Below are 57671 nucleotides of genomic sequence, written 5' to 3'. Positions count from 1 at the left end.
TGATGCTGTTATGCACGCTGTTCGCGCCGCTGTTGATGCTGTTCGATCCGTCGAATTTTCCAATAGCTTCCATGGTTCTTCTCCTTGAGTATCTAGTGATGAAACGAGATCGAAAGTGACCCCGCTTTCCGGCGCAGGTCGTATTCCGCGCTGTCACCGGTCGGGTATTCATGTCCCCGTACCGACATGCAGCAACTTGCGCTCCCGGGACTAACGCTCGCGCGAAATGGCTGCGCACAGGCATGGCCCTGGCGGTGTCGGGCGTTGCGGATGGCGGGGTACGCGGGGCGCGTTCTGCTATAGATGAGGACGCTCGGGCTGTAGCGGACGAGAGAGGCGGGGGCGTGACTACACCGCATAAGGGACGCGCGCTTTGTACACGGCGGTTGTAGCGACAAGCGGAAAAGGCTGTTGCGGTTTGCAATCGCCGGGCGGGGATGCGGTGTGAGTAAGCGCGCCGTCCGCTGCGCAATACGTTGCGGCATGCAGCCGCAGCAAGGTGAATCAGTTCAGGTGGGTGCGAGCGTGCTTGCGCAGCAGATTTAGCTGCGCCAACACCTGCGGCACATAGCGCTGGGTCTCGGCGTAGGGCGGGATCTTGCGGCCGTACTTCATCACGGCTCCTTCGCCGGCATTGAAGGCGGCCAGCGCCAGATGCACGTCGTTGTTGAACATGACGAGCAGGTCGCTGAGGTAGCGGGCGCCACCGTGCAGATTCTGCTTCACGTCGTAGGCGTTCTTGACGCCGTAGCGCTGCGCCGTAGCGGGCATCAACTGCGTCAGGCCCATTGCGCCCTTGGGTGAGCGTGCACGCGGGTTGTAGCGGCTCTCGACCGAGATCAGTGCAGCGAGCAGGGCGGGCTCGAGCCCATACACCGAGGCGATGGCATCAATGTCAGGCCGCATGGCAGCGGGCGGTCTGCGCAAAACATCGGGGCGCCAGTCCATCGAAATGCCTTTGGGGCCGTTCGGGTCGCGCCAGAAAAGCGTGGCACGGGGGTCGGTCTTGCGATCCGAGAAATTCGGTACGCCGTTGTCATCGATGAAAGTGTAGATGTCGGCTGACGCCGTCTGCACGTCAGCGAAGAGCACCAGCGCAAATGCAGCGCGCAGGAGCGTACGGCGCATCGACACGGCCGGCATCAGTAAGCGCGACGGTCGGTGAAGACCACCAGTAGCGTCTTGATGATGATCCAGAGATCGAGCGTGATCGACCAGGAGCGCAGGTATTCCAGATCGTGTTCGATGCGCTTCTCCATCTTGTCGATGGTTTCCGTTTCGCCGCGGTAGCCGCATACCTGAGCCCAGCCGGTGATGCCCGGCTTCACCTTGTGGCGCACCATGTAGCCCTTGATGAGCTTGCGATAGGTTTCGTTGTGCGACACCGCATGCGGACGCGGACCGACGATGCTCATGCTGCCGCCAAGCGAGTTGAAGAATTGCGGCAGCTCGTCCAGCGAGGTTTTGCGCATAAAGGCGCCAAAGCGCGTTACGCGCTGATCGTTGCGCGTAGCCTGGGTTACGACTGCACCATCTTCGCTGACCGTCATCGAGCGGAATTTGTAGACCACGATTTCCTTGCCATCCAGACCATAGCGACGCTGTCTGAAAATGATCGCTCCCGGCGAAGAAAGTTTCACGCCGATCGCGCAGATCAGCAACAACGGCGAAATCAGCACGATGATGACGAGGCTCAGCACGATGTCCGTGAGGCGCTTGAGCATGCCGTTGAAACCGGTAAATGGCGTTTCGCAGACGGCCACGACCGGCATGCCGTTAATGTTGTCCATGCGGCCCTGGATCAGGTCCGTCACGAAGATGTCCGGCACAAAGAAGATCGAGGCCGTCGTGTCCTTGAGCTCCTCGAGCAGATTGAGGATGCGTGGTTGCGTCGCCATCGGCAGCGCCAGATAGATGTGCTCGACGTGATGCTGTTTGACATAGGCCGACAGCTGCGACAGGTTGCCGAGAATGGTGGTGTCGCCCAGGTTGGACAGGCGGGAGCGGCTGCGGTCGTCAAAGAAACCCAGCAGGCGTATGCCCAGATACTGGTTGTCGAGAAACTGGCGCGCCAGCATCGTGCCGATGTCGTTGCCGCCGACGATCACTGCCGTGTTGTGATTGCCGTTGGCGAGTACGCGCGGCAGAACCTGCAGCGCAATCTCGTGCGTCGCCAGCAGTACAAAGAAAGTGGCGCCGATCCAGCCAAACAGGATCTTGTCAGGGAAGAAGCGCTCGTAGCCGCTGGCATAGCCGAACGCCAGCAGGATGCTGGCAATCAACGCCCAGTTCATCACCGTCTTGCGCATCATGCGACGACGTCCCTCCGACAATTGCAGCGTGCCGGGGAAGGACAGAGAGAACACGATCAATGACAGCACGACATAGGGCGCGTCAATGTTTTCACCATAAAACAGCGTCGTGGCAAACAGGCACAGGACGATGGTAATCGGGTCGATGAAAGCTTCGACCGCGTGTGACAAGGTGAAGTGCGCTCGTGCAAGGCTGCGATGTCGTGAGCGATCCAGGGCTGCAAGCATGGCTGTTACAGATACGTATGAGTTGATGTTGCTACAGCGCTTGGCTCTTTGTAGCCTGTGCTCGATGCACCTGCTGATGGTAGAACGAGAGCTGCTTCGCCTTTAGCTGGCGGGCGAGCCTAATATCCGGTGAGGCAGCGTGGCGGCCAAGTACGAAAGTCTGATCGGTTGAAGGCTACGCCAAGCGGACAATGCTTAGCGTGTTACCGATCACGGCGCCCTGCAATTCTTCCCCCGAAGAATCATTGATTGCCAGTCTAATCCGCTTTCATGAGGGTTTTCTTAAATCCGGCCTTGACCCGATTTGCCTTGAAAATGATCGGACTTCTGGCAGTAAGCCAGCGTTAACAAAGCCTTGGCATAATGCAGACGATGAAAATAATAGCACGCAGTCCCCGCCTGTTCTGGCGCATGTGGCTCTCTCTGTCGCCCACCGTAGCATTGCTTGCCTACAGTGGTCTGGCGACGGCGCGTGACGGGAATGTCTTCGGGCTGACCCTTGCTGAGACTCTGCAGTACGACACCAACCCCATGCGGGTGGCTTCCGAAACGGATAATCGGCGCGCCCTCAATTCGGATCGGCGGGACGATTTCATTTCTTCGACTACCGCCGCGCTGACGGCCAGCAAGCAACTCGGCCGTCACAACCTGTACGGCGAGTTGTCGCAGACTTACGTGGTTTTCCAGGAGTTCACCCGCCTCAATTACACCTCGGAGAACTCGCGTGTCGGCTGGAGCGGCGTGTATGGGGCTGAGAATAACTGGGATGCCTATTACCGCCATACGGTCACGCATAGCGACTTTGCCGACCTGCAATTGGCACTCACCAATCTCGTGACGAGCGATACGCTGGGGGCCAGATTGTCGCAACGCATCGCGACGGACTGGCTGTTCCGGCCAGAGGTTTCGCAAAACAAAGACCGCAATTCAGCAGACATCAAGAAGGGTGGCGACGGCACCACCCGCAATGTATGGCTCAATCTGGGCTATCGGCCGTATACGGCCAACGTACTGGAAGCTCAGTACCGGCTGTCAGAACGAGAATACGTCTACGGTGGCGGTTATCGTCAGAATGAGCTGGGGGCGTTTGGTAGCTGGGGCGGCAATACTGCGTCAGCCTTTGAGTTGCGGGTGGCCCTCGTGGAGCAGCGGGCAAAGAGCGGCAGCGCCAGCCAGGGCGTAGGTGACTTTCACCAAGTCGTAGGCCATGCCAACTATCGCTGGCGTCCAACCGGCGCGTCGACGCTAAACTTCCGCCTCTTCCGGGAGATATCCACCATCAATTTCGGGACGGATCAGGATGCCGTGGCGCGCGGCGGCACTGCCAGCTGGAGCTGGACGCCACTGGCGAAGGTCAAGTTCGACACCATCTTTGATTACCGCAAGCGCGAATTCCCGAATACCACGGTGATCGATCCCGGCTCGCCAGGCTCGAGGATTACCGTTCACGACCGCACGCACTACGTTTCGCTGGGGGCAACCTATGTGCCGACACAAGCGCTGACTGTGCAAGCCAATGCACGAACAGAAACGCGGCATGCGGACCCGAGCTATCTCGGTTACGAAGACCGGGTGTACTCCCTTACCTTGCAGTACGCGTTCTGAGGCAGGGATTCCCTGCATCAGTCAGGCGTGTTGATCACCCCTGGCTCGCGAATGGCTGAATGGTCTGGACGAGCGGTGGCATGAAGTTCGCTTAGAGCTCCGGGTCGCAAACGCATCTGAGCATCGTAGCTACCATGAAAAAAACCATAACTATTCTTGTTTCTCTCTTTGCGCTCGCCCTTCCGGCCGCGCAAGCTGCGCAGGTGCGCCTGGATGGCGCCACTTTTGACGTCATCTACGACGACGCCTTGCTGGGCCTGTTCGGCACGCCGACGCTTCTTGGCGACTCGCTGATCTTTACGCCGACGACCTTTTCGGCGCTGTCGTCCAGCGCTAACTGGGCATTCACGAACGCCACCATCGGCTTGACGCTGGTGGCTGACAGTGGCTTCACCCTCAGCAGCGTCAATCTCGTCGAGCATGGAAATTATCTGAAGTTCGGCGGCGGTGGCACCGTATTCGCTGCAGGTCAAACCAGTACCTTTGACTTCCGCACGCCAGGCACCGAAGTGAGCTCCCTGATTTCGGGCGCTGAGTCTTCGGTGCTCAGCGTGCATGATCTGCCTGTGGTTACAAGCTGGGAAGCCACGTCGGCGCAAAGCTTTGCCGCAGGCGCGACGGAAGTTCACTACACCCTGCAGAGTCTGTTGGCGGCCAATGCCGGTGGCGCTGGTGGTCTGGCGTTCATCGAGCAGAAGTATCTGTCGCTGACCACCGTTGTCAGCGCTGTGCCGGAGGCCAGCCAGTACTCCATGCTGCTGGTTGGCTTGGGCTTGATGGGCGGTCTCTTCAAGCGTCGGCGCTCAGCCTGATTGCCTCGCTGTTTCTCGAAAAAGGCGCCGATGGCGCCTTTTTTGTTTGCAGCAGCCTCGCGCAAAGGGCTCCAGGGCTTGCCGAGGGGCGGTTACCTGGCCTGTGCGGCGGTGTTGATTCCATTTTTTTACACAGGAACGCTCTGCCGTGTAGTACGTCCGCCCTCGTTTGTTCACACTGGAAAGATACGCGCCGGGGCTAATTCATTGCTTTTTCGGGACTTTTAAGAAAATAGAAGATCAAGTGACCGATCTCAAAGGGACAAAGGCGAAGCTGGTGGTTCTTGCTGGAAGAACAAAACCAAGAATAGTGTCGACCGTTTTTACATGCCAAGGCGTAGCGTCGCTTCCTGCGACCTGCAGGTGTAGCGATTCAAATATTTTCAGCGTGTTTTACAAAAAAACACCCTTGTTACCGGGCTCGGCGCGGCTTCAGTGCCGTGAAATGTGACACCGTTTGTTACGTCGTAGCGGTGTAACATCCGGCCGTTACGCTCTTGCGCCTGAATGCAGTCTTCTGGCGATGACTGCAATTTCCCACAAATTTCGAGGTTTCAATGAACGTCCTGCTTCGCGGTGCTGTGCCTGGTTTATTGCTCATTACCTTGCTCTCTGCGTGTGGCGCGAAGAGTGAAAAAGCTGCCACGCAAGTTGCTGCAAAGGTCAATAACAGCGAGATTTCAGTTCATCAGATCAACTTCGTGCTGCAGCGGGCAAACGTCAAGCCGGAGCAGCAAGAAGCCGCTCGCGGGCAAGCGCTGGAGCGCCTGATCGATCAAGAGCTGGCGGTGCAGAAGGCCACCGAGAAGAAGCTTGATCGCTCGCCGGAAGTGCTGCAGCAGCTCGAAGCGGCCAAGCGCGAAATCCTGCAGCGCGCCTACCTCGAGGGCCTGGTGCAAGACGTGCCCAAGCCGAGCGAGACTGAAGTGAAGGATTACTACGCGGCGCATCCCGAGTTGTTCTCCAATCGTCGCATCTACAGCTATCGTGCCCTCGGCATCCAGATGCCTGCGGACAAGATTCCCGTAGTCCAGGACATGCTGGCTAAGAACAAGTCCCTTGAAGAAATCGTTGCCTGGACCAAAGAGCAGAATCTCCGGGCCGTGGCCGATGGCGCGACCAAGCCCGCCGAACAAATGCCCATGCAGCTATTGCCGCGCCTGAGTCAGTTGAAAGACGGTCAGGTCGTACTCTTGACTGGCAATGGTGGTGTCGAGTTGATTCAGCTGGTGCAGTCAAAGTCCGAGCCAGTCGATCAGGCTCGTGCCACACCAGCAATCCAGCAGTATTTCGTCAGCATGCGCAAGAACGAGCGTTTGCAGAAGGAAGTCAAGCATCTGCGTGACGAAGCCAAGCTGGAATACGTAGGTGGCTACAAGCCGCCAGTGGCAGCTTCTGCACCCGTTGCTGCACCAGCTTCTGCAGCGCCGGCCGCAACTGGCAGCGCTGTGGCTGCCGATCTGGAAAAAGGCATCGCAACGGGCATCAAGTAAGCAAGCTGCATCGGCGGCGTGCGTACGGCGCGCTGGCTGCCTACAGCATCAGAACAAGCGTCGAAGAACTGCAATCGGGACAAGATGAAATGAAGCGTTTTATTGCTGCCGTGATGCTGCTGTTTGGCATGGCGAATGTTTTTGCCGTTGAGACACCCACTGACTATGTGCTCGGCCCTGGTGACGTGATCCGCGTCAGCGTATTCCAGAACCCTGACCTGACTACCGAAGCGCGCGTCTCGGAAAGCGGCAGCATCAGTTTTCCGTTGCTGGGCAGCGTAGCGGTGGGCGGCAAGACGCAGGCGGGCGCAGAAGGCGCAATTGCAAAAGCCTTGCGCGATGGCGGCTTTGTCCTGAAACCACAGGTCACCTTGTTGCTGACACAGATTCGCGGCAGCCAAGTGGCCGTGCTCGGACAGTTCAATCGGCCCGGTCGCTATCCGCTGGAGACGGCTAACCTGCGTCTCTCCGACATGATGGCCACGGCGGGTGGTATTGCACAAACCGGCGGTGACACGGTTGTCGTTAGCGGCGTGCGTGATGGCAAGCAATTCAAGAAAGAGGTTGATGTCACCGGAATGCTGCGCAAGGGTGATGCTTCCCTCGACATCCCTCTGCAAGGCGGCGACACCATCTTTGTCGATCGCTCCCCTGTTTTCTATATCTATGGCGAAGTCCAGCGGCCCGGATCATTCCGCCTTGAGCGTGACATGAGCGTGATGCAAGCCTTGGCCAGTGGCGGCGGCATGACTTTGCGCGGCACGCTGCGTGGTCTTGAAGTCCACCGCCGAGACCCGAACGGCAAGGTTCAGGTCATTAAGCCAACGCTCGCTGATGTGTTGCAACCGGACGACATTGTCCTGGTCAAGGAAAGTCTGTTCTAACAGGCGGTTTCAATCGAGTGCATTCACCGGATATCGCGTCATGAGCTTCCATCAATTACTTCTCGTACTGCAAGCGCGTTGGCGTCTTGTTGCGACGATTGCCCTTGCTGTGGTCGGCGTCGTTGTAACCATTAGCCTGATCCTGCCAAAGCAATATACGGCCGAAGCTTCGGTGGTGATCAACACGAAAGGCATGGATCCGATAAGTGGCGTCCAATTGCAGGTGCTGCCCAGCTACATGGCAACCCAAGTTGACATTATCAATAGTGATCGTGTTGCGCAGCGTGTCGTCAAGACGTTAAAGCTTGATCAGGTACCGGCTTTCCGGACCCAGTGGGAAGAGGCTACCAAGGGGAAGGGTTCGTTTGAATCGTGGCTGGGTGAGTTGTTGAACAAAAAGCTGGAAATCAAGCCTTCCCGGGAAAGCAACGTTATCAACATCAACTTCAAATGGCCCGATGCAAAGGCTGCGGCGGCCTTGGCAAACGCTTTTACCCAAGCGTATATCGATACAAATCTCGATATCAATGTTGAGCCCGCAAAGCAGTACGCCACGTTCTTTACCGAGCGGCTCAAAGTCATGCGTGCGGACGTTGAGGCCGCACAGAAGCAGCTCTCCGACTTCCAGAGAGAAAACGGAATTACAGCGGCTGACGAACGCCTCGACGTTGAAAGCGCCCGTCTTCAGGAGTTATCTACTCAGCTAGTTGCTGCTCAATCGCAGCGCATGGACAGCGCTTCACGTCAGCAGCAGGCGGGCAACAAAAATGCGATGTCTCCTGAGGTGCTGCAAAACCCATTGATCGCAAATCTCAAGGCAGATCTTTCACGAATGGAGTCGCAGCGTGATGAGATTGTGCGGCGCCTTGGCAAAAATCACCCGGATTACCAGCGAAGCGAAGCGGATATTGCTGCCCTCAAAGACCGCATAGCACAGGAAAGTGCACGCGTCGTGACGTCACTTGGCACCAGCAATCAAGTTAACTTGCAACGTGAGGCCGAACTGCGGGCAGCGCTTGATGCGCAACGGAAGAAGTTGCTGCTGCTGAAGAATCAGCGCGACCAACTCACGGTCCTGCAAAACGACGTGCTGGCCGCTCAGCGGGCTTATGACACTACCTCACAACGTCTGACGCAGTCGAGTCTCGAGAGTCAGACACAACAAACCAACATTGTGGTTCTCAACGCAGCCACGGAACCTGCTGATCCATCCAGTCCAAAAATATGGCTTAACACTTTGCTGGCTATTGTTATTGGGGCTTTCTTTGCAGTGATTGCTGCACTTTTTGCGGAGCTGAGAGATCAACGTGTTCGCAGCCCTTCAGAGCTAACACGATTGCTGTCGGTTCCGATACTGACGAATGTTCCGCGTAGGCCGCAGCCATCAAGAAAATTCTTCGGCGGATTTTTCCGCCGTCCCGCTTGACAGAGGTCGGTTCATGAACGCACCAAGAATCCTCACTTCAGCGCAGAGCTCAATCGGCGCAATCTTGATCGATGCAGGACGGCTGCGCCCGGATGATGCGGAACGCATTCTGCGCCTTCAACGAGAGCAAAATCTACGCTTTGGCGATGCAGCCATTCAGCTCGGAATATTGACGGACGCAGACGTGAAGTTTGCGTTGTCCCGTCAGTTTGATTACAGCTATCTCGTTCGAGGTGACAGCTCCGTTGCAGAGGAGGTCATCGCTGCATACAACCCATTTAGCCCGCAAGTTGAGGCACTCAAAGCGCTGCGTACGCAGCTCATGATTCGATGGTTTGACCGAGCGCCTGAAAGGAAATCACTGTCGATAGTGAGCCCTGAGGTGGGGGAAGGGCGTTCATGGCTTGCCGCGAATCTGGCCGTGGTTTTTAGCCAACTGGGTGAGCGTACGCTTTTGATCGATGCGGATCTGCGCAGTCCCAAGCAGCACAGTCTGTTTAGCCTTGAGAACACAACGGGTCTCTCTGCTGTTTTGGTTGGGCGCGCAGGGAATGAATGTATACAGAAGGTTCCACAACTTCGGGATCTTTCCGTCATGACGTCGGGGGGCTTGCCTCCCAATCCAAGCGAGCTCTTGTCGCGTCAAGTGTTTGCGGATCTGCTGTGGGGTCTTGCATCCGAGTATGACGTAATCCTGCTGGACACGCCGTCTGCAACGACTTACCCGGATGCGCAATCAATTGCGGCACGCACTGGCGGAGCTTTGATGCTTGCGCAGAAAAATATTACACGCGCTTCGAAATTGAGGGCTGTTTCTGATTCACTCGGGCAATGCGGCGCTGTGATTGTTGGCACCGCGATGACCGATCACTAATTGCTCCCCCGCGAAAGATTGGTGCCAAGCCATGGACTACAAGACGTCATTTGGCATTGGCCCTCAACCGTACGCGCTTTCGTTTGACGCCCCTGGCTAAAGACATGCTTTCCATTGCATCAAAACCCCCTTGGAATATCAATGTGCAGCGGCTGCTTCCGTGGTTGATTGTGTTGGCGGGGTTGGGGGCCATGTATGTACCGAGCTTCAACTTCCTCTTTCGAGAGGTCTGGAGCACAGAGCAACAAGCGCACGGACCGATTGTTCTGGGTATTGCTATTTGGTTGTTGCACCGAAAATGGCCAGAGATCATGGCCGCACCTGTGTCCCCCATGCGAGTTGCAGGGCCGATCGTTTTCGTTTTGGGGCTATGTTTCTACATACTCGGCCGGTCGCAAGACATCCTTCTGCTGGAAGTGGGCTCGCTGATCTGGATTTTGATAGCCATCTTGTTGATCTTTCGAGGCAGGGATGCGGTCAAGGCCGGATGGTTTGCATTTTTCTTCATGATGTTCATGGTGCCGTTGCCGCCCGAGATCGTGGATGCAGCAACGCAACCGATGAAGATGGCGGTCTCATATGTCGCGGAGCAAGTGTTGTTTGCAGTGGGCTACCCCATCGCCCGGAGCGGAGTCATCCTCCAGATCGGGCAATATCAACTTCTGGTAGCCGATGCATGCGCAGGTTTGCATACGCTATTTACGCTCGAAGCGCTGGGTCTGCTCTACCTGAATCTTGTTCGCCATGAATCGCTTGCACGCAATGTCTTGCTTGCAATTCTGATCGTGCCGATCAGTTTTACGGCGAATGTCATACGCGTGATGGTACTGACGCTGATTACCTATCACTTTGGTGACGATGCGGGTCAGGGGTTCCTGCATGGTTTCGCAGGAATGGTTCTGTTTCTGGCTGCGTTGATCCTCATTATCGGCGTCGATTCTCTTTTACGTATTCTCGTCGGGCGTCATCAAACGCATCCGACCGTTAGAGAGGGTGCCGAATGACCGAAGAGTTTGCATCACAACGGCGTCTCGTTATCAAGTCGATAGTCATGTTTGCTTGCATGGCAAGCGCTAGCGTCGTCAGCACTACACTAAAGCCTACTCTCCGTCTTTCTGAAACGCGGCCCAAGGTCAGAATGGCGGATCTGGTGCCCAAGCGATTCGGCTCCTGGACGCTAGACGAGTTTAGTGGCGGAGCAGTCGTCAACCCACAAGCCCAAGAGATGCTTGATATTGTTTATGCTGATGTCCTTAGCCGCGTCTATGTGAATGCGCGTGGGCAGCGCATCATGCTTTCTGTCGCGTACGGGACGACTCAAACTGACGCATTGCAGGTTCATAAACCTGAAATTTGCTATCCCGCCCAAGGCTTTCGATTGCTCTCCAGCAAAGCCAGTCCGTTGCAAACCCCATTTGGCGACATTCCAGTGCGACGACTGGAGACCGCTATGGGGGAGCGCCGTTACGAGCCCGTTAGCTACTGGACAACCATTGGAGATCATGCGGTAAAGAACGAGCTCGACAAGAAAATCCAAGAAATGGAATATGCCGCCAAGGGCTACATTGCTGACGGTTTGTTGTTTAGGGTTTCTTCAATTGACCGCGATTCTGCTGCGGCTTTTGTCCTGCACGAGCAGTTCATATACGAAATGTTGCAAGCTATTCCCCAGGCCGCACGCTTGCGGCTGGCTGGTCTGAGCAACTAGTTCCCTGTCATATTGATCGAGACCAAAACTCATGACCCAGAAAGTCGCACTCATTACCGGTGTTACCGGACAAGATGGCTCCTATCTCGCAGAGTTCCTGCTCAAGAAAGGATATGTCGTTCACGGCATCAAGCGCCGTAGCTCCCTGTTCAACACGGATCGTATTGACCACTTGTACCAAGACCCCCATGTGGATGGCCGCAACTTCATTCTCCACTACGGCGACTTGACCGACTCGACCAACCTGACGCGTGTTATTCAGAAGGTCCAGCCTGACGAGATCTACAACCTCGCTGCGCAGTCGCATGTTGCCGTCAGTTTCGAAGAGCCCGAATACACCGCTAACGCCGATGGCGTAGGCGCCTTGCGCATTCTTGAGGCCATCCGCATCCTTGGTCTTGAGCAGAAAACCCGCTTCTATCAAGCCAGCACTTCTGAGCTTTACGGCCTCGTCCAGGAAATCCCTCAAAAGGAAACCACGCCCTTTTACCCTAGAAGCCCTTATGCCGTGGCTAAGCTCTACGCTTACTGGATTACGGTTAACTACCGCGAAGCCTATGGCATGTATGCATGCAACGGCGTCCTCTTCAACCACGAAAGCCCTCTGCGTGGCGAAACTTTCGTCACCCGTAAGATTACGCGAGCCGTGGCTCGCATTGCACTAGGCCTGCAGGATTGCCTCTACCTGGGCAACATGAGTGCTCTGCGTGATTGGGGGCATGCCCGTGACTATGTCGAAATGCAATGGCTAATGCTGCAACAGGACAAGCCCGAGGACTTTGTAATAGCCACCGGTGTTCAGTACAGCGTACGTCAGTTCGTGGAATTCGCTGCGGCAGAGCTCGGCATCACCATCAGCTTCGAAGGAGAGGGGGAGCGGGAAATTGGCGTCGTTCAGAGCGTTGCTGGCGACAAAGCCCGCTGCAAGGTTGGCGACGTGATCGTCAAGGTGGATCCACGCTACTTTCGCCCTACCGAAGTCGAAACCCTGTTGGGTGATCCGACCAAGGCTAAGGAGAAGCTTGGCTGGGTGCCCACGACGACGCTGCAGGAGCTGGTGAAAGAGATGGTTGTCGCCGATTACGCCTCGGCGCAGCGCGATGAACTGGTCAAGCGGGCCGGCTTTCAGGCTTACGACTATCACGAGTAGCCCGCGATATCATGCAAAAGCAATCCGCCATATATGTTGCTGGGCATCGAGGCTTGGTCGGCTCGGCCATTGTTCGTCGGCTTGAGGTGAATGCTTACGCCAACATCCTCAAGCGCACGCATTCAGAGCTGGACCTCACGGATGCCGGTGCGACTGATGATTTTTTTGCTCAGCACAAACCAGAATACGTTTTCCTTGCAGCTGCAAAAGTCGGAGGAATCGTTGCCAACAATTCCTATCCGGCGGAATTCATCCGTGACAACCTCGCTATTCAGACGAATGTCATTCACAGCGCATGGAGACATGGCGTAATCCGCCTGCTGTTCCTTGGCTCAAGCTGTATCTACCCCAAGCTCGCCCCGCAGCCGATGAAGGAAGAGCATCTGCTCACTGGGCCGCTTGAGCCTACGAATCGTCCTTATGCACTTGCCAAGATTGCCGGTATCGAGATGTGCTGGAGCTACAACCGCCAGTACGGCACGAAGTATCTTGCGGCCATGCCTACTAATCTCTACGGACCGGGCGATAACTACCATCCGCAGAACTCGCATGTCATTCCCGCGCTACTCCGAAAATTTCATGAGGCGAAAGAGCGTGGTGATGCAAGCGTTACCGTGTGGGGGAGCGGTACACCGCTCCGCGAGTTCATGTATAGCGAAGACATGGCAGATGCCTGCGTACGCTTGATGAGTCTGTCCGATGACCTGTACGACAAGATTCTGGCGCCAGCAGGTGATGAGTCGTCGGAACAAGGCCTCGCGCCGTTGATTAATGTAGGTGTAGGTGAAGATCTGTCGATTCGACAACTTGCCGAACTGGTACGAGATGTGACGGGCTACGCAGGCCGAATCGATTTCGATACAAGCAAGCCTGACGGTACCCCACGCAAGCTGATGGACGTAACGCGCCTGGATTCAATTGGGTGGCATGCATCAATGCCATTGCGCGATGGACTTGCACTCGCATACCGCGACTTTCTTGCCGAATACGTGTCTTAGTACATCACGAGTTGGCACGAGACAGGCATGCGCTTGTTCGTACGCCGAATGAGTTTGCGAAGAGGAAATTGTCTGTGCTTGGCGATGTCTTGATACGAAATACGGTGTTCTGGGTGTCAATCGCGCTATCGATGCTGTGCGTGGCGTTTCCGCCTTTCCGTTATCTTTTCTTCGCTGTCCCGCTTCTTGTTCTGATCGCAACACTGGGTGACCGCGAAGCCCGTTTGGGAGACGAAGCCAAACCATTCCTTGCATTTGTACTGGCGGGATTGGTCCTCTCTCCGCTGGCCAATACAGAAGGCATGAAAGATCTTTTTCTGACCTTCTCTGGCATTTCGATTGCGCTCCTGTGCCAGGTTCCTGTCGTGCGCGCGCGTACGCTCTTCGTGTGCTCTCTGATTGCGGCGCTGATCTACTTTCCTCTCTTTGGTAATTTCCGCGGCTCCCTGCAATTTGACATCATCAAGTCGATATCGCCTTTCGAATCAAATTTCGGATTTGTATTCGGTATGGTGGCTGTTTTCGCATTGATGGAAGGGCGCAAGTGGCTTGCTTTTCTATGTCTGGTTCTGGCTGTTGTGTGTCTGAAGCGGATTGCGGTGCTGGGAGCAATGGTCTGCTTCGTGATGTGGTGGGTCGGAGAGAAAAACGGTCGTCGGATTCTCAATCCGGCCTTCATGGTGATTGCCAATCTCGGGCTGCTTGCTTTTGTCTTGCTGTATGGAGCTGGATATCTGGATTCTGCAATTCTGGCGCTGACAGGCGAAAGTGCCAATCAGATCGGCGTCGGCAGGCGTGGTTTATTGTCACTGCCAGCGAACGAATTCTTCCACCATCCGGAACAGTTCATCGCGTTTGGTCAAGGGCCTGGTTCGACATACGGGTTGGCAACAATGGGAGCCAATGAGTATGGCGGGAAGGCAAATCTTCACAGTGATTTGCTCAAGATATTCTACGAGTACGGCGTGTTGTTCTATGCCATATTCATCTGGCTCATGTATTCATCGCGTAGATATTCGACGCGAATCGCTTTTCTATTCATGAACGTATTGTTCCTGACTGACAACACATTGATCTATTACTTTCTCTTACTCGTCTTTGCTGTTGGCGTTCGGAGTCTTGAGGATGCGGGGAAGGAATTTGCAATGGAGTCCCCTCAGTCGTTGGCCGACGACCATAGCGTCGCGCTCGCAAGTCTTACTAGATGAGCGCCGTCATAACGCGCATCGCTGTAGTAGTGATGCTCGCGTTGTGCTGCAGCGCTCATGCTGCTTACTACGGCGCTGCCGACTGGCGTCCGAATGCGTGGGGCTTGCCAGCCCCCCAGGCGGCGCTGTCTCGCTTTCCAGCGTGTCAGTACAAGGATGAAAGTGGGCTGAGTTTTGAAGTCGTCAGCAGAGGCGGAGGGGATATCGAAATCACCTTGCCTGGGGCTCTGCAAGCCGGAAAGGCGTACCAGTTTTCGGTTTGGCTCAAAGCGGCGAAGGGATCGCCCACGGTGGACTTGTTCTATCGGAGCGATGCTGCCCCCTATGAAACCTGGGCTGTTCGTACTGTCTCGTTGGGAGCTACATGGACCCGTGTGCAGCTGCATGGCATTTCAACGGGTTTGACAGTTGGATCAGTAAGAATTGCCAGCAGGCAGCTTGGCGCAGCAGTCTGCATAGGGCCAGCACAAATCGAGCCAATGGGTATGCACGCTGTGGGCGTCCCGATTCGACCGATGAAGGTGACTCCACGCTTGTTCGGCGTGCATCTCAATCAGCTGGGAACGCATCGTGGTTGGCCCAGCTTCAATCCCGGCATCGTTCGATTGTGGGATTCGGGAACTACCTGGGCAGATCTTCAGCCGACCAAACGACCAATCGACTGGTCGAGTGTGCATGGTCGGCGGCTCGATCTATACGTGCAGCACATCAAGAAAAACAATCCGCAGGGCAATGTCCTCTTTACTCTTGCAATGACGCCGGTATGGGCGGGGTCAATTCATTCGAAGCGTTGCAACGACTCATCTTATGGGCCAGGCAGCTGCACTGCACCGTCAGACCTCAATGATTGGCGAGACTACGTCCGATCAGTGGTGACGAGGTATGCCAAAGATATTCGATATTGGGAAGTGTGGAACGAAGCGGACATATGGACTCAATGGGATGGCTCGCCACAGAGGATGTTTGATCTAGTACGGGCAGCCTACGAAGAGATAAAGGCGATTGACCCGACTCTTGTTGTCATTGGCCCCAATGTCACCAGCAACGGACTACGCTTTCTGAACGAATTTCTCGTAGCCGGAGGAGCTCGATACGTCGACGCGCTCAGCGTCCATGCCTACCTCGAGCGGGATCCCGAGCGCGCCTTGTCAAGTTTGCGCAATGTTCAAGAGACTGCGAATGCTTATGGCATGTTGCCGCCGCTCTGGAACACCGAGTCCGGAATATCTGCGACCAGCGCAGCTACGCAGGGAGGTTTGAGTGCCGAGACCACACTTGCGCAAGGGCTGATAGGCAGCGCTGCGCTGGGCGTCTCCAATTTCAACTACTACACATGGGAAGGGTCCGGTTTTGTGCCGCTGGTTACGTCAGACTTCTTGACGTCGACTTCCACCGGCGTTGCTCTTGCACGCGTGCGACGCTGGATCAATGGCGCGACCCTCTCTTATCTACCTGACCCTGTTGCGGGCATGAGTCTTATCCAGATCGAACGCGATGGGACCAAGGCATATGTTGCCTGGACAGAGAAAGATTCCGGCTTGCTGAGCGTCACGGCTATCCCGGGCGCTGATCGCTATCAAACCTTACTGATCAGAGCAGACAAAGCCGTGTCAGGCGAGAGCATCGCAGTTGGTACGGAACCGACTCTGTTCTTCGGCAGCGAATTCAGATTTGACGATAGTTGGGTGCCCTGACTGTCGGGAAGAATTCTTAAGTCGTTTCTTTCCTGCGCCACCTGAAATTCGGACCCCAGGAACCTCCCAGAGGCGCTTTGTTGTTTTCAAAGCCATTCGCATGCTGAGAAATTTCTTATTTAGACCTTTGTCTACTGACGATTCTGCTCTTCTAAAAGGGGTGGCTGTCTGCGCTGTCGTTTTTCATCATGTTTTAGCCTTTCCTGAACGGTGGCCGGATTTTTTTAGAGAGATCTCTGTGTTTCCGGTTTTCGTTCATGGCCTGTCGCTTGAAAGTGTCTGCGCCAAGGCCGCAGCGGTAAGCGTTTCTGTTTTTCTGTTTGTTACAGGCTATGGTTTCGCCGCAAGAGCCAGGAATGCAGATGGATACAGAAAATGGGCCAGTCGTTTCATTGCATTTCTCTCTAGATTTTGGCTTGTGGTGGCTCTATATGTCCCATTGGGCATATGGCTTCATCGGCATTGGGGGGGGGGCTCGAATTATGCCAAAGAATTTTTGGGTTCGACAAGATTCGTCTGGAATACAGAGGATTTTGTGCTGACGTTGCTAGGGTTTTCAGAACGTTACAACTCTGAGTGGTGGTTTGTCGGGCTGTATCTAATGTGTTTGCTCACAATGCCTGTCTTGTTGAGGGTGCTTGCGCCAGGCGCAACATCCCTTCTTAAAGTAATTTTTCTATTTATTGTCAGCCTTTCGGTTTTTTCTATTTCTTCGCGCGTTGATTTTTGGCCGTTAGTCAGATTGAGTGCATGGATATTTCCTGTTTTGACTGGAATTGTGTGTTGCAGGTGTGCTCAAGAAGGGATTCGTGAGCGAGTGCGATTTTTGCCCGGAGAGTGGGCTCTCTCGATTTTCTTGGTTGCTATTTATCCCTTTGCGAGAATGGGGTTTGCCCGAAAGTTTGAGAATTGGGGAATCCCACCTTCTCTCGTAGACTCGATTGTTCTCTTGGTGTGCGTGCCTGTCTTTTGTAAGTCCCGCCTGTGGGAGCGTGGGGTTGGGCTGTTTGTGCGCAAGATCTTTGAGGGCCTCGGTCGTGAGGCTATTTGGATATGGTTGGTTCATAGTTTTTATTGTTACTATTTTTTTGATCAATTTGTCTATTCCATTGGAATTTCAATAGTTGTTTTTATGTGTGTGATGCTGATGTCGCTCGTCAGTGCATGGTTTTTAAATGGGTGGTTCCTGTATTTTCAAGGGTGTTTAATAAAGAAAATTCGCTAATTTTCTACCTGATAGCGCGGCTCGTGCTTGATAAGAGCACCATTTGTGACGAGGAGATATCAAGGGACGGCAAAGATCTGGGCATTCGAGAAATCAGGTCCGTTGGTCTGAGAGAAGAGCCGTCGGTGCCGAAGCGCTACAGATGCGTACTGGTTGATCCGTGAAGTTGCGAGTACTTCTCACGATAAGGTCCGCTCCGTTTTGTTCTGAGCGACAAGATGGTGAGACAACAGTATTTCGCTTCTGCCTCCCGTTTGGATACCACGTGAATCACCTGCTGCGCTTGACTTGTATTTCCGTATTTTCTCTATTTCCCCTGAGTGTTCTTGTCGGCGGTTGCGGCGGGGGCGCTGGTGGCGGGCTTCCTTCTGACTCGTCGATCACAGCCCAATCCCGGCTGCAGGCGGCTGCACTGGTGTCATCGTCTTCTTCGTCCCGTACAACGCAGGCGACGCAGGCATCGGGTGTCATGACACTAAGCGCATCCTCTCCATTGGCTGGTGAGACGGTGACGCTAGGAACCAGTGATTTCGAGGCGGCGTTCTTGAGCTGTGCGCAAGGCTGGGACGTCAATAGCTGGGGAGGGGCACAGTTCTCCGTTTCGCGTGTATCTCCTGGCGCCAGTGGAAGTGGTGCGCAGGGGTTCAAGCTGATTTCGAAGGGTTCTGGCGGCGATGCGCACCTTGTGTATCGATTCAATCCGGCTGCGGGTAAAACCTATCGTGCCAATCTACGCGTCAAGCTTGATGCGGGTGCCAGTGCCATTCTCGCAATTCGTCAGAACAACGCCCCTTTCGTGAATTTCGCGACGACAAGCATCGTCGGTACAGGTGGCTGGGCTTCAGTCGTGCTTGAAGGTGTTTTCGGGACCAATGATTCGGGTGCGTTCCGCATACAACTTAGCCAGCCCAATCAGCAAATTGCGATTGATAGTTTTCAGTTGCGGGAGATGCCGAAGCCTGTGCTGGACGTGATAGGCGCAAGTGATTTTGAAGCGCCTTTTTCGTCCGTGGCGACAGGATGGGCTGTGAACTCCTGGTTTGGCGCGCAGGCAACTGCCAGCCGGATGTCATCAGGCACCGCCGTCGGCGCCGGTGCACAACTATTTGCAGTGCAATCCAAAGGCTCCGGGGGCAATGCGGAGCTCTACTATGCGGCGCCTTTCGTTCAAGGGAAGGTTTATCGCGCCCGAATGAAAGCGCTGCTTAACAATGGCGTCCGGGCTGTGATTTTCTTCCGGCAGGACGCGTTTCCGTACACGGTCTACGCCAGTAAATTGCTGGAAGGAAATGGCGGCTGGCAGGAGGTTTTCGTTGAGGGGGCCTATCTGGCGAATACGTCGGGATCGGTGCGGGTAAGTTTAGATCAAGCCGGGCAGCAGATCGGGATAGATGATTTTCAGGTAGGAGAGGTGCTGGTGAATCCCTTGATGCCGAGCCTTGGCGAGAAGGTTTCACCGCTGCTCTTTGGCATGCACGTCAATCGACTGGGAACCCACGCAGCATGGCCAGCTCTGAACCAGAGGGTCGTTCGTATGCATGACACTGGCACGCTATGGAGAGATATCCAACCGGACAGCAATGCTGTTGATTTTACGAACAATGCGGCGATAAAGCGGCTAGACATGTATCTGGCCTACGTGCAGAGGAATGATCCTGCAGCATCGGTTCTTTTCACTTTTTCCGGTGTGCCTCAATGGTTGGCGACGGATCCCAATAGTCCGGGAGAATATGGTCCGGGCTCCTCTTCACCACCTAGAGATATGGCTAGCTGGCGATCATTTGTTCGCCAGATGGCTATTCACTACAAAGGTCGCATCAAGTACTGGGAGGTCTGGAACGAGGCGAATTATTTCGGTTTCTGGAATGGAACGCCTGAACAGATGGCAGTCATGACCCATATTGCATATCAGGAGTTGAAGTCAGCGGATCCAGCGAACGTTGTTGTCGCCGCTAACATGGACTTGGCGGCGCTGGACCGCTATCTCAGCGGAGGGGCCAAGGATTTTATAGATGCTGTCTCCTTTCATTTCTATTTTGATGATCAACCGGAGAAGGTGGCGGCTCAAGCGGCGGGTGTGCGGCAGATCATGGAGGCCCACGGCATCAGCCAGCTTCCGATCTGGAACACCGAAGGTGCGCCTGATTGCAATGTGTCATCGAAGCCTTGCCAAGCAGCAATGCCGATGGACAGGATTGCGGAGCTTCTTGTCCGGGGCTTTGCCTCCATGGCCGCCGCCGGCGTTTCCAACTTCAACTACTACGTGATGGAAGGTCTTGCGCCGCAGACGGCCTTGTTGGCGTCTGACTGGACAACGGTCACGCCCGTAGGTAAAGCCTACTCTGCAGCCGCCCGTTGGTTGGCGAATGGGCAGATCGAGACTGCCTACTGCTTGCCGGAAGGTATTTGCATGGTGTCGGTAGTCGGCAGAGGTTGGTTGGTCTGGCATCGTCTTGCGGCCGCAACAGTTAATTTGCCATTCACTCCCTCTGCCGTGGAATACATCGATGGAACTCGCGGGGCCGCTGTTACGGGGGCGACAGTGACAGCTACCTCGAGACCGGTGATGTATTTGAAATAGCAGCAGGTCTTTGGAGAAAACGTATTGCGCCTGCTGGGAAGCGGGTTTTCTTGCGCAGTTCAAATCGCGATTGCTCGTGAGGAGGAAGGGGCCAGCAAGACTCCTGTGTTGTTTCTTGCGGCCCTTGTCGATTTGTTCCTGGCCCGCACACGCGAGCGTGCGAAAATAACGCTCAACTAAGCCCGTTCTCGTTGAGCGCGGGCTTTCTCATCACGGCAAGGACGACATTTGCTATGTAGCCCTCTGGGCGTGCAGTAAATGAACAGTCATGTTGCCGGTCTATGATCGTGTGTTTCAAGGGCAAGATCGGTGCGGGACTGGGTCATAGCAAATCTCCAGAAGCCACGGTTCTGGATGTTGTTTTCCATGCTTTGCGCTCGAGGCGTGGGGTTTGCCACGAGCTTCATGCTTGCGCGACTTGCTGGCGCTCATTGGCTTGGCGCGTACACGGCGGTGCTTAATACGGCTGCAGCGGTGACATCCCCGGTTTCACAGGTTTTGGCCAACAATGCGACTTTGACGGCTGCTCATGCCCACAGGGAGGGGCTAAGTCAGTTTCGTGCCCATGCCAAGGGACATCTATTGCTTGGCACGATACTGTCTCTGCTGGCCTGCATGCTTTTTGCATGGCTTCAGTGGGATGTGATCGGAGGCGGTTCGCGAGTTACTTGGGGGCTCATGTTGGTAGCGGGGTGCTGTGTTGCCTCAGGACAGGTTATTGCCGGGATAGTCCAGGGTTTTTATCAGGGGGCAGGGCGCTTTCTCACCGCAGCTCGTGTTACAGCGGCTGTTGCAGTGAGCACGGGCGTCCTGGTGCTGCCTGCAGTGTGGCTCGGCGGGGTTCATGGGGCGTTGATGGTTGCGGCGATTGTCGCAATAGTGCCGGGCTTCTTGTTGTGGGGCGGGATCTTTCGCGGATCGGGGTGGAACGAGGCAGGAGGCTTGCCGCTGGTGAAGAAGCTCGAGGCCCCGCTGCCGGAGGCGCTTCGACGCCTTTGGCGCGCGTGTCCGAGTGTTGGTGCAACGGGGGTAAATGCGGCGGTCAATTGGCTCTGCACAATCTATCTGGTGCAACAAGGTCACGGCCTTACCGGCGTTGGTGTGGTGGCTGTGGCGACGCAATGGTCTACCTTGCTGTTGATGCCGGCGACGAGTTGGGGAGGGCTGACGCTAAAAGCACTGACGGACAGCGTAGCTTCGGGACGCCCTGCGGAAGTGCGCGAGACCATATGGCGACAGATTCTCAAGAACGTTCGGGTCACCGCGATCATGGCTTTGGTGCTGACCCTTGTTTCTGGCCTGATTGCGAAAGCGTACGGTCTCGCAGATTCTGATTTGGGCCTGTTGTTATGTGTAAATGCGGCTGCTGCAACGGTGGCTGCCGCCAATAATGTCTTCGAGCGCTTGCTGGTGTGCCTGGACGCGCAATCTATGTGGTTCGTCTATTCGTTGATGGCTTTCGCGGCGCAACTGGCAATCACCGCAATCTTTATTCATCGAGGATTGGTATTCGTGGCAGTGGGGGTATTGCTGGCCGGTGTACTGCAGGGACTGTTGTGTTCCATGTCACTGCGCTCATTACTCAAGCGTGTAAGGCTGTAAGGGGCCGGCAATGATTTCTGTAGTGATTCCGCTATACAACAAGGCGGATAGCATTGGGCGCGCAGTTGAGTCGGTGCGCAATCAAACGGTGAAGGACTGGGAGCTTGTCGTCGTGGATGATGGCTCGCATGACGAGGGCGCAAACATCGTCACCGCTTTTCATGATCCTCGAATCCGGCTGGTGGCGCAGACAAATGCGGGGGTGTCCGCTGCACGCAATCGTGGCGTTACAGAGGCGCGCTCAGAATGGATTGCGTTCCTCGATGCAGACGACTACTGGGATCCTGCCCACATCGAGAATCTCGTCGGGTTGATTGACCGATTTCCCGGTTCGGCTATGTACGCAACTGCGTATTACGTGGTCAGTGAGTCGGGCGCATCGCGAAAGATTCGTTTGCGTCATGAAGGCGAAGGCGGCTATCTCATGAGCGACTATTTCGCCGATGTTCTCGAAGTGGAACATCCTGTTCATAGCTCAGCAGTGGCCATAAATAGGCGGTATTTCGCGCAAATAGATGGGTTTCCCGTTGGCGTCAAAGCAGGTGAAGACATTATTACGTGGGCCCGGTTGGCGTGTATCGGCACGGTCGCGTATTCGGGTAAGGCCACCGCCTCGTATGTAGCACCTCCGGTAAGTGCTCACATCCGTGATGAGGTGATTCGCCGTCCACAAGTGCCTGATTATGTGGGTTTGTCGCTAAAGTCTCTTCAAGAGTCTTGTGTGAAACACGCAGCGAGTCTGCGGCTTTTTACTGCGGACTGGTACCGGATACGGGCAATGATGTTTCTTGAACTGAACGAGCGCATACGTTGTCTTGGAGAGTTGCGGCAGGCCGTCCGGCTCTCAAAGCTTCGTTCCAAGGATGTCATATGCATTGGATTGTTAGGTCTACCTTCCGTAACGCGCAAGCAGATGCTGGCGTGGATTCGTCGTAACAAAGCACGGGGATAGTGAGTGGCCGCGGATCGTAGATTGTCGATGGAGAGGGTATGAAAGATCTGGTGCGGGCCAAGCCGCGACTGGCCGTCATTGAAATGGCCGTTGGACGCAATACACCTGCGGGGAGCTGTGTGCTGGCCGAGGTGAAAGGACTGACAGACATGTTTGATGTCGTTGTCTTTTCCGATGTGTGTGACGTTGCTGGAGAGCCCGGTGTTACGTGGATTCGCGTGCCATTGCCAGCGAGGCCAAATGTACTGCGCTATTTGGCGTTCCATATAAATGCCCCGTTACGTTTCCTCTTGTGGCGTTTGTCAGGGGGCGTAGCTGATCGCATTCAGGCTACTCAGGGGCAGCTGCCAGGCGCTGACGTGGTTTACGCACATTTTTGTCATGCGGCTTATTTGAAGGGGGCGTGGGCGGCGTCAACGGTGACAGGTCCTCGCCGTTGGGCTCGTTGGGTGACACACCGATGGAGTGCCTGGTTCGAGGCGCGCGCCGTAAGTCGGGCAGAGATAATCGTGGTTCCATCTCATGGCCTTCAGCGTGAAATGACGGGAGAGTATCCGGATATCGCGTCGCGATTCGTATGCATTTCCAATCCTGTCGATCTGGAGCGTTTTGCAAGGCCCCCTGACTTTGATCGCCACACAGCCCGTCGAGCGCTGGGCATTGCGGAGGACGACATCGTTTTGTCTTTCATGGCGCTTGGAGATTTCGAACGTAAGGGTTTGGGGCTGTTAATAGAAGCCCTTGGCGGGGTGACGAGCGAAGTCCAGCAATCAGTTAAGTTCGTTGTAATTGGCGGGCAGGGTTCCGAGATCTCGGAATACCAAGCGTTCGCAGAGTCTTTTGGGCTGGCTGGTCAGCTGATATTCGTCGGTATGCAATCAGATGTGTGCCCATACCTGTGGCTATCCGATGCTTTTGCCTTTCCCTCCGCCTATGAGATCTTCTCCCTTGCGATCCTGCAAGCGGCCGCGGCTGGCTTGCCTGTATTGGTTAGCGCACGTCTTTATGGGGCCGAAGAGTTTGTTGTCGACGGTGTCAATGGTTGGGTCGCGGAACGTAATGTAGAAGCCGTGCGCGACGGATTGCTCCGAATTCTGAATGATCAGCCACGGTTTGGTGAGATGGCCGGCGCGGCCTCAAATTCGGTTGCTCAATACTCCCAAGAGGCATTCCAGTCGCGTTGGCGAGCATTTTACGCAGGAGCCTCAAGCAGGCTGGCCGTACCCGCTGCCAATTCCAAAAGAGCCCGTGTGCAGCGGTAAAGCCGTCGTCAACGATGTCGCAAGTAGAGATGCATGGCCTCTGTGCGCATGAGACTGCAATTCGCAAGCGGTGCGGGAGTGCCGCAAGAGAGCGTAGCGCGCAGGAGCACGAGATGGAAAATACAAGGGAGCGATTGAGCGGCAATATCTTGCAATGCCAGTTGCAAGTGCGCTTGATCAGGATGACTCATGTGATGAAGGTGCGAGCATGAACGCGAGCAATGCGAGGGTGCTGCTTGTTCATAACGCGTATCAGCATCGCGGTGGTGAGGACTCAGTGGTTGAGGCCGAGATGGAGTTGTTGCGTGATCACGGCCATGCCGTAGAGTTTTATGGTCGTGATAACGACGAGGTGACGGATGCATCGCGACTGAGTCTTGCGTGCCAAACGCTTTGGTCTGCGCGTACAGGCGAGGACGTGCAGCGTTTGATTGCAGACTTCAAGCCGGACCTGATACACGTACACAACACGTTCCCGCTGATTTCGCCGAGCCTGTTTTGGGCTGCTTCGCGTGCGCGAGTGCCTGTAGTCCAGACGCTGCATAACTTTCGCCTTCTGTGCCCACAGGCGATGTTCTTGCGTGAGGGCAAAGTATGCGAAGACTGCAAAGGGCATGTCCCGTTGCCCGCGGTTGTGCATGGCTGCTATCGCGGTTCGCGTGCGGCCACGGCGGTGCTAGGGGGTATGTTGAGCTTGCATCGCATGCTTGGTACCTGGAACAACAGGGTGACTCGGTATATCGCACTTAACGATTTTTGCCGTCAGAAATTCATCGAAGGTGGTTTGCCCGCCGAGCGCATTGTGCTCAAGCCAAATTTCGTGGATTTCGCTACACCCACTGCGAAAGTGCGTGGAGGTTTTCTGTTTGTAGGAAGGTTGTCGGCAGAGAAGGGCATTGCTGTTCTGATGGATGCTGTGAGGCTGGCGCCTGAGCTTTCGCTGCGAGTGGCTGGTAGTGGCCCTCAAGCGGATCTGTTGGCGACCCAGCCCGCCGTACGGACGCTTGGCGCGCTCAATAGCGAGGGTGTGCGTAATGAAATGAGTGGTGCGTTGGCGCTGGTTTTGCCAAGTATTTGGTATGAGAACTTCCCGCGCACGATCGTCGAGGCCTTTGGTTGCGGCTTGCCTGTCATTGCAAGTCGGCTGGGGGCGTTAGCAGAAATCGTCGAGGATGGCGTAACGGGGCTGCTATTTGAAGCAGGCAACGAGTGCGATCTCGCGGAGAAGATGCGCTGGGCGCAGGCACACCCGGAACGCATGCTGGAAATGGGCCGAGCGGCAAGGCTTGAGTACGAGACGCGCTATACCGCAAACAAAAACTACGAAATCCTGATGAAAATCTACAGCGAAGCAATGGTGGCGGAGCACGCATATGCGCAAGGTTGAGAGAGTGATTGGTGCTCCGATCGATGTACTGGATTGGGATACTGCCTTGGGTCGTCTGCATGACTGGGCAAGTCGGCATGAGAGTCGCTATGTCTGCATATGCAATGCACATTCTATTGTGACGACATCACAAGATCCTTCTTTTGGTAAGGCCGTGCAAGAGGCAGATATGGCAACCCCTGATGGCGCACCTGTAGCGTGGATGCTGCGTAAGCTGGGGAACGCAGATCAGGCTCGCATTAATGGTCCCGACCTTATGTGGCGCTATTGTTCGCAGGCAGCGCAGCGCGGGGATAGTGTGTTCCTATATGGTGGCGCGCCCCAAACACTGGAGATTCTGCAGCGCAAATTGCTTGCCGCGTTTCCCGGTCTGCGTATTGCTGGCGCTATTTCGCCACCTTTTCGGGCTCTGTCTGCTGAAGAGGACGCTCAGGTCGTGGCCGAGATCAATGCATCCGGAGCAGGTACCGTGTGGGTTAGCTTAGGATGTCCGAAGCAGGAGCTATGGATGGCGGCGCACAGGGGGAGTGTGCGGGCGGTAATGATTGGGGTTGGCGCAGCATTCGACTACCACGCAGGCACGATCAGAAGAGCTCCGAAATGGATGCAGGATCGAGGATTGGAATGGCTTCATCGCCTGTGCAGTGAGCCGCGCCGTTTGTGGAAGCGTTATTTGGTTACGAATACCTTGTTTGTATCCGGCGCTTTGAGACAGCTGGCAGCGAGGCGCTAGCTTGATATCGACGGGGGCAGCATAGGTATTTCGGCTGAATGAGCAAAATCGGCGTATCGGGCGCTCATCGCAAAATAGCCTGTATATGCGAGCTGATAGTTTAGAATTAAGGCCTTTTTTGTAAAAAGGCCTTTTTTGCGTGGCCCTTGTAACTTTCCGGATTTGATCTGATGACCATTCTCGTGACCGGCGGTGCCGGATTCATTGGTAGTAACTTTGTTCTCGACTGGCTGCGGGGAAGCGACGAGCCGGTTGTCAATCTCGACAAGCTGACCTATGCCGGCAATCTGGCGAATCTGGATAGCTTGAAAGGAGATGTGCGTCACATCTTCGTGCAGGGCGATATCTGCGATCGGGACTTGATCGATTCGCTGCTGGCGACGCACAAGCCACGCGCGATCGTGCATTTCGCGGCGGAGAGTCACGTGGATCGCAGCATCCATGGCCCGGGCGAGTTCATGCGCACGAACATCGATGGCACCTTCACCTTGCTGGAAGCTGCCCGTGCTTACTGGAGTGCGCTGGAAGGCGATGCGAAGACCGGCTTCCGCTTCCACCATGTCAGCACTGATGAGGTGTATGGCTCCCTGAAAGCGGAGGATCCGCCTTTCACGGAAACCAACCCTTACGAGCCGAACAGCCCGTACTCGGCCAGCAAGGCGGCCAGCGATCACCTGGTGCGCGCCTGGCATCACACGTATGGCATGCCCGTGACGACAAGCAATTGTTCGAACAACTACGGGCCGTTCCATTTCCCGGAAAAGCTCATTCCGCTGATGATCAGCAATGCGCTGGCCGGCAAGCCGCTGCCCATTTACGGCGATGGCCAGCAGATTCGTGACTGGTTGTATGTCACCGATCATTGCAGCGCAATTCGCGCTGTGCTCGCGGGCGGGCGTGTCGGTGAGGTGTACAACGTGGGCGGCTGGAACGAGATGCCGAACATCCAGATCGTGAAGACCATCATTGCGCTGCTGGATGAGCTAGCCCCCAGCAGCGAAGGCAGTTATGCGCGCCTGATCACCTACGTGAAGGATCGCCCGGGACACGACAGACGCTACGCGATCGATGCACGCAAGATCGAGCGCGAGCTGGGTTGGCGCCCGGCGGAAACCTTCGAAACGGGCATTCGCAAGACCGTGGAGTGGTATCTCGCGAACGCGGCTTGGGTGGCCAACGTGCAGAGCGGCGCTTACCGTGAATGGCTGGGCAAACAGTACGGTCAGGCTTGAGCATTTCGAGAGACGATTACATGACTAAATCATTGCGCGTCCTGTTGCTGGGCAAGGGCGGCCAGGTGGGTTGGGAGCTGCAGCGTGCGCTCGCGCCGCTGGGCGAACTTGTTGCCCTGGATTTCGACAGCACGGATCTGTGTGGCGACTTCACCAATCCGGCAGGCCTGGCGGAGACCGTGCGTGCCGTGCGCCCTGACGTGATCGTCAACGCCGCCGCACATACGGCAGTCGACAAGGCGGAGAGCGAGCCGGAGTTGGCGAGAGTGATCAATGCGACTGCGCCCGGTGTATTGGCGACGGAAGCGGCAAGCCTTGGCGCGTTGCTGGTGCACTACTCGACGGACTATGTGTTTGACGGTGGTGGCGAGCGGCCTTGGCGCGAAGATGATGCTACGGGCCCATTGAGTGTGTATGGCAGCACCAAGCTTGAAGGTGAGCAACTGATTGCCGCGAGCGGGTGCCAGTATCTGATTTTCCGCACGAGCTGGGTGTATGCCGCGCGCGGCGGGAATTTCGCGAAGACCATGCTGCGCCTCGCAGCGGAACGCGAGAAGCTGACCGTCATCAACGATCAGTTCGGTGCGCCGACGGGTGCCGACCTGCTGGCTGATGTGACGGCGCACGCCATTCGCGCCGTGCGCACGCAGCCAGCCCTGGCAGGTACGTATCACCTCGTTGCGTCGGGTGTGACCTCCTGGCACGAGTACGCGCAGCACGTGATCGGCTTTGCGCTGGCCAAGGGGCAGACGCTCAAGTTGGGTGTGAGCGACATTGCACCGGTGGCAACGAGCGCGTTCCCGACGCCCGCCAGGCGGCCGGCAAACTCGCGGCTTGATACAGGCAAGCTGCGCGAGAGCTTCGGGCTGGAGTTGCCGGCCTGGCAGCAGGGCGTGGATCGCATGCTGACCGAGTTCCTCGGCGTCTGAGCCGCGGCCGGATTTGAATTGACTGAAATGGATATCGATCGTGACTACTCGTAAAGGCATCATTCTCGCCGGCGGGTCGGGCTCTCGCCTGCACCCGATCACACTGGGCGTTTCGAAGCAGTTGGTGCCCGTGTATGACAAGCCGATGATTTACTACCCGCTGTGCGCGTTGCTGCTGGCAGGCATCCGCGAAGTGTTGATCATCTCCACACCGCAGGACACGCCGCGCTTCCAGCAATTGCTTGGGGACGGCAGTGCATGGGGTGTGCGCTTCGAGTACGCCGTGCAACCCAGCCCGGATGGTCTGGCACAGGCCTTCATCATCGGCGCGGATTTCGTTGCCGGCGGGCCGTCTGCCTTGGTCCTTGGTGACAATATTTTCTATGGTCATGGGCTGGCTGAACGCCTGCGTGCTGCCGACGCCCGCACCTCGGGTGCATCGGTTTTTGCCTACCCGGTGAATGATCCCGAGCGCTATGGCGTGGTCGAATTCGACAAGAGTGGCCGTGCGATCAGCATCGAAGAGAAGCCGGCGCAACCGCGTAGTCGCTATGCCGTGACGGGTCTCTATTTCTACGACGAGCAGGTCGTGGACATTGCGGCCAACCTCAAGCCTTCGCCACGCGGCGAGCTGGAGATTACGGACCTGAACCGCGTGTATCTCGAGCGTGGCGAGCTGGATGTGCAGCTGATGGGCCGTGGCGATGCCTGGCTGGATACGGGCACGCATGACAGCCTGATCGAAGCGGGGCAGTTCATCCAGACGCTGGAGAAGCGCCAGGGCCTGAAGGTGTGCTGCCCTGAAGAAGTGTGCTGGCGCAACGGCTGGATCGACGATGCGCAGCTGACCTCTGCGGCCAAGTTGCTGGGCAAGAGTGGCTATGGCCAGTATCTGTCGCGACTGCTGGTTGACGGGGGCCTGTGATGAATGTGATCACTACTGCGATCAAGGATCTGTTGATCATTGAGCCCAAGGTGTTTGGCGATGCGCGTGGCTTCTTCATGGAGAGCTTCAATGCCAATACCTTTCGCGACAAGACGGGCCTGAATCTGGACTTCGTGCAGGACAATCATTCGCGCTCCAGCCGCGGTGTCCTGCGTGGGTTGCACTATCAGATCAAGAATCCGCAGGGCAAGCTGGTGCGCGTGACACAAGGCCGGGTGTACGACGTTGCCGTGGATATGCGCAAGTCTTCGCCGAGCTTTGGCAAGTGGGTGGGGGTCGAGCTGAGCGGTGAGAACCATCGCCAGTTCTGGGTGCCGCCGGGCTTTGCCCATGGCTTCGTCGTGTTGTCAGAGTCGGCCGATTTTCTGTACAAGACGACGGATTACTACGCGCCCGAACATGAGCGCAGCCTGGCCTGGAACGACCCCACCGTGAATGTGGATTGGCATCTGGATGGCATCGAGCCTTTGCTGTCTGCAAAAGACGTCAATGGCAAGCCGCTGGCGGAGTGCGATACCTTCGATTGAGGTGTGAGCAGGCAGGTGTCAGGAGGACTATGCCGCAACGCGTGAAGACGCTTGCGGCATTTTCTTTTCCAGCCGGCTGCTGAATTCGAGGGCCGGCAGGGGGCGGTCGAAATGGAAGCCCTGCACCTGATCGCAAGCGAGTGAGCGCAGGAAGTCGGCTTGTTCTTCCGTTTCCACGCCTTCTGCCGTGACCTGCAATTTGAGGCTGCGTGCCATGAAGATAATGGCGGTGACGAGGGCTGCGTCGTCCGGGTCGTCGCTGATGTCCCTCACGAAGCTGCGATCGATCTTGAGCGTGTGGATAGGGAAGCGCTTCAGATAGGAGAGGCTGGAGTAGCCGGTGCCGAAATCGTCGATGGCAATGCGGATCCCCATGTCTTCGAGACGACCGAGCGTGGCCAGCGTTTCTTCCACGTTGTCCACCAGCATGCCTTCGGTGAGTTCGAGTTCCAGCAGGTTTGGTGCAAGGCCGCTCGAGGCGAGTACGCCTTCTATCATGCCGACGAGGTTCTTCTGTCGCAGTTGCCGCGCCGACAGGTTGACGGCCATGCGCAAGCCCGGTTGTAGTGCTTGCCAGGCTTTGGCTTGTTCACAGGCTTTCTGCAGCACCCATTCACCCAGCGGCACGATCAGGCCGGTGTCTTCGGCGACGGGGATGAACTCGGCCGGGGAGATGGGGCGGGCGTCGCTTTGCGGCCAGCGTAGCAAAGCTTCGGCGCCTTCGATCCGGCCTGTCGTGAGATTGATGACGGGCTGGTAATGCAGGACGAATTCCTCGTGCTCCAGTGCACGCCGCATATTGTTCTCGGTCGACAGGCGGTGTGATACACGTTGGTTCATTTGCGCGTCGAAGAACTGGTAGTTGGCGCGCCCGCTCTCCTTGGCGCAGTACATGGCAGCGTCAGCGTTGCGCATGAGCGTCTCGATGCAATCGCCGTCGCGCGGATAGAGCGCAATGCCAATACTGGCGTCGGCGCTCAGCTCGTGCCCGGCAATGTTGTATGGCCTGGCGAGCTCGGTCAGGATGGCGGCAGACACTGTGGCTACCTCGGCCGCCCCTGCGACATCCGGCAGGGCGACGATGAACTCGTCTCCGCCGAGGCGGGCGATCGTGTCGTCCTCTCGCAGGCGGCCCTTGAGTCGGGCTGCGACGGCCTTGAGCAGTTCGTCGCCGACTTCGTGGCCGAGCGAATCATTGACGTTCTTGAAGCGGTCCAGATCGAGGAAGAGCAGGGCCAGCTCACCACCGCTGCGTCGTGCGCGGGCAATATCGTGACCGACGCGATCGTTGAGCAAACTGCGGTTGGGCAGGCCGGTGAGTGCGTCGTGATGAGCCATATGCACAACACGTTGATCAGCGAGGCGGCGCTCGAGCATTTCGGCCTCCAGACCGGCATTGGCACGCGCCAGTTCTGCCGTGCGTTCGGCGACGCGGCATTCGAGCGTTTGCTGCGAATCGCGGAGTGCAGCTTCGATCAGCTCGTGCTCGTGATACTGGCGGCGGATGACCGCTGCGCCATGGCGTACGATCAGGAACAGGACGCCATAGAGCAGGGCAAGTATGGCGAAGACACCGAGCATGACGCGCTGCTGTGTCGTGCGGATCGCGGCCAGGTCGGATGTGAGGTCGTCATAGACCTCGAACACGGCGACGATGCGGCCGCCCTCGCGGACAGGTATGTAGGACGAGAGCAGATCGCGATCTTCGATGACACGTTCGAACGCGCTGAACTTGTCGCGATGCGACAGCTCGCTGACAACCGTGCCCTTGCTCGCCATGATGAAGCCTGCGTTGCTGCTCTTGTCCTCACCGATCTGCTTTGCGTCCGTGGAGAACACCGTACGGCCGCGCGCGTCATACAGTTTCACTTTGACGACGGATAGCCCTCGCACTTGCTGGCGTAGAGCTCGCGACAGGGCGTCACGGTCAGGGTGCTCGCGGAGTTGATCCGTGCTGAGTTGCCGGGCTTTGTCCAGATAAGGGACCAGTCTTGACCACAACGAGTTGGACAGGACCTGGGTAAGCGCCTGATTGCCTGACTCTCCCATGCGCACCATCGCGTGCACGGCGATCTCGCGATAGAACCAGCCGAGTACGAGCGCAGCGAGCACCATCGACAGCAGGCTCGCCAGAGAGAAATAGCGCAGCAATCGAAACATTGGTTTTGTTCTGTTCATCAGAGTGGTCTCGACAAGCTGCAGGCCGCTGAGCTGTAAATCCTGCGGGCGATAAGGCTTGTCGCCGCTCATGTCATTGCGGACGATCCGCAGGCTACTTGAGGCGCAGATGCGGGAGGATTGTGAAATACAGTGTCACTGTCGTTCTCTTGCGAGAAATGGCACGCACCAATGACAACGGGCTGCACAAGGCAGCCCGTTGTTTCATGCGGAAGTCTTCAGTCGATCAAGGGGTATAGACCGGAGCCTGCGGCGCCGTGCCCATGCCGTTGCCGAGGAAGAAGCTCGGGTGCGGTGGCTGGTTGTAGGCCATGTTCTGGCCGGCAACCTGCGCGCGGTACTGCGGGTCGTGCATCAGCGTCGTGAACTTGTAGCTGGTCGGCACGCCGGTGCTGTAGATCAGCAGGGCGCTGTTGTCGCTGGTGCGCCAGATTACTTCTTCACGCCAGTCGCCGAACAGGTCGGCGGACAGCACTGGGTTAGCCTTGGTGCCGTTGTTGGAGGCTGCGTTCGCGCCGCTCACCAGTGTCGAGACGCTGGCCGAGGATGGGCTCCACTTGCTGATCGTCGTGCCGTCGAGCAGTTCGCGCGACAGATCGCCATCCCACCAGACGCCGAAGTTGATGCTCGGGCGCTTGCTGGTGATCGACACGCCAGTGGCACTGTAGACGCCGCCGACGCTGGACCAGCATTCGTAGCCGGGATATGCAGGGTCGATATCGAGGCACAGGCCGCGGCCGGTATCAACGCCCGTCTTCACACCCCACAGGATCTTGCCGGTGGCTGCGTCGTGCATTTCCATGCCGTACGCGGCGCCCGTGTCTTCATGCACCATGAAGACTTCCTTGCCGGAACGGTTCGGATCCAGGTCGCTCATGTGAATGGCATCGCCATGGCCGAGGCCGGTCGAGTACATCAGTGAGCCTGCACCACTGATCGTGGCTGCGCCGTAGATGATGTCGTCCTTGCCGTCGTTGTTTACATCGCCCACGGTGAAGTAGTGCGCACCCTGACCCGCCAGCTTGCTGTTGGCCGAGTCATTGCTGTCGACCGTCCAGCGGCGGGAGAGCTTGCCGTCACGATAGTCCCAGGCCACGACGACTGCACGCGTGTAGTAGCCACGCGAGAAGATCGCGCTCGGGCGCTTGCCATCGACATACGCCACGCCGGCGAGGAAGCGGTCCACGCGATTGCCGTAGGAGTCGCCCCAGGACGATACGGTGCCACGCGCAGGGTAGTAGTCCGTCGTGGTGATGATCGCGCCAGTCGCGCCGTTGAACACCGTCAGGTATTCAGGGCCGGACAGGATGTAGCCGGAGCTGTTGCGATAGTCGGCGCTCGACGAGCCGATCACCGTGCCCTTGCTGTCCTTGGTGCCGTCTGCGGTCTTGAGCATCACTTCGGCCTTGCCATCGCCGTCGAGGTCATAGACGACCATCGAAGTGTAGTGCGCGCCGGCGCGGATGTTCTTGCCGAGGTCGATGCGCCACAGGCGCGTGCCGTTCAGTTTGTAGGCGTCGATGAAGGTGTTGCCGGTGTAGCCGGACTGCGAGTTGTCCTTGGCGTTGGTCGGCTGCCACTTCAGGATGATTTCGTACTGACCGTCGCCGTCGAGATCGGCGGCGGAACCGTCGTTGGCCTCATAGGTGTAGGCCACACCATCGGGTGTTGTGCCGCCGCTAGGCTTCGAGAGCGGAATCGACAGATAGCCGCTGCCCAGTGCCAGTGCGCTGGCTGCGGATTGCTCGGTGCCGTTGATGACAGGACGCACGGAGTAACCCGAACCGGTGCTGCCGGAGGTGTCCTGGTAATTGGTCGCGCTGATCGGGCTGCTGTTGAGCTTGGTGCTGCCGCGATAGACGTTGTAGGTGATGCCCGAAGGATCGGTGCCCAGCTGGCGCCAGCTCACGAGCACGCCGCTGGAGGCCGGTACGACCACGACGCCGCGGTCGAGCTTCTCGACCTGCTTGGCATTGGCGGCAATGCTGCTGGAGACGGAGCTTGCAACGCTCGAGCTGGCAACGCTGGACTTCGAGCTCGAACTGGAGCTCGGGGTGCTGCTCGCAACACTGCTCGATTTCGAAGAGCTGGAGGATGCAACCGAGCTGGAAGCACTGGAGGTGCTGGAAGAGCTGGCGCTCGCAGCCGGCCCGACCGAGCACCATGCGGACGTTGCGTAGCTGTTGCTCGGGAAGGCAGAGCCGATGCACGCGAAGCTGCCAGTCTTGATGGCGTAGACAAACGAACCTGCCTTGCCCAGCGCCACATTGTTGGTGCCAGTCATGGTGCAGGTCGCGCCGGTGTTCTGTGCGCACTTGGTGTAGCCGGACGGGTAGTCCGTTGCAGCATTGGCGGCCGCGGCCAGGCCAAACAGGCCCACCACACCGGCAAGGTGTCTGAGTTTCATGGTCTATGTCTCCGGATTTATAGTTTTCTGCACGTTTGATAAATGCGGCCGTGCTGCTGGATCGACTGCTTACGTGCTGCAGCGATTGTAGGTGTTTTTCCTACAAAGGAAAGCTGCAGTGCGGCGACGGCGGGCGCTGATTGCGGGCCGGATGTGCCGTCAAATCAAGCGGATAGCTGCGGGCGAGACCGGTCGAGAGGCCCATGTCCGCGGGTCGCTGTCATCGCAAGTTCAATGCGATGAACGTGCCGCACTCTCGGTACAGCGTATGCGTTTCGCGTATCTCTGCTGGCGCCGGAAATCCTCCAGCATGACCGGCGACGGATTCTGCAAACGCGTCGCCTCGCGCAGCAGCCGTCGTGCGTGCGTCATCGACACGCCCTGGTCGAGCAGGTTCGCGCATTCGAGAATGAAAAGCTGCTGCAGGCTCGATGAATCGATGTGGCGTGTGCGGCCTGAGCGTTCGCGCACGAGGTTCGAGCCATGACGTAGTGCGCGTTGCAGGGTTGCCGGTCGGCGCAGGCGGGAAAAAGACCAGACCAGGGCTTCGGCGCGGCGGCCGATGGTTTGCTGCAGCAGCGCGCGCTCGTTGCGTCGCATGGTGGCTGTGCGGAACGCGTTGGTGCCATAGATGCTGTGACACAGGCCGGCGCGCACCGTGTCGATCGGCGCATTCCACAGCAACAGAAGTCGTGCTGTGCCGATCAAGTGCTCCAGCAGGCTACGCTCGTTCGCGTGAGCGGTCTTGTCGGCACCGCGTGCCAGCAGCAGGTTGATTGCAGCCAGAGATCTGGCATCACGTGGCAGCTGCTGCCCGGGCAGCATGCCGGGGTGTCTCACTCACTGGCCTCGATGCCGCTCGTTACGCCTTCAGCCACTATTTTGCGCGTCTTGAAGACGAGCGAGATGCGCAGCGCGCCACAGTCGCGCGACAGCGGTCGTGCGCAGTGCGGCACGGCGCCGTGGAAGCTCACTACACGACCGGAGCGCGGGAAGACCGCGCGCGTGATGTCGGAGCGGTCCTTGTTGAAGAACACCAGCTCACCCGCCCAGTCGTGATGCCACTCTGAATGCATGTAGCATATCGTCGAGTAGTAGTTCAGATCTTCCGAGTCGGTGTGAACGTAGCCGTCCGTGCCATAGGTGTGCGCGTTGGCATAGACACGCACCGGCTCATGGCCGGCGAGCGGGCCCGCCTTGAGGATCTGCCAGAACTCCTGGATGGGCTTGAAGAACTCGTTGCCCATCAACTCTGCTTCGCAATTACCAGGCTTCTCGTTCTTGATGTTGCCGGCGAAGAAGACGTTCCAGTGCGCGTTCGGCGCTTGCCCCTTCTTCGCGTTGGACTTCCAGCCGTAGAACCAGATCGGTTCGCTGAAAAAGCCCGTCAGCTCTTCGTGTAATGCGGCAGGCATGGCGCCATCGATGACGCGCACGTCACCGAAGGCAAGGTCGTCGATTGCGAGTGTGGTCATGCGGGAATCCCGGATGCAGGAAAAAACGGGCGTGGCGCAAGCCACGCGTGCTCATGCTATCAGGATACGTCCAGCATGCGCTGCAGTGCGAGTTTCGCCAGCGGGGCCTCGTGTGCCGGCACCGTGATCTGGTTGACGACTTTGCCTTCGACCAGATTCTCCAGCGTCCAGGCCAGATGTTGCGGGTCGATGCGCTGCATCGTCGAGCACATGCACACCATGGGCGACATGAACTGCACGAGCTTGCCTTCGTGTTTAACCTCTTCTGCGAGGCGATTGACGAGATTCAGCTCGGTGCCGACCAGCCATTTTGTATTCGGCGCGGCGTCCTTGACGGTCTTGAGGATGTACTCGGTCGAGCCGACGAAATCAGACTGTTTGCAGACCTCGAAAGCTGACTCCGGATGCGATATGACAAAACCATCCGGGTGCTGGTTGCGCCACTTGATGATGTGAGCCGGCTGGAACATCTGGTGCACCGAGCAGTGGCCTTTCCACAGCAGCATCTTTGCTTTCTTGATCGCTTCCGGCGTGTGGCCGCCGTACTCCAGGTCCGGATCCCAGACGATCATGTCTTCGAGCGGGATACCCATCTTGTGGCCGGTCCAGCGGCCAAGATGCTGGTCGGGGAAGAACAGGATTTTCTCGCGCTGGGCAAAGCTCCAGTCGAGGATCTTCGGCGCATTCGACGAGGTGCAGACGATGCCGCCGTGTTCACCGCAGAAAGCTTTCAGGTCCGCCGCGGAATTGATATAGGTCACGGGCGTGATCAGTTCGTCGCAATTGCCCAGCACTTCCGTTAGTTCGCGCCAGCTGCGCTCGACCTTGGCGAGATTGGCCATGTCGGCCATCGAACAGCCTGCGGCCAGATCCGGGAGAATCGCGATCTGTTCGGGCTTGGACAGGATGTCCGCGACTTCCGCCATGAAATGCACGCCGCAGAACACGATGAATTCCGCATCGGTCTCGGAAGCGAGGCGCGACAACCGCAGCGAGTCGCCGGTCAGGTCGTGATGCTGGTAGACATCGGCGCGCTGGTAGTGATGCACCAGCAGGACGACGCGATCACCGAGTTTTGCCTTGGCCGCGCGAATGCGGTCATGGGCGTCTGCGTCCTTGAGGGCGTTGAAGTGATCGAAACTGATGGTGGCGGTCTGCATGATGACGAAGATGCTGGCTGAAAGAAGAAACGCAAGGGGGCCTGCGGAAGGCCTGGATTTTACTACCTGTCCGGGTCGGGCCGCGTGCTCAGGACTGCGTCCAGGGCAGCCCGGCATGCCGCCAGCCGCCAATATTGCCGCGATGGCTATTGACGTCCTTGTCGCCCTCAAAGCCTTCGAGCACGTTGTAGCAGGCAGAGTATCCAGCGCCGTTGGCCGCGACAGCCGCTGCGTGCGAGCGTGCGCCGCTGCGGCAGATGAACATCACCAGCGATTCCGGATCGACCTGATGCTTCAGTTGGGTGAGGAAGTTCTGATTGGGTTGATTACCAGGCCACGAGTTCCACTCGATCTCGGCTGCCTTGGGAATACGACCCACCCAGTCGAGCTCGGCGCGCGTGCGCACATCGACCAGCTTGGCGCCGGGGGCGAGCTCCCAGACGGTTTGCGCCTCGGCAGGGGTCAGGGCGCCCTCGTAAGGCAGATTGAGCTGACGGGCGCGGTCATGGGCGAGGTTCAGGGTGTCGGTGAGCTTTCCCATGGGGCGAGGCTGCTTTCACATTGAGGTGGTTCGGAAGGCCTTAAATTATGCGCCGCCGCGCTACCAAGGACAAACGCGCACCACTCACATGGCGCCGCGCACAAAAATAGTGCATTGATTTGGGGCTGCGCACTAATATAAAGCGTCGCTTATGCCCCGATTTGGCTTGCAGAGGGTTTTGAGGTCAGCCGGAAGGTTGTGCCCTTATGGCACAATGCCAGCCGCTCGCAGAGTGGCGGCGGCGCACGATGTGATGGCATGCAAAGTGCTTCCGATCCCGACGATAACCCGCCCCCGGTAAGTTATTTTGCTGCCGCAGCGGGCGCTTTGATGGCGTCCGTATGAAGGCGAATACATCAACTCTAATTCGGTTTAATACTCTAGGAGTCAGTCAATATGGCAGCTTCAGTTAAGGACGTGATGGATCTGGTCAAGGAAAACGACGTCAAGTTCGTCGATTTCCGTTTCACGGATACCCGCGGTAAAGAACAGCACGTCGGTGTGCCGATCAGCGCGTTCGACGAAGACAAGTTCACCGAAGGCCATGCTTTCGACGGTTCGTCCATCGCTGGCTGGAAGGGTATTCAGGCTTCGGACATGCAGCTGATGCCTGACCCGGCAACCGCTTTCATCGATCCGTTCTTTGACGAAACCACGCTGGTCCTGACCTGCGACGTCGTCGACCCAACCGACGGTAAGGGTTACGACCGCGACCCACGTTCCATCGCTAACCGCGCCGAGGCTTATCTGAAGTCCTCCGGTATCGGCGACACCGCGTACTTCGGTCCAGAGCCAGAGTTCTTCATCTTCGACGCAGTCGAGTGGAAGACCGACATGTCCGGTTCCTACGTCAAGATCACTGCAGAAGAGGGTGCATGGGCTTCCGACCAGAAGTTCGAAGGCGGTAACACCGGCCATCGTCCTGCCGTGAAGGGTGGTTACTTCCCGGTTCCTCCTGTTGATTCGTTCAACGACATGCGCGCACAGATGTGTCTGCTGCTGGAAGCCTGTGGCCTGCCAGTTGAAGTGCATCACCACGAAGTGGCGACGGCCGGTCAGAACGAAATCGGCACCAAGTTCAACACGCTGGTGCGTCGCGCTGACCAGACCCAGCTGCTGAAGTACATCGTTCACAACGTTGCTCACCAGTACGGCAAGACGGCTACCTTCATGCCGAAGCCTATCGTTGGCGACAATGGTTCGGGCATGCACGTTCACCAGTCCGTCTGGAAGGGCGGCAAGAATCTGTTCGCAGGCAATGGCTACGCAGGTCTGTCCGACTTCGCGCTGTACTACATCGGCGGCATCATCAAGCACGCCAAGGCGCTGAATGCCATCACCAACCCGCTGACCAACTCGTACAAGCGTCTGGTTCCGCACTACGAAGCACCGGTCAAGCTGGCGTACTCCGCCAAGAACCGTTCGGCTTCGATCCGCATTCCTTTCGTTCACAGCGACAAGGCACGCCGCGTTGAAGCCCGCTTCCCGGATCCGGGTGCAAACCCGTACCTGGCTTTCTCGGCACTGCTGATGGCCGGTCTGGATGGCGTTGCCAACAAGATCCATCCTGGCGATCCAGCCGACAAGAACCTGTACGATCTGCCGCCAGAAGAAGACGCGCTGATCCCGACCGTTTGCGCCAGCCTTGAAGAAGCGCTCGACGCGCTGAAGGCCGATCACGCTTTCCTGACGGTGGGTGGTGTGTTCAGCGAAGACTGGATCGAGTCTTACATCGCTCTGAAGATGGAAGATGTGAACCGTCTGCGCATGACGACGACGCCTGTCGAATTCGAGATGTACTACTCGGTTTGATCGCGACTTGACGTAATGCTGGTGCGGCATGCCGCACCGACAAGGAAAAGGACGGGAATTTCCCGTCCTTTTTTTGTCTACTGCATGGTCATACCGTGCGTTAATCGGCTTGGCCCTTTGTGTTTGCCCGCGCCGCGCCTACACTGGGCGGCCAATCTTCGATCTGGGTGGTGCATGAACCTCTCTCGTATCCTTGTTGTGTTGCTGATCGGTGTTGCAACCAGTGCAGCGCATGCCGACGTTTACAAGTGCGTCGAAGACGGCGGCCGCACGACGTATACCAATGACAAGCCGGCGCCGGGCGTAAAGGGATGCACGCTGTTGTCGCGTGATCAGCCTGTGAGCTCCGTGCCTGGGCCGAAGAAGTCGGCAACACCGACCCCTTCGACTTTCCCGCGCGTCGACGACGGCACGCAGAAGAGTCGAGACAATGACAGGCGCAAGATTCTCGAGCAGGAATTGTCCAGCGAAGAAGGGCTGCTGGCGACCGCCAAGAAAGATCTTGCCGAGCAGGAGTCGGTGCGCAACGGCGACGAGAAGAACTATCAGAAATTCCTCGATCGTGTTCAGCCCTATCGTGACAAGGTCAAGCAGCACGAGACCAACATCACCAAGCTCAAGACCGAGATCAATAACATCCGCTAGATGCGAAGCGGGCAGGTGCCATGCACCGTGCTTGAGCGTGCAATCGCTCAAGCAGGCCCTGCCTGAGTGCCTTGTTCGGGAGCGTCGGAGATAGCGCGGAGCGTTTGCTCCAACCGGGTGCGTGACATCCTTGACCAAGCGCTATGGCGCTCCCCATCTTGGCGCAATTCTTGCTCGCAATGAGGGAATATGACGCCATCCAATTCCGACCTCCCACGAGCGCATTTTGTCGAGCAGACGCAAGGTCTCGAATTGCTGTCGTCTGCCATCATCATGGTGGATAACTCGCTGACCGTTTGCTACATCAATCCCGCTGCGGAGAACCTGTTTGCTGTCGGCAATCGGCAGGCGCTTGGCAGGGCGCTTCTTCATCTCCTCGGGGAGGCGACAGGCATCAAGGCTGCCCTGGACAGCGCCTTGGCGCACAACTGGAGCTATACCGGGCAGAACGTTGTCATTCGACGCCCGCAACAGACGGCATTGCATCTCGATTGCACCGTCACGCCTGTCGAGCTGACGCCGGCCCGCCTGCTGCTGGAGTTCCGACCCATCGACGCGCAACTGCGCGTGGCGCGCGAAGAGCGTCTGATCGAGCAGCAGCAAGCCAATCGCGAGCTGATCCGCAACTTGGCGCACGAGATCAAGAATCCACTCGGCGGCATCCGCGGCTCGGCGCAATTACTGGAGCGCGAACTCGATGACCCCGAGTGGCGCGAATACACCCAGGTCATCATCGCCGAGGCAGATCGCCTGCAGGACCTGATGAATCGCCTGCTCAACTCGCACCGCATGATGCACCCCATGGTGTTGAACATCCATGACGTGCTGGAGCGAGTCTCGCGCCTCGTGCAGGCCGAGTTTCCCGATGTGAAGGTCAAGCGCGATTATGACGTCAGCTTGCCGCAGCTGACGGCTGACCGCGAGCAGCTGATACAGTCCGTCCTCAACATTGCGCGCAACGCTGCGCAGGCGATGGATGGCAAGGGTGAGATTGCTTTGCGCACGCGAGCGGCGCGTCAGGTGACACTCGCCAAGCGCCGTCACAAGTTGGCACTGGAATTGCAGGTGATCGATAACGGCCCCGGCATTCCCGACGACATCCGCGACAAGATTTTTTACCCGTTGGTATCGGGACGTGAAGGTGGCTCGGGTCTCGGGCTGTCCATTGCGCAGAGCTTCGTTGAACAACATCAGGGCACGATCGATCTTGAGAGCGTGCCCGGCAGAACCTGTTTCACCATCATGTTGCCGCTGACCCAGCCCAATCCTGGCTGAGCTGCGATCAAGGAGGCGCAGACCGTCCGACACGATGGCAAGTTTGAAATGTGATCGCAATTAAATTGCGGCGCCGACTACAAGAATGGATACCCCCTTATGAATCCTGTCTGGATTGTTGACGACGATAGATCCATCCGCTGGGTGCTTGAAAAAGCGCTGGCACGCGAGAACATCGCTTTCCGCAGCTTTTCCGCCGCGACAGAGGCGCTGGCTGTGCTGGAGACAAACGCCACGCCACCACAGGTGTTGATGTCAGACATCCACATGCCTGGCGAATCGGGCCTGGTGCTGCTGCAAAAAGCCAAGGAGCGTTACCCCCAACTGCCCGTCATCATCATGACGGCGTACACCGATCTGGATAGCGCGGTTGCTGCCTTCCAGGGTGGTGCATTCGAGTACCTGCCAAAGCCTTTCGATGTCGACCAGGCACTCGATCTCCTGCGTCGCGCGCTGGAAGAAAGCGAACACCATCCGAGCGCGGTGGAAGAGGTCACGGGCCTGCCGGAAATTCTCGGCCAAGCGCCTTCGATGCAGGAGGTTTTCCGCGCCATCGGTCGGCTCTCGCAATCGCATGCGACTGTGCTCATCAATGGCGAATCCGGTACCGGTAAGGAACTGGTTGCGCGCGCGCTCCATCGCCATAGTCCGCGCAAGGAAGGCCCGTTCGTGGCCATCAATACGGCGGCCATTCCGCGCGATCTGCTCGAGTCAGAACTGTTCGGTCATGAGCGCGGCTCGTTTACCGGCGCGACTGGTCAGCGGCGTGGCCGCTTCGAGCAAGCCGAGGGCGGTACGCTGTTCCTCGACGAAATCGGCGATATGCCGGCGGAATTGCAGACGCGCTTGCTGCGTGTACTTTCCGACAACCATTTCTATCGCGTTGGCGGCCATATGCCGGTCAAGGCGAATGTGCGCGTGATCGCAGCGACGCACCAGAACCTCGACCAGCGCGTGCGTGAAGGGCAGTTCCGTGAGGACTTGTTCCATCGCCTCAACGTGATTCGCCTGCGCTTACCACCGCTACGCGAACGTCATGAAGATGTGCCGATCCTGGCGCGCCACTTCCTCGCACAAAGTGCGCAGCAGCTGGGGGTCGAACCGAAGCGACTTGCCGAAGGGGCGGTGAAGTTCATCCAGACCCTGGATTTCCCCGGCAATGTGCGCCAGCTCGAGAATCTCTGTCACTGGCTGACGGTGATGGCGCCGGGGCAGATGGTAGACGTGGCTGACTTGCCCTCGGAGATCCGCGAGTCGACGCCGTCGGCTTCGGCGGCAGCACCGACGGGCGACTGGATCGCGGCACTCAATGCCGAGACGGATCGCTTGCTGGCCGACGCGCAAGGCGAGGTTTATGACCGCCTGATCCGTGAGTTCGAGAAGGCGTTGATCTTGCGGGCGCTGGCCTCGACGGGCGGACGGCGTGTCGAGGCGGCACAACTTCTGGGGATCGGGCGGAACACCATTACGCGCAAGATCCAGGAGCTGGGCATCGACGGCGGCAAGGACGACCACGACTGATTTTCTGCGTAGAACCGTCCAGACCTTTGTCGACTTCAGCTAGCCGTGCCTGAGCACTGCTCTTCGCTTCGTCTTCGCGGTCTGAACGGTTCTACCCAGAAATCGCACGACGTGGTGGGGCTCGCTGCTTCAATGCAAAGACCGCGCTGAAACCAATCGCCGTCCTCGCGCGTTAGACTGTGAGCGCATCAACGCCGATGCACCTTACCGTCCCGTTTCTTCATGCCGCAAAAAGCTTCTTCTTTCGACTTACGCCGTGTCCGTGACCTTCTGGGGCCACAGTCCGGGCGCTTTGACGTTGATCACGTCACCAGCTGTGATTCCACCAATACGCAATTGCTGACGCGTGCTGAACGCGGCTCGGGCGCCGGCACGGTACTGGTCGCCGATCAGCAGACGGCGGGGCGCGGGCGGCGCGGGCGGCAGTGGCAATCGGCGCCGGGCAGCAGCCTGACGTTTTCCCTGCTGTGGCGTTTTCCGCGCGAGCAACGGCTCGAAGGGCTCAGCCTGAGCGTGGGCATCGCCATCGTGCATGCTCTGAGCGACATGGGGATCCGCGAGTTGTCGCTCAAATGGCCAAACGACATCTGGCTGATGGGGCGCAAGCTGGGGGGCGTTTTGGTCGAGGTCGTGCATGGCACGCATGGCGACATGGCTACCGTCATCGGCATGGGCCTCAATCTGCAGCGCAATCCTGACTGGGATGAAAACCTGGGCGCCAGCTATGCCGCGCTTGTTGAGCTGAAGGAAGGGCTGACGCGTGAAGCTGTGCTGGCGGCCATCCTGCGCGAACTGCTGGCGGTACTGGACGTATTCGCGCGCGAAGGCTTCGCTGCGCTGGCCGACGAGTGGATGCGCTACCACGCGATGTTCGGCAGTGAAGTGTCGATCGAGCAGAGTGGCCTTGTGCGGCACGGGCGCTGCGGCGGTATCGACGCGCTGGGGCGTCTCGAAGTCGAGACTGCGGAAGGCAAGCTGCGCGTGTTTGGTGGCGAAGTCTCGTTGCGTCGCCGCGCTTGAGTCGTCCTCGGCAGATACACATCCGCCGCCGCACGACGTAACATCCGCCCATTCCAATTCAGCGCCCCTGCGGCGTCTGCCATGTACCTGTTCATCGACGCGGGCAATACGCGTATCAAATATGCCGGGCATGACGGCGCTGACTGGCTGTTTCACGACGCCGTGCCGAGCGATGCCTCTGCGCCGCTGAAGCTGCCGGCAGGCTTTGCGCCGCAACGCATTCTCGTCGTCAGCGTCGCAGATGCGATCTGCAATGCCTTCATTGAGGCGCAACTCGCATCCTGGGCGGAGTGCATCGAATGGTTTCGCTCGACACCCGAACGCTGCGGCTTGCGCAATGGTTATGAAGAGCCCACGCAGCTCGGGGCCGATCGCTGGGCAGGCGCCATCGCGGCCTGGCAGCATGTGAAAGGGGCTTGCCTGGTGGTCGCTGCGGGAACGGCGACCACCATCGATGTCATCACGGCGGACGGTGTGTTCGCAGGTGGTTGCATCGCGCCCGGGCTGGAGATGATGCGGCGCGCATTGGCCCGGGGAACTGCGGCCTTGCCGCTTGCTGCGGGTCATTTCGAGGCCTTGCCGCGTAATACCGCAGATGCGATTTTCTCTGGCTGTCTGAATGCGCAGCTGGGGTCCATCGCACGCATGCGCGGTCGCTTGCCGGACGATGCGCCGGTCTTGTTGACCGGTGGTGCAGCGCCTGCGTTGCGCGATGGCATCGACGGCAACGTGGTGGAGCTGCCGCGCCTCGTGCTCGAGGGTTTGTTGTGGACTGCGCGTAGTGAGCAAGGCGCCTGAGCGCCGCCCGCCTAGCGTCAGATCTCAGTCGTCATCCGTCGCCGGAACCCACTCGCTCGAGCGGCTGAATATCCACGAAATACCGAAGCCGGCCATCACGTTGTTCTGACGCCGGACCAGCGGGCTGCCATCGAAGACTGCGCCCTTGACCGTGCTCGCGCGCACGAAGGCGCCTACGTACATCGTGTCGAAGCGGCGTGACAGGCTGGTGGTGACTTGCCAGCCGCCATAGCCACCCTGCGGCGTGTATGCAGGGCGTGTTGGCGTCGCGTACTCGGTGGGCACTTCGTAGATGTAGCGGTAGTAGCTGGCGTTGGCGTAATACGGGCCTGTCTGCGCGCCGAATTCCCAGGTGCCCTTGGGCGTGATCGACAGATTGATCGCCGGCGTGAATACCATGCCGACGGCGCGCGGGTTGCCCGACACGGTGAAGGCCTGGCGTACCGGCAGGCGCAGGTCGAGCCGCGTTATGGCGCGAGCATCACCGATCAGGCGGATGATGGCTTGTGCGCCGAACTCCACCGTGGGCTTCAGGTCGGGCATGCCTGCGCGAGCGGAGTTGTCCTTGCTCTGTACGGGTGCGCCACCGCCGAGGCTGAATTCGATATCGAGGTGATCGGTATCGAGAAAACGGCCGCTCAGCCCAGTGCGATCGGCACGCAGGAACTCGCCGCGATAGACGAAGTAGGGCAGCGGGAAAAGGTAGTTGCTCTGGTGATCAGAGCCGCGATAGTCCGGCAGGCTGAAACCACCTACGCCGAGACCGAATTCCCAGAGCGGCAGCAGTTTGACTGGCAGTTGTTTCTCCGGCGTATTGCCGAGAATGGCGCCCAGCTTGCGGACCGGGGCGGCATCTTGCGTGGCTTCCGTCTTCACGGGCGCGGTATCTGTCTGGGCCTGGGCAGAGCTTGTGGCGACGCTCGTGCAAAGGGCTGCGAGGGCAAGTACGAGGGGATTCAAGGCAAAAGCGGAAAGCGCAGGCAGGCGCATGAGCAGGTCGGCGTCGGACAAAACGCGATTCTGTCATGCTTCCGCGCGAGCGGCCGTCTGCTTTGCGCTGAACGCCGCGCGGCAGCCTGGCCGACGCGCTCGCGCAACAAGGCTTGGAAGCTGCCGCGCCACGAAGGATAATCAGACCCCATGACAACCCTGCGCATCACTTTTTATCTGCTGGTGGCCATCAACCTCGTCTGCGTGGCCGTGATCGCGATGCCCTCGCTGGGACTGGAGTCGCCGTTTCTCGGTGCGACAGAGCCAGAGCGTGTAGCCAGCCAGGTCTTCCCGGAGAAGCTGCATGTCCTGAGCAGCAGCACCGAACCGCCGGGGACAATAGGGGCTGAAGTATCCGCGCCGCTGCTGGAGCCGGCGCAAGAGAGCGCACCGGTAGCGGAATCTGCGCCGGCCGCCGCCACCTCCTCTGCCGCGCCGGAAACGTCGGCACCCGTCGTTGCGGATTCGGGCGCGAGCCTGTGCGTGGCGTTCAAGAACCTGAACAGTACGCAGGCCCAGGCACTGGCGCAGCGCGCGCGTGGGGCAGGCAGCCAGCTGACGGTGCGCGAAGAGGCTGCTGCGCCGTCGTCGTACTGGGTCAATATCCCGCCACAAGGTGGCAAGCCCGGCGCGGATCGTCGTGCGGCGGAGCTCAAACAACTTGGGCTGGATGATTTCTTCATCGTGCAGGATGCCAATGAGAATCGCTTTGCGATTTCGCTCGGGCTGTTCCGTGCCGAAAGCCTGGCCCAGCGCCAACTCGAGACGTTGCAGAAAAAAGGCGTCAAAGGCGCAACGGTTACGGCGCGTGAAAACGCCAATGGTGCGCGCGTCGAGTTGATTGGCGTGAGCGCGCAGATCGAGCGGGTCGCGCGTGACGCCAGCGCTGACATCGCGGGCGCTGTGCGCGACACCTGCACGCCGGGCTGAGTGCCGCCATGACGACGATTACCACTGGCGTGCCAGTCTCTGCCAGAGCGCTGGTGATTGGTCTGACAGGTGGCATTGGCAGTGGCAAGAGCGCTGCAGCCGAATTGTTCGCCGGGCAAGGGGCAAGCATCGTCGACGCTGATGTCATCGCGCATGAGCTGACCGCCCCCGGCGGTGCAGCCATCCCGGCTTTGCGCGAAGCGTTTGGCGACGCCAGCATCAACGCCGCTGGCGCGCTCGACCGTGCCGCGATGCGTACGCTGATCTTTTCCGACCCAGCCGCCAAAACGAGGCTGGAAGCCATTCTCCATCCCTTGATCCGCAGTATCAGTGCCGAGCGCGTGGCGGCTGCGACGGGTCCCTACGTTGTCCTCGTCGTACCTTTGCTGATCGAATCCGGCCATTGGGCAGAGCGCTGTGATCGTATCGTTGTCGTCGATTGCCCGGAGGAGGTGCAGATTGCACGTGTCATGGCGCGCAGCAATCTGAGCGAGGCGCAGGTTCGCGCCATCATGGCGACCCAGGCCAGTCGCGCAACGCGTTGCGCTGCAGCGCAGGAAATCATTGACAATGCTGGGGATTTTGATAGTTTGCGAGCACAGGTTGATGCCCTGCATCAGCTCTACAAGCGGGGCTTCTCAAGCTTTCCCAGCTACCCCCAATAAAACCCATAGTCCAGGCCTGTGCGTTGATAACTTACGAATATCCTCTGAACGAGCGCATCCGTACGCTGCTGCGTCTGGAGGATCTTTTCGACAAGGCCCAGCACTTCGCCGTGGCCGACAACGGCTACGAGCATCACGCAGCGCTGATGTCGCTGTTCGAAATTCTGGAAGTCGCAGGCCGCGCTGATCTGAAAGTCGACCTGGTGCAGGAACTCGAGCGTCAGCGCCAGACCCTGCATGCTTTTCGCGACAATCCGCAGATTTCCGAAGAAGCCCTTTCGGGCGCGCTCTACGAGATCGAGCAGGCCAGCACGGCCTTGTTGTCGATGGCTGGCAAAGTCGGCCAGCACATCCGTGAAAGCGAATGGCTGATGGCGATCCGTTCGCGTGCGGCAATTCCCGGCGGCGTCTGCGAGTTCGACCTGCCGTCCTACCACTACTGGCTGCATCGCGATTCGGATCGTCGTCGCAAGGACATCCACGGCTGGTTGTCGCCGATGCTGCCGATCCGTGATGGCCTGACCATCGTGTTGCGCCTGTTGCGCGAGAGCGGTCGCCCTGAAATGCAGACGGCGCGTGCTGGTGCTTTCCAGATGATGATGAGCGGACGCTCGGCGCAGATGGTGCGCGTGCGCGTGCCGAAAGATGAAGGCTGCATCCCCGAGATCAGCGCCAACAAATATGCATTCAACATCCGTTTCGTGGTGCCGGAATTCCTGGCCCGGCCACGCGCCTTTGAAACGGATGTGCCTTTCGAACTGACCTTCTGCAACCTGTAGAAGACGTCGCGTGATTGCGCAAAGCCCCTTCATTTAAGGGCTATCTGCGTAATTTCAAGGGGCTTGAAAGCCTCATCCATATCCCCATTTTTGAACTGTGACGGCGCTCAAGAGAGGCTACACACTTCTATCGCTTGACTATGAGGATATTGAAAATGCGTTCATTTGATTTTGCTCCCCTGTATCGTTCCGCCATCGGTTTTGATCGCCTGGCACAGCTGGCCGATGCGGCCCTGCGCAGCGACAACCAGCCCAGCTACCCCCCTTACAACATCGAACTGGTCTCTGAAGATCAGTACCGCATCAGCATGGCCGTTGCCGGTTTCGAGAACAGCGAGCTGGAGATCGAATCCGTCGATGACACGCTCAAGATTGTTGGCCGCAAGCAGGGCAGCGAAGCGAACCGTGCCTATCTGCACCGCGGTATTGCCGCACGCGATTTCGAGCACCGCTTCAAGCTGGCCGATCATGTGCGCGTGACCAACGCTTCGCTCGAAAACGGCTTGCTCAACATCGAGCTGGTGCGTGAAGTACCGGAAGCGAAGAAGCCCCGCAAGATCGTCATCGGCGGCAGCACCGCGCCACAGCTGGTCGAGCGTCAGGCGGCCTGAACGAAGGCATTTGCGTGATGGCTGAGTGAGATTCGGTCATCCCGCCCTGCTCGAATAACCGCGTCTGCGCCGTGAGGCCGGGCGCGGTTTTGCTATTTGTCCTGCATGTTTGCCGCGGGGAAGCGCATGGCCGTCCAGGTCGGGGGCAGTTTTGCGTATTGCTTGTTGCTGGCCGCGATCGACTCGTCGTTGGTGATGAGCTTGCTGCCGGAGGCGCTCCGGGCGAGCCAGATATCCGAGCGGTTCTGCCGGTCGCCTGCCACGATGACGTGACTATCGAAAGTGCGTCGCGCAAAGTCCTCGCGGAGGGCGGCGCTCCTGATCCTGCCATGGCAATTCAGGCTTTCTTCGCGATAGCCCTCGGCAAACAGGGCGCTACATAGCTGCAACCACGCGTAGTCGACTTCGGCCTCGTCCTCCTGCGCCAGTGCGCCGAGGTCAGTGCTGCCGAGGTAGTTGTTGACCGCGGTTTCGAATGCCTTGGTCACGCCGCTGCCGTTCTTGTTCTGCCGGATCAGGTAAATGCCGCGGTAATACCAGCCGGCTCCGCTATCAGGAAAGGCTTGCAACCAGGTCTGCGTCAGTTCGCCAAGGGCGCGCATGTTCTGCGTACGGCCAAGTTGCCTCGCCTGCGCGATGTAGTGCTGGTTGGAGGAGAGGTGAGTTGCTTTGTTCTTGCGTTCGAGCCAACCGGGATGGCTGTCGAGGTAGGTGGCGTGCGTAGTGCCGGACTCACGCAGCAATTTGCCGACAGCGTTTTGCTGGCTGTCGGCCGGATAGCCGGCCAGGCTGACGGCAAGCGAAAAGCCTTTTTCGTCCGCACGTGATTCCTTCTCGCGGCTGAAACGGCTGAAGGCCAGTTGTTTCTGTTCGGGTGAGGCATCGCTCCTGCTCAGGATCGCCTCCGCTCGTGCACGTTGCAGGGCGTGACCGAGCAGGATGTGCGCGAACTCGTGGCCAAGCACCGAGGCGACTTCCCCCTCATTGTCCTGCAGGAACGTCAGTAGCTGCGCTTCGAATGCGACGGCAGGCAGGTCTGCACGCAGGTATCCGGCGAAAGCGTTCAGCTGCTTGCTGTCGCAGAGGAGCAGGACGGGCGACAGTTTCGCTGCCTGCGAGATGCGGGCATAGGCGGTGCGCAATGTCTGGATACCCGCCGGGCTGACTTTACCGGGGACGCTGCCCGGCTCCGCTGCAACGATGCCGCGCTGTGCCCCCACGAGCGCGCTGCGCAGATCGGGAATGGGCGGGCCGGCCACCTGCATGCAGGGGCTGCCGGCCGCCGTGGCATAGCTTGCCGTGAGTGTCAGCACGGCACCGGCCAACAGGTGGCGGAGCGCGCGGAGGGGAGCTGCCGGTCGTGTCATGGTGGCGTGTCTAGCGCACTGCGGGTTCGGGGCGCACATAGCGCGCCAATTCCGGCACGGCGCGGCCCATGGCTTCGGCCGCAATACGACCGAAGACGTAGGAACCTGCCGTATTGAAGTGCGTCTTGTCCGGGACGGTCTTGCCGTCCACGATCTTGGTCAGCCCGAGCGTGTTGCCTTGCTCTTCGCCGATCTGCTCGAGCTTGTCTATGCTCAGTTGCTGCAGATCAATCAGCGGTACGTTCTGCTCCTTCGCGATGCGGCGCACGATTTCGCTGTGCTCGGTCAGGTCGGAATGGATCTTTCCGTCCGGGCCGAAATAGCGGCGCGAGATGGGCGTCACCAGGATGGGGTGAATGCCCTGTTCGCGAGCGCGAGCGATGTAGTTACGCAGGTTGGCGGGGTATTCGGTCTTGATATCCGTTTCGCGATCGGCATGGGCCGCGCTCTGCAGATCATTGTGGCCGAACTGGATCAGCATCCAGTCGGGCTTTGGCGAGAGAGCCTTGCTCCAGTAGCCGTCGCGCAGATAGGTCTTGGTGCTGGCGCCACCTTTGGCGCGATTGACGCATTCGACCTCGCGCGTGAGATTGGCGCAGAAACCTAGGCCGTAGCCCTGATTGTCTGTTTGCGTCGAGTCGCCGACCAGGGTGATGATGGGCTTGTGTGGGGTCTCCTTGCCTGGGCTGCTGCTACATGCGCTTAGTGCTGCGCCGACCGCTGCCAATGCCAGGAGTCCCGGCCATGCCTGTTTCATGCTTCGTCCTCGGGGTGTGAGGCGCCAAGCTTACCTTTGCCACGGATCGTAGGTGCCGAAATTCCACAGGTGGCCTTCCGGGTCACGGCAGCTGAAGCCGCGACCGCCGTAGTCTTCGTCCTTGATGTCGATGACGATTTCTGCACCAGCTGCCAGGGCTTGCGCATGGACGAGGTCGGCGTTGGCAACCACGACATACGCTGATTGCGTTTCCGCTCCGCCGATCTCGTCGGGCTGCTTGATCAGCCCTCCCCATTCCGAGCCGTTCTGCACGGAGCCAAGCATGATCATGCCGTTGCCGAAACTCAGCTGCGCGTGAGCGATGCTGCCGTCCGCATTCGGATAGACGGCGTGTTTTTCGAAACCAAAGGCGCCGCACAGCCATTCGATCATCGCCGCTGCATTCCGATAACGTAGGCAGGGGATCAGCGTGGCGCGCGTGTTCCTTGCATTGGCAGACATGGCATCTCCTTGATTCGAGCGGCGGACGGGGTGGCGCCGCGGTTTGCAGGGTACCGCGGGTGGACGATCCTGGCGCATGGCCATACGGAGGCAACAAGTGTGCAATCGGCGAGTCATCCCGCAATGACGGGGCTTTTAGCGCAAGCTTTGTTTGACAGCCCTGTGCCCGGAACCTAGCATGAGGCGTCTTCGCTTCCCGGTGCCAATGGGCTTGCGCGCGGCTAGGTATGAACCTGCGTGCAATATCCAGTCAGCACACTGTACGCGAAGCGTGTCGCGACTCTCCCAAGCCCGGCTTGCGGCGCGACCCGGCTGCGAATACCCCAGCTCAACCAACCCGATTTCGCCAGACCTCCAGGTGCTCATGCTTTCTCGTTATTGCCTTTTCATTGCCTTGTTGTTGCCGTTGCAGGTCTTTGCCCAAGCCGTGGGCAAGATCACTTTCACCGAGGGGAAGGTGCGCGTACTTCGCGGCGCTTCCACGCTGGTCGGAGCCCAGGGGGCGGTGGTGGAGGTGACGGACATCGTCGAAACCGCGAAACCCGGCTTTGCGCTGGTCGAGTTTTCAGACGGCACCGTGATTGCTCTGGGGGACGCGACGCGCGTGATGTTGTCGCGCCAGACGGGCAAGACGAACAATCCGGAAGTGCTGTTGCTCGATGGCTGGCTGAAAGTGCAGGCGCGCGACGCGGCTGACTATGGCGTCACCAGTCTCATGCAGGCGTCTACGCTGAAGACGGCGAGCCTGATCATGCATGGCACGAAGACCAGTGGTGAGGTGTTTGTCGAATCGGGTGCTGCCAATGTCGGCACGACCGACAAGCAAGGGCGTGCTTCGGGCTTGTCGGCCGCCAAGGCGGGCCAGTTCGTGATGCGTTCGGCCGACAAGCCTGCGACATCGCAGCCGCGGCCGTCGGAGGCATTCCTGGCATCGATGCCGGGTGCTTTCAAGGATGCGCTGCCGGCGCGTCTCGAGCGATTCAAGGACCGCAGCGTTGAGGCCAAATCGACGGGGCCGGTCAGCTATGAAGACGTTGCCGACTGGCTGACGGCTGCGCCTGCCTGGCGAACGGGTTTTGTGAGGCGTTTCGAGTCGCGCCTGTCAGATTCGGCCTTCCGCCAGCAACTCGATGCGCATCTGAAAAGCCATCCGGAATGGGACAAGATCCTGCATCCGCCCAAAGCCGCTAACTGACGCCTGCAACTATTAAATCAACTCCACACAAGAACGGGGCTGCAACGTGAAACTGATCGTCAAATTCAATCTCGCCTTGAGCGTAGTCTTCATCATCGGGCTGAGCATCGCCGGCTTCGTATCGCACGAAGTCTTGCAGCGCAATGCGCGGGAAGAAATCCTGCAGAACGCGCGCATCATGATGCAAGGCGCGTTGGCTGTGCGTGGTTATACGAGCGCGCAGATCAAGCCTTTGCTCGACACGCAGATGAAGTATGAATTCCTGCCGCAATCGGTATCGGCCTATGCCGCCAACGCTTACTTCACCGAGCTGCGCAAACAGTACCCGGAGTACTCCTACAAGGAAGCCACGCTGAATCCGACCAATCTGAGCGATCGCGCGACAGACTGGGAGGCGGACATCGTCAACAACTTCCGCAACAACAGCGGCCAGGAAACAGCCAAGGAAATCATCGGCGATCGTGAAACGCCTGCTGGCCGCAATCTGTACCTCGCACGTCCGCTGCAGATCAAGGATCCACGCTGCCTGACCTGCCATAGCACGGCTGATGCTGCGCCGAAGTCGATGATCGACAAGTACGGCAGCGCCAACGGCTTCGGCTGGAATCTCAACGAGGTTGTGGGCGCGCAGATCGTCTCGGTGCCGATGGACGTACCGGTGCAACGCGCCTGGAATACCTTCAAGGTGTTCATGGGCTTGCTGATCGCGCTGGGCGCCTTCATCTTCCTGCTGCTCAATGTGTTGCTGATCACATTGGTCGTGCGCCCGGTGAACAAGCTCGCCGGTCTCGCTGATAAGGTCAGTCTGGGCGACATGAATGCCGAAGAATTCAACACCGGTGGCCGCGACGAAATCGCGACGCTGGCCGAGTCCTTCAGCCGCATGCGCAAGAGTCTGGTTCACGCATTGAAGATGCTCGAAGGCTAAGTAACAGGAAGTACTGATCGACCATGGCTGACATCAAGAAACTGGGTAAGTACGAGATCACTGGCGTCCTCGGCAAGGGCGGCATGGGTACCGTCTACCAAGGGGTCGATCCCGTCATCGAACGCACGGTCGCCCTCAAGACCATCCGCAAGGAGCTGCTTGAGGACGGCCAGGGCGAGGGCATGGTCGAGCGCTTCAAGAACGAGGCGCGCGCCGCCGGGCGTCTCAATCACCCAGGCATCGTGGCCATCTACGACTATGGCGAAGACGAGGACGTGTCCTTCATCGCCATGGAGTACGTTGCCGGTTGCGGGCTCAACGAGTTCCTGCGCGAGCACAACAAGAAGATTCCGCTGGGCGACATCATCAGCATCATGCTGCAGCTACTGGCTGCACTGGATTACGCGCACGAGCAGGGCGTCACGCACCGCGACATCAAGGCGGCCAACCTGCTCATCACCAGCGATGGCAAGGTCAAGATCACCGACTTCGGCATTGCCCGGCTCGACACTTCGAACCTAACCATGGTCGGCTCCATCATCGGCACGCCGAATTCGATGGCGCCGGAGCAGTTCATGGGTCTGCTGGCGGATCGCCGCTCCGACGTGTTCTCGGCAGGCGTCGTGTTCTACGAGATGCTGACCGGTCAGCGCCCCTTCGTTGGCAATATGGAGAGCATGGCCTCCAAGGTCTGCTACGAAGTCGAGGCGCCGCCTTCATCGATCAATCCCGAGTTGCCGCTAGCCTTCGACGCTGTTTCGGCAAAATCGCTGACCAAGCTGCCGGAGGACCGTTTCCAGACGGCGCACAAATTCAGCGAGGCCATCAAGCGGGCGCACGAAACGACCTTCCTGAGCCCGGCCAGCATGACCGTCTCGGACCAGACGGTGGTGCTCACCGCGCAAGCCGTGCAGGCCAATATGGCCGCGATGCGGGCGCGGGCAGAGCGCGTAGCGGCCAGCCGCCCCGGTGGCCAGCAGCAGACCAGCGCGCCGGCAACCGGCACGCAGTCGATGATCACCAACTGGCACGAGAACACCTTGCGCGATGTGGAGCGCCAGCTGGCTGCGCACATCGGGCCGATGGCCAAGATCATCGTGCGCAAGGCGGCGTCATCGACGGCCGATGTGCACGAGCTCTACACCATGCTTGCCAACAACCTGGATTCCGAAGGTGCGCGGCGTGAATTCCTTGGCGGCATCACGCGTCTCGGCGTCACGCCAGCGCCTACTGCCTCGGGCGTGATGGCAGGGAGCGCTGCCGCCGGCACACGCGTGCTTACCAACACCAAGCTGGCAGGCAATATCGAGCCGCTCTCGCAGCAGACGATCGACACTGCGTCGAAGCAACTCGCGAAGTACATCGGCCCGATTGCGGGCGTCATGGTCAAGAAAGCCGCGCGCCAGGCGACCAGCCTGCAGGTCTTCTACGCCTTGCTGGCCGACAACATCAGCAACCTCGACGAGCGCCACAAGTTCCTCAAGGAAGTCGGCCCGCACTGACATCCGGGGTCCGGCGCAGGCTGCGTCGTGTGTCCCACAAAGCCAGCGCAAATAGCGCGCAGGGCAACCACACCCACAACAATTCCGACATCAGCACGCGCGCTCCGCGCGTGGTGAACAGCCCGGCTGCGCCGATCGGCGACACCTCGATCACCTGATACGGCGCGAAGAAGCGCTCGGCCGAAAACGGCCACAGGAACGCGATGCCGCGACCGCCGTTGGTGAAGCTGTCGAGCACGCCGTGCGAAGCCATCGCCACGAACAGGAAGAGCAATGCCGTCAGTGGCCGGCTGCGCAAGGTTCGCCAGGCCAAAGCGCCGAATGTCGCGACCAGCAATGCAAAGACGAGCGAATGACTGAAGCCGCGATGGCCCAGCTCCGAGCCGTAGGCGATCCCGAAGTGAAACGAGATCACATCCAGGTCCGGCACGATGGAAGCGACCGCGCCGGCCAGCAGCAGGCGCGGTGAAATCACGCCAGTGCCCAGCCCGATGCCGATCGCCAGCGGCACGGCAGGATGCGTGAGGATGGTGGGCATCGCCGCTCAGCCCTGCTTGTCCGGCACTCCGCGAGCACAGCGCTCGCATATGCAGGACAGGTTTCTCTGCGCGGCGGGAATCCGCGCGAGCACGGCTGGATCGATCTTCTGCTCGCGACACCAGCAAGGCACATCGAAGCTGCCGCTTTGTGCCACGGCACAGCCGTTCGGGCCACCGCAAAGCGGGCACGCGTGGTTCTGCTTCGGTTGTGTGGGTGCCGATCCGTCGGTGTTCATGCTGCTGAAGAGGGTGGAGGCGCCCACCTGACGAAGGCGCGTACATTCATCGAGAAGAAACCCAGGTTGGCAATGATCATGGCGTAGCTGTGTGCCCAGATGCCGATTGCCGTCCAGCAAAGATTGCCCAGCATCATGACCACGAAACCTTTCCTGCTCTTGTTGCCAAGCAAGTAGATCGCAGTAAAGGTCAGGCACATCGCCAGCCAGTCGATACCGAAATACGAAGTCATTTACTCTCCCGTACGGGTGCTCTGCTGGCGCACATGCATTCGTGTTCAGTCGCCACCGCAGCCGCCTCCGCAACTGCTGTCGCCACCTCCGCCGTCCGACGAGTCCGAGCTGTCGAACGAGTCGAACCCGTCAATGCCTCCGTCGATACTCGTGTCGCTGAAGTCTCCGGCGCAGTAGATGGGTGTTGCGCTGTCTCCGCTGACAGACTGACGCTTGAGCCCCTGGCAATTCGCCTCATATTGAAACCCGCCGACGATGGCCAGTTTGGCGTCAAGCGCGAAGAGCAAGGGCAGGCGCGTGGGGTTTGTCGGGTTGATCAGCTCGTCACGACACGCATGCAACCAGCATCGCCTTAGCCCTGCATTGCCCTGCTTGCTCGAGCGCAACGCTACAGCAGGTGTGTGATGAAGAAAGCCTCCGAAGGCCTTGCGGCAAAACTGCTGATAGTTTCGCGTATAGAGAATGAACTCATGCCACAGGTCATCGGCAACCTGTGACGGCATCGAGACGTATTGTCGGCCACCTTTCAGGTAGGCCAGAAAGAACTGCCGTAGCCCTTTGCTGACAAGCTGGCAGTCCTTCAGCGTCAGTTGCGGGTGATGCTTTTGCAGGCGTTCAAACAGGCCATGAGGCAGCGTGAAACTACGGATGTATTCGGCCCTGCGTGCGGCGCGCAGACGTAGCCACAGGACAATCGATGCGATGCTGAATGCAGCGGAAACAACGATCAGCGCTGGTGCCATGGTGTCCCTTGTTTTTCTTGCAACGGTGGTCGCTTACTTCTTCACCAGCTCGACACGCCGGTTCTTCGCCCGACCTTCCTCGCTGCGGTTGTCCGCAATCGGTTTCTCCTGCCCGAAGCCCGCAGCGGACAGGCGCTTGGCATCGATGCCCGCCGCTGCGATGGCGTTCATCACGCTCTTCGCGCGGTTCTCGGACAGGGTCTTGTTCGCCGCAGGCTGGCCGACGTTGTCGGTGTGGCCTTCGATGGCGATCTTCAAGGAAGGAGCGGTCTTCAGCATCGCAACGATTTCTTTCACCGTCGCCTGGCCGTCGGCTTTCAGGTCTGCCTTGCCGGTATCGAAGTTGATGTAGAGCGCGATGAAGCCGTTCTTGTTGAGCTCGTCGAGCAGCTTGTTCGCCGTCACGACCTGCTGCATGGCTGCGATTTCAACCACCTGTAGCGTGTAGCTCTGTGTCGGCGCGCTGAAGATGCCGGGCTCGATGCGTACCCACACTTCCTTGCCGCCTGTCGTGACTTTCAGTGTGACTTCGCCACCGTCGCCATCGCGTGGCAGGCGTTCGTACACGACCTCGCCGCCGATGGACTTGATCGCATTTTCGTAGTTGCGGATTACCTGGAGCGCGCTTGGCTGTTTCTCGATGCTGTTATGGAAATACAGGATGCTGGTCGTATCGCCTTCAATGGCTTTGCGCTGTGGCTGGCCGTTCTTCGGGGCGCCGACGGTGAATTCGACCGAGTTGAAATTGTGTGCGTACTCGACGATGCGTGAGTCGGGGTAGCGCGTGAGGAGCGGGTGGTCTTTCGATTTGGGCACGTCCTGCGCGGCGGCTGGGGCGATCATCAAGCTGACTGAGCACAGCACCAGGGCGAGTGCGGCAAAGCGGCGCTGCAGATTCTTCATGGTTTCCATGGGTTCCTCCTGTCGCGGTGGGCGAGGCGGCTTAAGCGGGCTTCAGGTACCAATCTTCATTGTGCCGACCTCTGTGGAACGATAGCGTAGCTTCGCTGTCCAGAGGAAGTCCGATGGCATGTCGCCAGCATGCCGTCGCTGCAGCAGACCGCGATTGCCGTACGCAGAAGCCCGGGTAGCAGGCCGGGCAGGGCGTGTCGCAGAATGCTTGCAGAGCAGCG

At 58.5% G+C, this 57671-nt stretch carries 54 protein-coding genes (1 of these 54 only partly in view); 36 read left to right on the top strand and 18 right to left on the bottom strand.

Features of this window, described 5'->3' with window-relative positions; all coding sequences use genetic code 11:
- From VVD49_RS01690 to VVD49_RS01680, 3 genes are all read right to left on the bottom strand, one after another.
- Positions 1–73 carry the beginning of a glycine zipper domain-containing protein gene (locus tag VVD49_RS01690; protein WP_327597392.1) on the bottom strand. It extends 257 nt beyond the left edge of the window, so only the first 73 of its 330 coding nucleotides appear in the window; its start codon is at positions 71–73; its stop codon lies off the left edge, out of view.
- 431 nt (positions 74–504) lie between these two features.
- Positions 505–1128, bottom strand: coding sequence for a lytic transglycosylase domain-containing protein (locus VVD49_RS01685; protein ID WP_327597391.1), 624 nt, complete (start codon positions 1126–1128; stop codon positions 505–507).
- 14 nt (positions 1129–1142) lie between these two features.
- The gene (locus VVD49_RS01680; protein WP_327597390.1) at positions 1143–2540 is read right to left on the bottom strand and encodes an undecaprenyl-phosphate glucose phosphotransferase; all 1398 of its coding nucleotides are present in this window, start codon (positions 2538–2540) and stop codon (positions 1143–1145) included.
- Positions 2541–2912: 372 nt separating this feature from the next.
- Here VVD49_RS01680 and VVD49_RS01675 point away from each other — a divergent pair, with 372 nt between their 5' ends.
- The 23 genes from VVD49_RS01675 (at position 2913) to rfbC (ending at position 29768) form a co-directional block, all read left to right on the top strand.
- Entirely contained in the window at positions 2913–4145 is a 1233-nt protein-coding gene (locus VVD49_RS01675) for a hypothetical protein (protein ID WP_327597389.1), read from the top strand.
- A gap of 134 nt (positions 4146–4279) precedes the next feature.
- A complete protein-coding gene (locus VVD49_RS01670) occupies positions 4280–4957 on the top strand; it encodes a PEP-CTERM sorting domain-containing protein (protein ID WP_327597388.1) in 678 nt (225 codons plus the stop codon).
- Positions 4958–5514: 557 nt separating this feature from the next.
- Entirely contained in the window at positions 5515–6450 is a 936-nt protein-coding gene (locus VVD49_RS01665) for an EpsD family peptidyl-prolyl cis-trans isomerase (RefSeq protein ID WP_327597387.1), read from the top strand.
- Between the two features lie 89 nt (positions 6451–6539).
- A complete protein-coding gene (epsE, locus tag VVD49_RS01660) occupies positions 6540–7334 on the top strand; it encodes a polysaccharide export protein EpsE (protein WP_327597386.1) in 795 nt (264 codons plus the stop codon).
- Between the two features lie 40 nt (positions 7335–7374).
- On the top strand, positions 7375–8760 hold the full coding sequence (epsF, locus tag VVD49_RS01655) for a chain length determinant protein EpsF (RefSeq protein ID WP_327597385.1): 1386 nt from the start codon (positions 7375–7377) through the stop codon (positions 8758–8760).
- Between the two features lie 13 nt (positions 8761–8773).
- Positions 8774–9634, top strand: a complete 861-nt coding sequence (gene epsG, locus VVD49_RS01650; protein WP_327597384.1) for a chain length determinant protein tyrosine kinase EpsG — start codon at positions 8774–8776, stop codon at positions 9632–9634.
- 104 nt (positions 9635–9738) lie between these two features.
- Positions 9739–10638, top strand: a complete 900-nt coding sequence (gene xrtB, locus VVD49_RS01645) for an exosortase B (protein WP_327597383.1) — start codon at positions 9739–9741, stop codon at positions 10636–10638.
- Positions 10635–11342, top strand: a complete 708-nt coding sequence (gene epsI, locus VVD49_RS01640; protein ID WP_327597382.1) for an exosortase-associated protein EpsI, B-type — start codon at positions 10635–10637, stop codon at positions 11340–11342. Before xrtB ends, epsI begins: the two co-directional genes overlap by 4 nt.
- Positions 11343–11373: 31 nt before the next feature.
- Positions 11374–12492 carry a GDP-mannose 4,6-dehydratase gene (gmd, locus tag VVD49_RS01635; protein ID WP_327597381.1) on the top strand — a complete coding sequence of 373 codons (1119 nt, stop codon included), beginning with the start codon at positions 11374–11376 and terminating at the stop codon, positions 12490–12492.
- An 11-nt stretch (positions 12493–12503) separates the two neighbouring features.
- Complete coding sequence (locus tag VVD49_RS01630) at positions 12504–13490, top strand: GDP-L-fucose synthase family protein (protein WP_327597380.1); 987 nt, start codon at positions 12504–12506, stop codon at positions 13488–13490.
- A 74-nt stretch (positions 13491–13564) separates the two neighbouring features.
- The gene (locus VVD49_RS01625) at positions 13565–14698 is read left to right on the top strand and encodes a hypothetical protein (RefSeq protein WP_327597379.1); all 1134 of its coding nucleotides are present in this window, start codon (positions 13565–13567) and stop codon (positions 14696–14698) included.
- Positions 14695–16392, top strand: coding sequence for a GH39 family glycosyl hydrolase (locus VVD49_RS01620; RefSeq protein WP_327597378.1), 1698 nt, complete (start codon positions 14695–14697; stop codon positions 16390–16392). Before VVD49_RS01625 ends, VVD49_RS01620 begins: the two co-directional genes overlap by 4 nt.
- A 100-nt stretch (positions 16393–16492) precedes the next feature.
- A complete protein-coding gene (locus tag VVD49_RS01615; RefSeq protein WP_327597377.1) occupies positions 16493–17617 on the top strand; it encodes an acyltransferase family protein in 1125 nt (374 codons plus the stop codon).
- 265 nt (positions 17618–17882) lie between these two features.
- Positions 17883–20198: a hypothetical protein gene (locus VVD49_RS01610; protein WP_327597376.1), complete on the top strand. Its 2316-nt coding sequence runs from the start codon at positions 17883–17885 to the stop codon at positions 20196–20198.
- A gap of 405 nt (positions 20199–20603) precedes the next feature.
- Positions 20604–21800: an MATE family efflux transporter gene (locus VVD49_RS01605; RefSeq protein ID WP_327597375.1), complete on the top strand. Its 1197-nt coding sequence runs from the start codon at positions 20604–20606 to the stop codon at positions 21798–21800.
- A gap of 10 nt (positions 21801–21810) precedes the next feature.
- Entirely contained in the window at positions 21811–22752 is a 942-nt protein-coding gene (locus VVD49_RS01600; protein WP_327597374.1) for a glycosyltransferase family 2 protein, read from the top strand.
- A 38-nt stretch (positions 22753–22790) separates the two neighbouring features.
- Positions 22791–24014 (top strand): glycosyltransferase family 4 protein, encoded by a 1224-nt coding sequence (locus VVD49_RS01595; RefSeq protein ID WP_327597373.1) that lies wholly within the window; start codon positions 22791–22793, stop codon positions 24012–24014.
- Between the two features lie 208 nt (positions 24015–24222).
- Complete coding sequence (locus VVD49_RS01590) at positions 24223–25401, top strand: glycosyltransferase (protein ID WP_327597372.1); 1179 nt, start codon at positions 24223–24225, stop codon at positions 25399–25401.
- Positions 25388–26134, top strand: coding sequence for a WecB/TagA/CpsF family glycosyltransferase (locus VVD49_RS01585; RefSeq protein ID WP_327597371.1), 747 nt, complete (start codon positions 25388–25390; stop codon positions 26132–26134). Before VVD49_RS01590 ends, VVD49_RS01585 begins: the two co-directional genes overlap by 14 nt.
- A 170-nt stretch (positions 26135–26304) precedes the next feature.
- A complete protein-coding gene (rfbB, locus tag VVD49_RS01580; protein ID WP_327597370.1) occupies positions 26305–27366 on the top strand; it encodes a dTDP-glucose 4,6-dehydratase in 1062 nt (353 codons plus the stop codon).
- A 32-nt stretch (positions 27367–27398) separates the two neighbouring features.
- Entirely contained in the window at positions 27399–28295 is an 897-nt protein-coding gene (gene rfbD, locus VVD49_RS01575; protein WP_327598928.1) for a dTDP-4-dehydrorhamnose reductase, read from the top strand.
- A gap of 40 nt (positions 28296–28335) precedes the next feature.
- The gene (gene rfbA / locus VVD49_RS01570) at positions 28336–29220 is read left to right on the top strand and encodes a glucose-1-phosphate thymidylyltransferase RfbA (RefSeq protein WP_327597369.1); all 885 of its coding nucleotides are present in this window, start codon (positions 28336–28338) and stop codon (positions 29218–29220) included.
- On the top strand, positions 29220–29768 hold the full coding sequence (gene rfbC, locus VVD49_RS01565) for a dTDP-4-dehydrorhamnose 3,5-epimerase (RefSeq protein ID WP_327597368.1): 549 nt from the start codon (positions 29220–29222) through the stop codon (positions 29766–29768). The genes rfbA and rfbC overlap by 1 nt, the downstream gene beginning before the upstream one ends.
- Positions 29769–29795: 27 nt before the next feature.
- On the opposite strand, the gene VVD49_RS01560 is transcribed toward rfbC, so the two are convergent.
- The 6 genes from VVD49_RS01560 to VVD49_RS01535 form a co-directional block, all read right to left on the bottom strand.
- Positions 29796–31928, bottom strand: coding sequence for a putative bifunctional diguanylate cyclase/phosphodiesterase (locus tag VVD49_RS01560; protein ID WP_327597367.1), 2133 nt, complete (start codon positions 31926–31928; stop codon positions 29796–29798).
- Positions 31929–32172: 244 nt separating this feature from the next.
- Positions 32173–34353: a rhamnogalacturonan lyase gene (locus VVD49_RS01555; protein ID WP_327597366.1), complete on the bottom strand. Its 2181-nt coding sequence runs from the start codon at positions 34351–34353 to the stop codon at positions 32173–32175.
- Between the two features lie 231 nt (positions 34354–34584).
- Positions 34585–35193 (bottom strand): DUF6817 domain-containing protein, encoded by a 609-nt coding sequence (locus VVD49_RS01550; RefSeq protein ID WP_327597365.1) that lies wholly within the window; start codon positions 35191–35193, stop codon positions 34585–34587.
- On the bottom strand, positions 35190–35828 hold the full coding sequence (locus tag VVD49_RS01545) for a 2OG-Fe(II) oxygenase (protein WP_327597364.1): 639 nt from the start codon (positions 35826–35828) through the stop codon (positions 35190–35192). The genes VVD49_RS01550 and VVD49_RS01545 overlap by 4 nt, the downstream gene beginning before the upstream one ends.
- Positions 35829–35887: 59 nt before the next feature.
- A complete protein-coding gene (gene nadA, locus VVD49_RS01540) occupies positions 35888–36988 on the bottom strand; it encodes a quinolinate synthase NadA (RefSeq protein ID WP_327597363.1) in 1101 nt (366 codons plus the stop codon).
- Between the two features lie 88 nt (positions 36989–37076).
- Positions 37077–37529: a rhodanese-like domain-containing protein gene (locus VVD49_RS01535; protein ID WP_327597362.1), complete on the bottom strand. Its 453-nt coding sequence runs from the start codon at positions 37527–37529 to the stop codon at positions 37077–37079.
- Between the two features lie 396 nt (positions 37530–37925).
- On the opposite strand from VVD49_RS01535, the gene glnA reads away from it, so the two are divergent.
- From glnA to VVD49_RS01505, 6 genes are all read left to right on the top strand, one after another.
- Positions 37926–39341 carry a type I glutamate--ammonia ligase gene (gene glnA, locus VVD49_RS01530; RefSeq protein WP_327597361.1) on the top strand — a complete coding sequence of 472 codons (1416 nt, stop codon included), beginning with the start codon at positions 37926–37928 and terminating at the stop codon, positions 39339–39341.
- 174 nt (positions 39342–39515) lie between these two features.
- Positions 39516–39986 (top strand): DUF4124 domain-containing protein, encoded by a 471-nt coding sequence (locus VVD49_RS01525; protein ID WP_327597360.1) that lies wholly within the window; start codon positions 39516–39518, stop codon positions 39984–39986.
- A 189-nt stretch (positions 39987–40175) separates the two neighbouring features.
- Complete coding sequence (glnL, locus tag VVD49_RS01520; protein WP_327597359.1) at positions 40176–41261, top strand: nitrogen regulation protein NR(II); 1086 nt, start codon at positions 40176–40178, stop codon at positions 41259–41261.
- Between the two features lie 99 nt (positions 41262–41360).
- Entirely contained in the window at positions 41361–42782 is a 1422-nt protein-coding gene (gene ntrC, locus VVD49_RS01515; RefSeq protein WP_327597358.1) for a nitrogen regulation protein NR(I), read from the top strand.
- A gap of 222 nt (positions 42783–43004) precedes the next feature.
- Positions 43005–43802, top strand: a complete 798-nt coding sequence (locus tag VVD49_RS01510) for a biotin--[acetyl-CoA-carboxylase] ligase (RefSeq protein WP_327597357.1) — start codon at positions 43005–43007, stop codon at positions 43800–43802.
- A gap of 81 nt (positions 43803–43883) precedes the next feature.
- Positions 43884–44600, top strand: coding sequence for a type III pantothenate kinase (locus tag VVD49_RS01505; protein ID WP_327597356.1), 717 nt, complete (start codon positions 43884–43886; stop codon positions 44598–44600).
- 24 nt (positions 44601–44624) lie between these two features.
- Here VVD49_RS01505 and VVD49_RS01500 read toward each other — a convergent pair whose 3' ends face one another.
- Positions 44625–45611, bottom strand: a complete 987-nt coding sequence (locus VVD49_RS01500) for a MipA/OmpV family protein (RefSeq protein ID WP_327597355.1) — start codon at positions 45609–45611, stop codon at positions 44625–44627.
- Between the two features lie 129 nt (positions 45612–45740).
- On the opposite strand from VVD49_RS01500, the gene VVD49_RS01495 reads away from it, so the two are divergent.
- The 4 genes from VVD49_RS01495 (at position 45741) to VVD49_RS01480 (ending at position 48575) form a co-directional block, all read left to right on the top strand.
- A complete protein-coding gene (locus tag VVD49_RS01495) occupies positions 45741–46520 on the top strand; it encodes an SPOR domain-containing protein (RefSeq protein ID WP_327597354.1) in 780 nt (259 codons plus the stop codon).
- Between the two features lie 8 nt (positions 46521–46528).
- Complete coding sequence (coaE, locus tag VVD49_RS01490) at positions 46529–47185, top strand: dephospho-CoA kinase (protein ID WP_327597353.1); 657 nt, start codon at positions 46529–46531, stop codon at positions 47183–47185.
- 23 nt (positions 47186–47208) lie between these two features.
- Positions 47209–47964: a cell division protein ZapD gene (gene zapD / locus VVD49_RS01485; protein ID WP_327597352.1), complete on the top strand. Its 756-nt coding sequence runs from the start codon at positions 47209–47211 to the stop codon at positions 47962–47964.
- A 155-nt stretch (positions 47965–48119) separates the two neighbouring features.
- Positions 48120–48575, top strand: a complete 456-nt coding sequence (locus VVD49_RS01480) for an Hsp20 family protein (RefSeq protein WP_327597351.1) — start codon at positions 48120–48122, stop codon at positions 48573–48575.
- Between the two features lie 92 nt (positions 48576–48667).
- On the opposite strand, the gene VVD49_RS01475 is transcribed toward VVD49_RS01480, so the two are convergent.
- Genes VVD49_RS01475 through VVD49_RS01465 form a run of 3 tightly spaced genes read right to left on the bottom strand, consistent with a single transcriptional unit; the run spans position 48668 to position 51161 of the window.
- Positions 48668–49942 (bottom strand): M48 family metalloprotease, encoded by a 1275-nt coding sequence (locus tag VVD49_RS01475; RefSeq protein ID WP_327597350.1) that lies wholly within the window; start codon positions 49940–49942, stop codon positions 48668–48670.
- Positions 49943–49952: 10 nt separating this feature from the next.
- Positions 49953–50699, bottom strand: a complete 747-nt coding sequence (locus tag VVD49_RS01470; RefSeq protein WP_327597349.1) for a rhamnogalacturonan acetylesterase — start codon at positions 50697–50699, stop codon at positions 49953–49955.
- Positions 50700–50729: 30 nt separating this feature from the next.
- Entirely contained in the window at positions 50730–51161 is a 432-nt protein-coding gene (locus VVD49_RS01465) for a VOC family protein (protein ID WP_327597348.1), read from the bottom strand.
- 364 nt (positions 51162–51525) lie between these two features.
- Between VVD49_RS01465 and VVD49_RS01460 the strand changes: the two genes are divergently transcribed.
- The 3 genes from VVD49_RS01460 to VVD49_RS01450 are packed head-to-tail and all read left to right on the top strand — an operon-like array spanning position 51526 to position 54786.
- A complete protein-coding gene (locus tag VVD49_RS01460) occupies positions 51526–52356 on the top strand; it encodes a FecR family protein (protein WP_327597347.1) in 831 nt (276 codons plus the stop codon).
- A gap of 46 nt (positions 52357–52402) precedes the next feature.
- The gene (locus tag VVD49_RS01455; RefSeq protein WP_327597346.1) at positions 52403–53284 is read left to right on the top strand and encodes a c-type heme family protein; all 882 of its coding nucleotides are present in this window, start codon (positions 52403–52405) and stop codon (positions 53282–53284) included.
- Positions 53285–53307: 23 nt separating this feature from the next.
- Positions 53308–54786, top strand: a complete 1479-nt coding sequence (locus tag VVD49_RS01450) for a serine/threonine protein kinase (RefSeq protein WP_327597345.1) — start codon at positions 53308–53310, stop codon at positions 54784–54786.
- On the opposite strand, the gene VVD49_RS01445 is transcribed toward VVD49_RS01450, so the two are convergent.
- The 5 genes from VVD49_RS01445 to VVD49_RS01430 are packed head-to-tail and all read right to left on the bottom strand — an operon-like array spanning position 54764 to position 57450.
- Positions 54764–55324: a metal-dependent hydrolase gene (locus VVD49_RS01445; protein WP_327597344.1), complete on the bottom strand. Its 561-nt coding sequence runs from the start codon at positions 55322–55324 to the stop codon at positions 54764–54766. The two genes, VVD49_RS01450 and VVD49_RS01445, sit on opposite strands and share 23 nt — an antisense overlap.
- A gap of 6 nt (positions 55325–55330) precedes the next feature.
- Positions 55331–55561, bottom strand: a complete 231-nt coding sequence (locus VVD49_RS21785) for a cysteine-rich CWC family protein (RefSeq protein WP_416384877.1) — start codon at positions 55559–55561, stop codon at positions 55331–55333.
- Positions 55558–55794 carry a hypothetical protein gene (locus VVD49_RS01440; RefSeq protein ID WP_327597343.1) on the bottom strand — a complete coding sequence of 79 codons (237 nt, stop codon included), beginning with the start codon at positions 55792–55794 and terminating at the stop codon, positions 55558–55560. The genes VVD49_RS21785 and VVD49_RS01440 overlap by 4 nt, the downstream gene beginning before the upstream one ends.
- A gap of 45 nt (positions 55795–55839) precedes the next feature.
- On the bottom strand, positions 55840–56538 hold the full coding sequence (locus VVD49_RS01435; protein WP_327597342.1) for a glycine-rich domain-containing protein: 699 nt from the start codon (positions 56536–56538) through the stop codon (positions 55840–55842).
- A 33-nt stretch (positions 56539–56571) separates the two neighbouring features.
- Positions 56572–57450: an OmpA family protein gene (locus VVD49_RS01430; protein ID WP_327597341.1), complete on the bottom strand. Its 879-nt coding sequence runs from the start codon at positions 57448–57450 to the stop codon at positions 56572–56574.
- Positions 57451–57671 lie beyond the last annotated feature (221 nt).

The organism is Uliginosibacterium silvisoli, from assembly GCF_036017035.1.
Classification (GTDB): Bacteria; Pseudomonadota; Gammaproteobacteria; order Burkholderiales; family Rhodocyclaceae; genus Viridibacterium; species Viridibacterium silvisoli.
This window is presented reverse-complemented; position numbering and strand designations above follow the sequence as displayed.

Bases quoted from the DNA above. Each gene is read 5' to 3' on its own strand.
- VVD49_RS01680 (WP_327597390.1), bottom strand. From the start codon at position 2,540: ATGCTTGCAGCCCTGGATCGCTCACGACATCGCAGCCTTGCACGAGCG.
- VVD49_RS01465 (WP_327597348.1), bottom strand. From the start codon at position 51,161: ATGTCTGCCAATGCAAGGAACACGCGCGCCACGCTGATCCCCTGCCTA.
- VVD49_RS01430 (WP_327597341.1), bottom strand. From the start codon at position 57,450: ATGGAAACCATGAAGAATCTGCAGCGCCGCTTTGCCGCACTCGCCCTG.
- VVD49_RS01505 (WP_327597356.1), top strand. From the start codon at position 43,884: ATGTACCTGTTCATCGACGCGGGCAATACGCGTATCAAATATGCCGGG.
- VVD49_RS01450 (WP_327597345.1), top strand. From the start codon at position 53,308: ATGGCTGACATCAAGAAACTGGGTAAGTACGAGATCACTGGCGTCCTC.
- VVD49_RS01545 (WP_327597364.1), bottom strand. From the start codon at position 35,828: ATGACCACACTCGCAATCGACGACCTTGCCTTCGGTGACGTGCGCGTC.
- glnA (WP_327597361.1), top strand. From the start codon at position 37,926: ATGGCAGCTTCAGTTAAGGACGTGATGGATCTGGTCAAGGAAAACGAC.
- epsG (WP_327597384.1), top strand. From the start codon at position 8,774: ATGAACGCACCAAGAATCCTCACTTCAGCGCAGAGCTCAATCGGCGCA.
- epsE (WP_327597386.1), top strand. From the start codon at position 6,540: ATGAAGCGTTTTATTGCTGCCGTGATGCTGCTGTTTGGCATGGCGAAT.
- VVD49_RS01585 (WP_327597371.1), top strand. From the start codon at position 25,388: ATGCGCAAGGTTGAGAGAGTGATTGGTGCTCCGATCGATGTACTGGAT.
- VVD49_RS01600 (WP_327597374.1), top strand. From the start codon at position 21,811: ATGATTTCTGTAGTGATTCCGCTATACAACAAGGCGGATAGCATTGGG.
- VVD49_RS01555 (WP_327597366.1), bottom strand. From the start codon at position 34,353: ATGAAACTCAGACACCTTGCCGGTGTGGTGGGCCTGTTTGGCCTGGCC.
- VVD49_RS01435 (WP_327597342.1), bottom strand. From the start codon at position 56,538: ATGGCACCAGCGCTGATCGTTGTTTCCGCTGCATTCAGCATCGCATCG.
- VVD49_RS01665 (WP_327597387.1), top strand. From the start codon at position 5,515: ATGAACGTCCTGCTTCGCGGTGCTGTGCCTGGTTTATTGCTCATTACC.
- epsF (WP_327597385.1), top strand. From the start codon at position 7,375: ATGAGCTTCCATCAATTACTTCTCGTACTGCAAGCGCGTTGGCGTCTT.
- VVD49_RS01525 (WP_327597360.1), top strand. From the start codon at position 39,516: ATGAACCTCTCTCGTATCCTTGTTGTGTTGCTGATCGGTGTTGCAACC.
- VVD49_RS01620 (WP_327597378.1), top strand. From the start codon at position 14,695: ATGAGCGCCGTCATAACGCGCATCGCTGTAGTAGTGATGCTCGCGTTG.
- VVD49_RS01535 (WP_327597362.1), bottom strand. From the start codon at position 37,529: ATGGGAAAGCTCACCGACACCCTGAACCTCGCCCATGACCGCGCCCGT.
- VVD49_RS01445 (WP_327597344.1), bottom strand. From the start codon at position 55,324: ATGCCCACCATCCTCACGCATCCTGCCGTGCCGCTGGCGATCGGCATC.
- epsI (WP_327597382.1), top strand. From the start codon at position 10,635: ATGACCGAAGAGTTTGCATCACAACGGCGTCTCGTTATCAAGTCGATA.
- VVD49_RS01470 (WP_327597349.1), bottom strand. From the start codon at position 50,699: ATGAAACAGGCATGGCCGGGACTCCTGGCATTGGCAGCGGTCGGCGCA.
- VVD49_RS01605 (WP_327597375.1), top strand. From the start codon at position 20,604: ATGCTTGCGCGACTTGCTGGCGCTCATTGGCTTGGCGCGTACACGGCG.
- rfbC (WP_327597368.1), top strand. From the start codon at position 29,220: ATGAATGTGATCACTACTGCGATCAAGGATCTGTTGATCATTGAGCCC.
- VVD49_RS01510 (WP_327597357.1), top strand. From the start codon at position 43,005: ATGCCGCAAAAAGCTTCTTCTTTCGACTTACGCCGTGTCCGTGACCTT.
- VVD49_RS01560 (WP_327597367.1), bottom strand. From the start codon at position 31,928: ATGTTTCGATTGCTGCGCTATTTCTCTCTGGCGAGCCTGCTGTCGATG.
- VVD49_RS01595 (WP_327597373.1), top strand. From the start codon at position 22,791: ATGAAAGATCTGGTGCGGGCCAAGCCGCGACTGGCCGTCATTGAAATG.
- VVD49_RS01615 (WP_327597377.1), top strand. From the start codon at position 16,493: ATGCTGAGAAATTTCTTATTTAGACCTTTGTCTACTGACGATTCTGCT.
- VVD49_RS01685 (WP_327597391.1), bottom strand. From the start codon at position 1,128: ATGCGCCGTACGCTCCTGCGCGCTGCATTTGCGCTGGTGCTCTTCGCT.
- xrtB (WP_327597383.1), top strand. From the start codon at position 9,739: ATGCTTTCCATTGCATCAAAACCCCCTTGGAATATCAATGTGCAGCGG.
- VVD49_RS01670 (WP_327597388.1), top strand. From the start codon at position 4,280: ATGAAAAAAACCATAACTATTCTTGTTTCTCTCTTTGCGCTCGCCCTT.
- VVD49_RS01440 (WP_327597343.1), bottom strand. From the start codon at position 55,794: ATGACTTCGTATTTCGGTATCGACTGGCTGGCGATGTGCCTGACCTTT.
- ntrC (WP_327597358.1), top strand. From the start codon at position 41,361: ATGAATCCTGTCTGGATTGTTGACGACGATAGATCCATCCGCTGGGTG.
- VVD49_RS01590 (WP_327597372.1), top strand. From the start codon at position 24,223: ATGAACGCGAGCAATGCGAGGGTGCTGCTTGTTCATAACGCGTATCAG.
- VVD49_RS01675 (WP_327597389.1), top strand. From the start codon at position 2,913: ATGAAAATAATAGCACGCAGTCCCCGCCTGTTCTGGCGCATGTGGCTC.
- rfbB (WP_327597370.1), top strand. From the start codon at position 26,305: ATGACCATTCTCGTGACCGGCGGTGCCGGATTCATTGGTAGTAACTTT.
- VVD49_RS21785 (WP_416384877.1), bottom strand. From the start codon at position 55,561: ATGAACACCGACGGATCGGCACCCACACAACCGAAGCAGAACCACGCG.
- VVD49_RS01475 (WP_327597350.1), bottom strand. From the start codon at position 49,942: ATGACACGACCGGCAGCTCCCCTCCGCGCGCTCCGCCACCTGTTGGCC.
- VVD49_RS01460 (WP_327597347.1), top strand. From the start codon at position 51,526: ATGCTTTCTCGTTATTGCCTTTTCATTGCCTTGTTGTTGCCGTTGCAG.
- gmd (WP_327597381.1), top strand. From the start codon at position 11,374: ATGACCCAGAAAGTCGCACTCATTACCGGTGTTACCGGACAAGATGGC.
- VVD49_RS01630 (WP_327597380.1), top strand. From the start codon at position 12,504: ATGCAAAAGCAATCCGCCATATATGTTGCTGGGCATCGAGGCTTGGTC.
- VVD49_RS01495 (WP_327597354.1), top strand. From the start codon at position 45,741: ATGACAACCCTGCGCATCACTTTTTATCTGCTGGTGGCCATCAACCTC.
- nadA (WP_327597363.1), bottom strand. From the start codon at position 36,988: ATGCAGACCGCCACCATCAGTTTCGATCACTTCAACGCCCTCAAGGAC.
- VVD49_RS01480 (WP_327597351.1), top strand. From the start codon at position 48,120: ATGCGTTCATTTGATTTTGCTCCCCTGTATCGTTCCGCCATCGGTTTT.
- glnL (WP_327597359.1), top strand. From the start codon at position 40,176: ATGACGCCATCCAATTCCGACCTCCCACGAGCGCATTTTGTCGAGCAG.
- coaE (WP_327597353.1), top strand. From the start codon at position 46,529: ATGACGACGATTACCACTGGCGTGCCAGTCTCTGCCAGAGCGCTGGTG.